The organism is Hoeflea sp. BAL378, assembly GCF_000759435.1.
Classification (GTDB): Bacteria; Pseudomonadota; Alphaproteobacteria; order Rhizobiales; family Rhizobiaceae; genus Hoeflea.
In genome coordinates, this window is record NZ_JRJG01000011.1 from 1 (window position 1) to 41038 (window position 41038).

General features: G+C 66.2%; 44 protein-coding genes and 1 tRNA gene. 23 read left to right on the top strand and 22 right to left on the bottom strand.

Going from position 1 to position 41038, the window contains the following annotated elements; translation table 11 throughout:
* Nucleotides 1–489: TlpA disulfide reductase family protein (locus LL06_RS03615; RefSeq protein ID WP_244447044.1), on the bottom strand; the 489-nt coding region annotated here is incomplete at its 3' end.
* Between the two features lie 198 nt (nt 490–687).
* Between LL06_RS03615 and argH the strand changes: the two genes are divergently transcribed.
* The 4 genes from argH to LL06_RS03635 all read left to right on the top strand — a co-directional run bounded on the left by argH (nt 688) and on the right by LL06_RS03635 (nt 6389).
* Nucleotides 688–2088, top strand: a complete 1401-nt coding sequence (gene argH, locus LL06_RS03620) for an argininosuccinate lyase (RefSeq protein ID WP_035522334.1) — start codon at nt 688–690, stop codon at nt 2086–2088.
* A gap of 113 nt (nt 2089–2201) precedes the next feature.
* Nucleotides 2202–2393 (top strand): lipoprotein, encoded by a 192-nt coding sequence (locus tag LL06_RS03625; RefSeq protein ID WP_035522337.1) that lies wholly within the window; start codon nt 2202–2204, stop codon nt 2391–2393.
* Between the two features lie 9 nt (nt 2394–2402).
* Complete coding sequence (gene lysA, locus LL06_RS03630) at nt 2403–3671, top strand: diaminopimelate decarboxylase (RefSeq protein WP_035522340.1); 1269 nt, start codon at nt 2403–2405, stop codon at nt 3669–3671.
* A gap of 141 nt (nt 3672–3812) precedes the next feature.
* Nucleotides 3813–6389: a TIGR02302 family protein gene (locus LL06_RS03635; protein WP_035522343.1), complete on the top strand. Its 2577-nt coding sequence runs from the start codon at nt 3813–3815 to the stop codon at nt 6387–6389.
* Between the two features lie 55 nt (nt 6390–6444).
* Here LL06_RS03635 and LL06_RS03640 read toward each other — a convergent pair whose 3' ends face one another.
* The 3 genes from LL06_RS03640 to LL06_RS03650 all read right to left on the bottom strand — a co-directional run bounded on the left by LL06_RS03640 (nt 6445) and on the right by LL06_RS03650 (nt 8094).
* Complete coding sequence (locus LL06_RS03640; RefSeq protein WP_035522345.1) at nt 6445–6813, bottom strand: response regulator; 369 nt, start codon at nt 6811–6813, stop codon at nt 6445–6447.
* A gap of 100 nt (nt 6814–6913) precedes the next feature.
* Nucleotides 6914–7456, bottom strand: coding sequence for a hypoxanthine phosphoribosyltransferase (gene hpt, locus LL06_RS03645; RefSeq protein WP_035522347.1), 543 nt, complete (start codon nt 7454–7456; stop codon nt 6914–6916).
* A gap of 137 nt (nt 7457–7593) precedes the next feature.
* Nucleotides 7594–8094, bottom strand: a complete 501-nt coding sequence (locus tag LL06_RS03650) for a hypothetical protein (protein WP_152599480.1) — start codon at nt 8092–8094, stop codon at nt 7594–7596.
* Between the two features lie 366 nt (nt 8095–8460).
* Here LL06_RS03650 and ftsE point away from each other — a divergent pair, with 366 nt between their 5' ends.
* The 4 genes from ftsE (at nt 8461) to LL06_RS03670 (ending at nt 11826) form a co-directional block, all read left to right on the top strand.
* Nucleotides 8461–9120: a cell division ATP-binding protein FtsE gene (gene ftsE, locus LL06_RS03655; RefSeq protein WP_035522352.1), complete on the top strand. Its 660-nt coding sequence runs from the start codon at nt 8461–8463 to the stop codon at nt 9118–9120.
* Nucleotides 9113–10105, top strand: a complete 993-nt coding sequence (locus tag LL06_RS03660) for an ABC transporter permease (protein ID WP_052161180.1) — start codon at nt 9113–9115, stop codon at nt 10103–10105. Before ftsE ends, LL06_RS03660 begins: the two co-directional genes overlap by 8 nt.
* Nucleotides 10106–10168: 63 nt before the next feature.
* The gene (locus LL06_RS03665; protein ID WP_052161181.1) at nt 10169–10900 is read left to right on the top strand and encodes a YdcF family protein; all 732 of its coding nucleotides are present in this window, start codon (nt 10169–10171) and stop codon (nt 10898–10900) included.
* A gap of 122 nt (nt 10901–11022) precedes the next feature.
* The gene (locus tag LL06_RS03670) at nt 11023–11826 is read left to right on the top strand and encodes a lysophospholipid acyltransferase family protein (protein WP_035522358.1); all 804 of its coding nucleotides are present in this window, start codon (nt 11023–11025) and stop codon (nt 11824–11826) included.
* Here LL06_RS03670 and LL06_RS27200 read toward each other — a convergent pair.
* A complete protein-coding gene (locus tag LL06_RS27200) occupies nt 11806–12360 on the bottom strand; it encodes a gamma-glutamylcyclotransferase (protein WP_035522424.1) in 555 nt (184 codons plus the stop codon). The genes LL06_RS03670 and LL06_RS27200 overlap by 21 nt on opposite strands.
* 156 nt (nt 12361–12516) lie before the next feature.
* Here LL06_RS27200 and LL06_RS26750 point away from each other — a divergent pair, with 156 nt between their 5' ends.
* Entirely contained in the window at nt 12517–13521 is a 1005-nt protein-coding gene (locus LL06_RS26750; RefSeq protein WP_035522361.1) for a DUF2125 domain-containing protein, read from the top strand.
* Nucleotides 13522–13527: 6 nt separating this feature from the next.
* Here LL06_RS26750 and LL06_RS03685 read toward each other — a convergent pair whose 3' ends face one another.
* The 4 genes from LL06_RS03685 to LL06_RS03700 all read right to left on the bottom strand — a co-directional run bounded on the left by LL06_RS03685 (nt 13528) and on the right by LL06_RS03700 (nt 17148).
* Nucleotides 13528–14472 (bottom strand): prephenate/arogenate dehydrogenase family protein, encoded by a 945-nt coding sequence (locus tag LL06_RS03685; protein ID WP_035522363.1) that lies wholly within the window; start codon nt 14470–14472, stop codon nt 13528–13530.
* A 5-nt stretch (nt 14473–14477) separates the two neighbouring features.
* Nucleotides 14478–15575, bottom strand: a complete 1098-nt coding sequence (gene hisC, locus LL06_RS03690; RefSeq protein ID WP_035522365.1) for a histidinol-phosphate transaminase — start codon at nt 15573–15575, stop codon at nt 14478–14480.
* A gap of 78 nt (nt 15576–15653) precedes the next feature.
* Nucleotides 15654–16409, bottom strand: a complete 756-nt coding sequence (locus LL06_RS03695; protein WP_052161187.1) for a class I SAM-dependent methyltransferase — start codon at nt 16407–16409, stop codon at nt 15654–15656.
* A 100-nt stretch (nt 16410–16509) separates the two neighbouring features.
* Nucleotides 16510–17148 carry a glutathione S-transferase family protein gene (locus LL06_RS03700; protein WP_035522368.1) on the bottom strand — a complete coding sequence of 213 codons (639 nt, stop codon included), beginning with the start codon at nt 17146–17148 and terminating at the stop codon, nt 16510–16512.
* Between the two features lie 193 nt (nt 17149–17341).
* Here LL06_RS03700 and gloB point away from each other — a divergent pair, with 193 nt between their 5' ends.
* Nucleotides 17342–18112: a hydroxyacylglutathione hydrolase gene (gene gloB, locus LL06_RS03705; protein ID WP_035522431.1), complete on the top strand. Its 771-nt coding sequence runs from the start codon at nt 17342–17344 to the stop codon at nt 18110–18112.
* A gap of 2 nt (nt 18113–18114) precedes the next feature.
* Entirely contained in the window at nt 18115–18585 is a 471-nt protein-coding gene (locus tag LL06_RS03710) for a cupin domain-containing protein (RefSeq protein ID WP_035522371.1), read from the top strand.
* On the opposite strand, the gene LL06_RS03715 is transcribed toward LL06_RS03710, so the two are convergent.
* The 3 genes from LL06_RS03715 to LL06_RS03725 all read right to left on the bottom strand — a co-directional run bounded on the left by LL06_RS03715 (nt 18563) and on the right by LL06_RS03725 (nt 20938).
* The gene (locus LL06_RS03715; RefSeq protein ID WP_035522374.1) at nt 18563–19210 is read right to left on the bottom strand and encodes a lysoplasmalogenase; all 648 of its coding nucleotides are present in this window, start codon (nt 19208–19210) and stop codon (nt 18563–18565) included. The genes LL06_RS03710 and LL06_RS03715 overlap by 23 nt on opposite strands.
* Entirely contained in the window at nt 19207–20082 is an 876-nt protein-coding gene (locus tag LL06_RS03720) for a DMT family transporter (protein ID WP_035522377.1), read from the bottom strand. Before LL06_RS03720 ends, LL06_RS03715 begins: the two co-directional genes overlap by 4 nt.
* Nucleotides 20083–20158: 76 nt before the next feature.
* A complete protein-coding gene (locus tag LL06_RS03725) occupies nt 20159–20938 on the bottom strand; it encodes a DUF3108 domain-containing protein (protein ID WP_052161182.1) in 780 nt (259 codons plus the stop codon).
* A 267-nt stretch (nt 20939–21205) separates the two neighbouring features.
* Between LL06_RS03725 and rpmB the strand changes: the two genes are divergently transcribed.
* Both rpmB and LL06_RS03735 read left to right on the top strand, forming a co-directional pair.
* A complete protein-coding gene (rpmB, locus tag LL06_RS03730) occupies nt 21206–21502 on the top strand; it encodes a 50S ribosomal protein L28 (protein ID WP_035522379.1) in 297 nt (98 codons plus the stop codon).
* Nucleotides 21503–21589: 87 nt separating this feature from the next.
* On the top strand, nt 21590–22228 hold the full coding sequence (locus LL06_RS03735) for a queuosine precursor transporter (protein WP_035522382.1): 639 nt from the start codon (nt 21590–21592) through the stop codon (nt 22226–22228).
* Nucleotides 22229–22258: 30 nt separating this feature from the next.
* Here the strand turns inward: LL06_RS03735 and LL06_RS03740 are convergent, their stop codons facing one another.
* The 4 genes from LL06_RS03740 to LL06_RS03755 form a co-directional block, all read right to left on the bottom strand.
* Complete coding sequence (locus LL06_RS03740; RefSeq protein ID WP_035522385.1) at nt 22259–23269, bottom strand: esterase-like activity of phytase family protein; 1011 nt, start codon at nt 23267–23269, stop codon at nt 22259–22261.
* Nucleotides 23270–23283: 14 nt separating this feature from the next.
* Nucleotides 23284–25182, bottom strand: a complete 1899-nt coding sequence (cobT, locus tag LL06_RS03745; protein ID WP_035522387.1) for a cobaltochelatase subunit CobT — start codon at nt 25180–25182, stop codon at nt 23284–23286.
* A gap of 11 nt (nt 25183–25193) precedes the next feature.
* Nucleotides 25194–26189: a cobaltochelatase subunit CobS gene (gene cobS / locus LL06_RS03750; protein ID WP_035522390.1), complete on the bottom strand. Its 996-nt coding sequence runs from the start codon at nt 26187–26189 to the stop codon at nt 25194–25196.
* Nucleotides 26190–26260: 71 nt separating this feature from the next.
* On the bottom strand, nt 26261–26887 hold the full coding sequence (locus LL06_RS03755; RefSeq protein WP_152599484.1) for a J domain-containing protein: 627 nt from the start codon (nt 26885–26887) through the stop codon (nt 26261–26263).
* Nucleotides 26888–27024: 137 nt separating this feature from the next.
* On the opposite strand from LL06_RS03755, the gene LL06_RS03760 reads away from it, so the two are divergent.
* Nucleotides 27025–27327, top strand: coding sequence for a BolA family protein (locus LL06_RS03760; RefSeq protein WP_035522392.1), 303 nt, complete (start codon nt 27025–27027; stop codon nt 27325–27327).
* A 45-nt stretch (nt 27328–27372) separates the two neighbouring features.
* Here LL06_RS03760 and LL06_RS03765 read toward each other — a convergent pair whose 3' ends face one another.
* Genes LL06_RS03765 through LL06_RS03775 form a run of 3 tightly spaced genes read right to left on the bottom strand, consistent with a single transcriptional unit; the run spans nt 27373 to nt 30409 of the window.
* Nucleotides 27373–28665 (bottom strand): HlyC/CorC family transporter, encoded by a 1293-nt coding sequence (locus LL06_RS03765; protein WP_035522438.1) that lies wholly within the window; start codon nt 28663–28665, stop codon nt 27373–27375.
* Nucleotides 28665–29789, bottom strand: coding sequence for a 3-dehydroquinate synthase (aroB, locus tag LL06_RS03770; RefSeq protein WP_035522393.1), 1125 nt, complete (start codon nt 29787–29789; stop codon nt 28665–28667). The genes LL06_RS03765 and aroB overlap by 1 nt, the downstream gene beginning before the upstream one ends.
* Complete coding sequence (locus LL06_RS03775; RefSeq protein WP_152599482.1) at nt 29786–30409, bottom strand: shikimate kinase; 624 nt, start codon at nt 30407–30409, stop codon at nt 29786–29788. The genes aroB and LL06_RS03775 overlap by 4 nt, the downstream gene beginning before the upstream one ends.
* Nucleotides 30410–30635: 226 nt before the next feature.
* On the opposite strand from LL06_RS03775, the gene LL06_RS03780 reads away from it, so the two are divergent.
* From LL06_RS03780 to LL06_RS03800, 5 genes are all read left to right on the top strand, one after another.
* Complete coding sequence (locus LL06_RS03780) at nt 30636–30779, top strand: hypothetical protein (protein ID WP_035522398.1); 144 nt, start codon at nt 30636–30638, stop codon at nt 30777–30779.
* Nucleotides 30780–30796: 17 nt separating this feature from the next.
* Complete coding sequence (locus LL06_RS03785; RefSeq protein ID WP_035522401.1) at nt 30797–31738, top strand: site-specific tyrosine recombinase XerD; 942 nt, start codon at nt 30797–30799, stop codon at nt 31736–31738.
* A 100-nt stretch (nt 31739–31838) separates the two neighbouring features.
* Nucleotides 31839–32795, top strand: coding sequence for an acetyl-CoA carboxylase carboxyltransferase subunit alpha (locus LL06_RS03790; protein WP_035522404.1), 957 nt, complete (start codon nt 31839–31841; stop codon nt 32793–32795).
* Between the two features lie 195 nt (nt 32796–32990).
* Nucleotides 32991–34292 carry a murein L,D-transpeptidase family protein gene (locus LL06_RS03795; protein ID WP_244447045.1) on the top strand — a complete coding sequence of 434 codons (1302 nt, stop codon included), beginning with the start codon at nt 32991–32993 and terminating at the stop codon, nt 34290–34292.
* The gene (locus tag LL06_RS03800; protein ID WP_173426104.1) at nt 34268–34516 is read left to right on the top strand and encodes a sulfurtransferase TusA family protein; all 249 of its coding nucleotides are present in this window, start codon (nt 34268–34270) and stop codon (nt 34514–34516) included. Before LL06_RS03795 ends, LL06_RS03800 begins: the two co-directional genes overlap by 25 nt.
* A 19-nt stretch (nt 34517–34535) precedes the next feature.
* On the opposite strand, the gene LL06_RS03805 is transcribed toward LL06_RS03800, so the two are convergent.
* A complete protein-coding gene (locus LL06_RS03805; protein WP_052161183.1) occupies nt 34536–35744 on the bottom strand; it encodes a GTP-binding protein in 1209 nt (402 codons plus the stop codon).
* 18 nt (nt 35745–35762) lie between these two features.
* Nucleotides 35763–36935, bottom strand: a complete 1173-nt coding sequence (locus LL06_RS03810) for a D-alanyl-D-alanine carboxypeptidase family protein (RefSeq protein WP_152599483.1) — start codon at nt 36933–36935, stop codon at nt 35763–35765.
* Between the two features lie 220 nt (nt 36936–37155).
* On the opposite strand from LL06_RS03810, the gene LL06_RS03815 reads away from it, so the two are divergent.
* Nucleotides 37156–38322 (top strand): M20 aminoacylase family protein, encoded by a 1167-nt coding sequence (locus LL06_RS03815; RefSeq protein ID WP_035522412.1) that lies wholly within the window; start codon nt 37156–37158, stop codon nt 38320–38322.
* 109 nt (nt 38323–38431) lie between these two features.
* Nucleotides 38432–38507: transfer RNA gene (locus tag LL06_RS03820), tRNA-Arg, on the top strand.
* 67 nt (nt 38508–38574) lie between these two features.
* Here the strand turns inward: LL06_RS03820 and LL06_RS03825 are convergent.
* Nucleotides 38575–39795: an MFS transporter gene (locus LL06_RS03825; protein WP_035522445.1), complete on the bottom strand. Its 1221-nt coding sequence runs from the start codon at nt 39793–39795 to the stop codon at nt 38575–38577.
* 169 nt (nt 39796–39964) lie between these two features.
* Between LL06_RS03825 and LL06_RS03830 the strand changes: the two genes are divergently transcribed.
* Nucleotides 39965–40723 (top strand): SapC family protein, encoded by a 759-nt coding sequence (locus tag LL06_RS03830; RefSeq protein WP_052161185.1) that lies wholly within the window; start codon nt 39965–39967, stop codon nt 40721–40723.
* A 12-nt stretch (nt 40724–40735) separates the two neighbouring features.
* The coding region (locus LL06_RS03835) for an NAD(P)-binding domain-containing protein (RefSeq protein ID WP_035522418.1) at nt 40736–41038 on the top strand (303 nt) is incomplete at its 3' end.

The window sequence follows — 41038 nt, forward strand, 5'->3', positions numbered from 1 at the left end:
CAGCGCCGCGATCAGCGCCTTGGCGTCGTCGCTCGCCCATTCCGCCGGGCCGTTCATGGCGCCCAGCAGGCAGCCATCCTTGCCGATCATCAGCGTCACCGGCAGGCCGAACGCCAGGCCCTCCCTTTTCAGGATGTTGAAGACGTCCATGCTGGCGTCGCGGTAGAGCCCGAGATTGGCGACGCCGATCTCGTCGAGAAAGGCCTGGGGCTTGCTCACGTCGCCGGTGTCGATGTTGATCGCCAGCACCTTGAACGCGTCGTCGCCGAGCTCCCGCTCGAGCTCCGACAAGGCCGGCATTTCCTCCCGGCAGGGCGCGCACCATGTCGCCCACAGATTGACCAGCATCGCCTGGCCGGTGAAGTCGGCAAGGCTCGCAGTTGTCCCGTCAGCCGCAAGGAAGCTCATCTGCGGAAGCGAGATCGGATCCTCCCGCACCGTCATCGCCGCCACCTCGCCCCGCGCCAGGGGTTTGAGCCTAGCTAGCATCTCCGGATCCGCCTGGCAGGCAACCTCTTCCCCCTTCGACGCCAGACTTTCGGGCGCGGGCGCATTGCCAGAGGGGGATTCTTTCCCGTATATCCCGGCAGCCCCGACAGCGGCCCCGAGCGCGATTGCGATTGCGACCAGGGCGCCGGTGGACAGGCTTTTGCGCGATTGGCTCATGACAAACTCCAGGACAGGCTCATGTCGACAGATAAGGACAAGCAGGCGTCAAACCAGATGTGGGGCGGCCGATTTGGCTCGGGACCCGACGCCATCATGGAGGAAATCAACGCCAGCATCGATTTTGACCGCAAGCTCTACGCCCAGGACATCCGCGGTTCCCTCGCACATGCGGCCATGCTTGCCAAGACTGGCATAATTACGGCCGCGGACTGCGACAAGATTACTCACGGGCTGAACACGATCCTGTCAGAGATCGAGGAAGGCAAGTTCGTCTTCTCGCGCCAGCTCGAAGACATCCACATGAACATCGAATCCCGGCTTGCCGAGCTGATCGGCCCAGCCGCCGGCCGGCTGCACACCGCCCGCTCGCGCAACGACCAGGTCGCGCTCGACTTCCGCCTCTGGGTCAAGGAAGAACTCGGCCGAACCGAGGCCGCGCTCACCCGGCTGATTTCGGCCTTTCTCGACAAGGCCGAGGAGCACGCCGACACCGTCATGCCCGGCTTCACCCATCTCCAGTCGGCACAGCCTGTCACCTTTGGCCATCACTGCATGGCCTATGTCGAGATGTTCGGCCGCGACCGCCAGCGCGTGCGCCATGCCATCGAGCACATGGACGAGTGCCCGATCGGCGCCGCGGCGCTGGCCGGCACCGGGTTTCCGATCGACCGGCAGATGACGGCTGAGGCGCTCGGCTTCCGCGAACCCACCCGCAATTCCATCGACACGGTGTCGGACCGCGATTTCGCGCTCGAGTTCCTCTCGCTTTCCGCCATTTGCGCGGTTCATCTGTCGCGGATCGCCGAGGAGATCGTCATCTGGTCGACGCCGCAATTCGGCTTCGTACGGCTCTCGGACGCCTTTTCCACCGGTTCCTCGATCATGCCGCAGAAGAAGAACCCCGATGCGGCCGAACTGGTGCGCGCCAAGACCGGCCGCATCAACGGCTCGCTGGTCGCACTCCTGACCATCATGAAGGGGCTGCCGCTGGCCTATTCCAAGGACATGCAGGAGGACAAGGAACAGGTCTTCGATGCCGCCGAAAGCCTCGAGCTGTCGCTGGCGGCGATGACCGGCATGGTGCGCGACATGACGATCCGCGCCGACCAGATGCGCAAGGCGGCGGGCTCGGGCTACTCCACCGCCACCGACCTCGCCGACTGGCTGGTGCGCGAGGCCGGCCTGCCGTTCCGCGACGCCCACCACGCCACCGGACGCGCCGTCGCCATGGCCGAGGAGAAGGGCTGCGAGCTGGCCGATCTGCCGCTTGAGGATCTCCAGTCGATCAATCCGGCGATCACCGCCGGCATCTATGACGTCCTGTCCGTCGACGCCTCCGTCGCCAGCCGCCAGAGCTACGGCGGCACCGCGCCCGCTGAGGTCCGCAGGCAGATCGCCCGGTGGCGCAGGCAGAACTGAGTCCGCCGACGCATACGGACAAAACGGGTGCACACCGGACTGAAAACTTGTATGAAGGCCACCGCGCCAAGCGAATTGAGACGGCCCTGTCGGGCCATTGTGAGGAACAGCGAATGACGACCGGTCCCTGGATCAAAATCATCTGCGCACTGGCCCTGTCCGGCGCGGTTCTGACCGGTTGCGGTCGCAAGGGCCCGCTCGACCGTCCGTCCGTGACCGTCGCGCCGGCCGGCGACGCCCAGGAACAGGCGGAGCCCGCTCCGGCCACCGAACGGCGTTTCATCCTCGACGGTCTTCTGGAATAGGCGCCGCCAGTGAACCATTTCAATTATCGCGACGGCGTTCTTCATGCCGAAGGTGTCGCCATTCCCGACATCGCGGCCCAGGTCGGAACCCCGTTCTACTGCTATTCCAGCGCCACCCTGACGCGCCACTACAAGGTCTTCGCCGGAGCGTTCTCCGACATTGACTCCATGGTCTGCTACGCCATGAAGGCCAATTCGAACCAGGCGGTGCTGCGGACGCTGGCGCGGCTCGGATCGGGCGTCGACGTGGTCTCCGAAGGCGAGTTGCGCCGCGCCCTGGCCGCAGGCATTCCCGCCTCCAAGATCATGTTTTCCGGCGTCGGCAAGACCGCGCGGGAAATGGATGCGGCGCTTGCCGCCGACATCTATTGCTTCAACATCGAATCCGAGCCCGAACTCGAGCTGCTCAACGCCCGCGCCCGCGCCATGGGCAAGGTCGCGCCGATCTCGTTCCGCATCAATCCCGACGTCGACGCCAAGACCCACGCCAAGATCTCGACCGGCAAGAAGGAAGACAAGTTCGGCATCTCCTGGCAGCGCGCCCAGGCAGTCTACAAGCATGCGGCCAGCCTTCCCGGCGTCCGGGTCAGCGGCATCGACATGCATATCGGCAGCCAGATCACCGACTTGCAGCCCTTCGACGACGCGCTCAAGCTGATGGTGGAACTCGTCGCCACGCTGCGCGCCGATGGCCATGCCATCCATCATTTCGACATCGGCGGCGGACTGGGCGTGCCCTACCGCGACGACAACGAGCCGCCGCCCGATCCCGACGCCTATGCGCGGATGGTCAAGGCGCGGCTGCGCGATCTCGGCTGCAAGGTGATCCTCGAGCCCGGCCGGCTGATCGTCGCCAATGCCGGCGTGCTCGTCTCAGAGGTCATCTACATCAAGGATGGCGGCGACAGGACCTTCGTCATCGTCGACGCGGCGATGAACGACCTGATCCGGCCGACGCTCTATGACGCCTGGCACGAAATCCGGCCGGTCCGCCTGTCGGCGGCGAGCGCGCCGCGCATCCGCGCCGACATCGTCGGCCCAGTGTGCGAAAGCGGCGATTACCTCGCCAAGGACCGGGAAATGAAGGCTCTCAAGGCCGGCGACCTGATCGCGGTCGGCTCGGCCGGCGCCTATGGCGCGGTCCAGGCCGGAACCTACAACACCAGGCTGCTCGTCCCCGAAGTGCTGGTGCATGGCGACCGCTTCCACGTGGTGCGCAAGCGCCCGTCCTATGAAGACCTGATCGGGCTTGATTCGGTTCCTGCCTGGCTTGACTGACGCCATCGCCGGGCTTCCGCCGCTGTCTGCACGGACCCGGGTTTTCCCTGACGGCGGCAATCCTGCCTCACTTTTATGTCACAGGCCTCGCCTTGGCCGCAAAGGCTGCTATCTTCTTGCTTGGCGCTGAAGGAAGATGACATGGCAAGCACACCCGACGGCATGGCAGGAAAGTCAGAAACCGGCAGCGACGCGGCGCGGCGCTCCGTTGCCCTTGGCCGGCTGCGCATGCGCGCCACCCTGTCGCTGGGCCGCCTCATCACGCTTGCCGCGCCGCTGCTCGGCATCGTCGCGCTCTATCTATCCTTGTCCTGGTTCGGCGTCTTCCGCATCGTTCCCGACTGGCTGCGACTGACGCTCCTCGGCCTGTTCGCCCTCGGCCTCCTCGCCTCGATCTGGCCGCTCACCCGCTTCCGCGCGCCCGGGCGCGCGGAAATCGACCAGCGGCTCGAAGCCGAGAACCGGATCGCCAATCAGGCGATCGCCACCCAGGACGACAGGATCGAAGCCGCCGATCCCTTCGCGCGGGCGCTTTGGGAAGAACACCGCCGCCGCATGGCGCAAACCATCGGCACGCTCGAAACCGGGCTGCCGCGCTCGAGCCTGCCGATGCGCGATCCCTGGGGCATCCGGGTCGCCGTCGGACTGCTGCTGTTCGTGGCTTTCGGCTATTCCTTCTCCGGCAATGCCGGCAGGCCCGGCGACGCCTTCGTGAGCCACGCGGCGAGCGACGCGCCCGACGTCCGCATCGACGCCTGGATCACCCCGCCCTCCTATGTCAATCAGGCGCCGGTGTTCCTGACAGGCGTCAGCCGCCCCGAGGGCGAGCCCGTCGGCGCCATCGAGGGCAGCGAGATCACCATCCGCATCGGCGGCGGCGACGCGGATGCCCAGGTGCTGTGGGGAGCCGACGAGGCCTCGCTGGGCCCGGTTGAGCAGGCAGACGCGGCGGATCCGGCCGGGCCCGCGCCCGCCAATGCCATGACCTGGACCTTCAAGCCCGCCGCCGACGGCCGGTTGCGGATCGACGCCGGACGCTCCGGAGCCGCATTCGCCATCCATGTCATCCCCGACGCGCCGCCGGTCGCGGCCTTTGTCGAGACCCCGCGGCGGGCGGTCAACGGCGCGCTGGAGCTTGACTACACGCTCACCGACGATCATGGAATCGCCAGGGCCGAGGCCGAGATCGTGCCGGCGGAGGAGCCGCGCGCCGACGCGCGGCCGCTGTTCGACCCGCCCAAATACCGCCTGTCGCTGCCGCGGCGCTCCGCCCAGGACAACCGCGCCGTCTCGAGCCATGACCTGACCGAGCACCCGCTCGCCGGCCAGAAGGTGAGGATCACCCTGGTCGCGACCGACGGGGCAGGCCAGGAGGGCCGCAGCGAAACCCTCGAGACCGTTCTTCCGGGCCGCCGGTTTTCCGAACCGCTGGCCGCCGCCGTCGTCGAGCAGCGCGGCGTGCTGGCGCTCGACGCCAACAACCTGCAGCGGGTCTATGATCTCCAGGATGCGCTGACCATGGCGCCCGAAGAGACCATCCCCAACCTCACCCACTACCTGCTCTTGCAGTCAGTGCGCGGCCGGCTCAACAATGCGCGCTCAGACGAGGATCTGCGCGCTGCCATCGACTACATGTGGGGCGTGGCGCTGCAGCTTGAGGACGGCAACCTGTCGCTCGCCGAGCGGCGCCTGCGCGACGCCCAGAATGCGCTGGCCGAGGCGCTCGAGAACGGCGCCACCGACGAGGAAATCAGCCAGTTGATGGACGAGCTGCGCCAGGCCATGCAGGACTATATAAGCGAGCTGGCGCGCCAGAACCCCGCCAACCAGAATGGCGAGCAGCAGCAGGCCATGCCCGAGAACATGCTGCGCCAGCGCGATCTCGACAACATGCTCGACCAGATCGAGAATCTGGCCCGCTCCGGCGCCCGCGACCAGGCCCAGCAGATGCTCCAGGAACTGCAGCGCATGATGAACAATCTGCAGGCCGGGCGGCAGCAGCGCCAGCAGCAGCAGGGCGGCCCGATGCGCCAGCAGATGGACAAGCTCGGCGAACTGATGCGCCAGCAGCAGCAGCTCATGGACGAGACCATGCGCGCCGACCGCGACCGCCAGGGCCAGCCCGGCGAAGGCCGCGACCGCCAGCAGCAGGGGCAGCAGCAGCCGGGCGAAGGCCAGGACCAGGGACAGCAGGGACAGGGCGACCAGTCGCTCGAAGACATGCTCGGCGCCCTGGGGCGCAGCCAGCAGGAGCTGCGCGACGCGCTGGGTCAGCTTCAGAGCGAGCTCGAGGCACTCGGCATCAACCCGTCGCCGGGCTTCGGCGAGGCCGGCGAAGCCATGGGCGACGCCACCGGCAACCTGGAACAGGGCGAGACCGGCCAGGCGCTCGGCGACCAGGGCCGCGCCCTGCAGGCGCTGCGCCAGGGCGCGGAAGACATGATGAACCAGATGATGCAGGCGATGGGCGACCAGCAGGGCGAGGCCGAAGGCGAGGGCCCGGACCGCAACGGCAACCGGTCGGCCGACGATCGCGATCCGCTCGGCCGGCCGCGTTCGACCACGGGGCCGGATTTCGGCAGCCGGGTCAAGGTGCCCGACGAGATCGACATCCAGCGCGCCCGGGAAATTCTCGATGCCATCCGCAAGCGCCTGGGCGACCAGCTCTCGCCGGACATCGAGAAACGCTACCTGGAACGCCTGCTCGATCTGCAGTGATTGGGGGCCCGGTCTCCCGCGCTGATTGGCGCTCGGTCTCCGGCGCCGTCGGCGGTCAGGCGGCCTTTGCCATCAGCGCGTCGGCTACGGCTTGACGGATCTGCGGCAGGGTGAAGGGCTTTTCCACCACATCCACGACGATGCGCATCAGCGGTTCGGCTCGCTCGCGCTGTTCCGCATAGCCGGTCATCAGCAGGATCGGCATGTCGGGCGTGAGCCGGGCGGTCGCGGTCGCAAGCGCGATGCCGTCCATCACCGGCATCCGGATATCCGACAGCAGGAGGTCGAACACCTCCGTTTCCAGGTGCTCCAGCGCCTCGGCGCCATCGGCGGCCTCGATGATGTCGTGGCCGTCCATGACAAGCGCCCGCGCGACGAAGCGCCTGAGCGTGTCTTCATCCTCGGCAATCAGGATTCTCGCCATTGTTGAGTCCTCCGGCTGTTGTACGGACGTTAGGGGGCGAACCTTGCCGCAACGTGAACTCGGTCCTGATTCTCCGCACGACACGAAAATCAGGCGGGATTCAGGCGTCGCCCTTGACGATCCCCACAAACGGCAGTTCGCGGAAGGCATAAGCCACGTCCATGCCGTAGCCGACGACGAAATAGTCCGGGCATTCAAACCCGACATATTCCGCGTCCAGGCTGCCTTCCCGGCGCGAGCGCTTGTCGAGAAGGACGGCGATGTCGACATGCCTGGCGCCGCGCTCATACATCAGGTCGCGGGCGAACCTGAGCGTGCGGCCGGATTCGAGAATGTCGTCGATCAGCAGGATGTCGCGGTCGTGCACATCGCTGTCGATGTCCTTGATGATCTTGACACCCTGGCTTTGCGTGCCCTTGCCGTAGCTCGACAGGGTGATGAATTCGACCTCGGGCGCAAGCCCGGCATCGTGCAGCGCCCGGATCAGATCCGCGGCGAAGATGAACGATCCCTTGAGAATCGAGATCACCAGCAGGTCCTTCTTCGGGTTGGCTGCGATCTCCGCGGCCATGGTCCGGTTGCGCTCGGCGATCATCTCCGGCGTGAACAGGGGCTCGATGATTTTTCCGCGCACAACCGGCATTCGCGCTCTCCAGGAGGGTTGGTCAAGAATACTGACCATTCCTAGCGCATAACCCTTCAAACCGAAACCGGTTTGAAGGCGGACTATCCACAGGGCGGGAAGGTCCGGCGCAAGGCGTCCTGAACGGGTGCGGAGGATCAGTCGGTGGCGGGCCGGATCATCAGGATCGATCCCGCCCGTTCGATCCGCGCCGGCCTGGGAAGCGGCGCGGTGAACCCGGCCTTGGCCGGGGCGGCCTTGGCCGGGGCGGCCTTGGCGGCGGGAATGGACGAGGTCGTCACCGGGTCGGCCGCCGGCGCCGGGGCGGACGGCGTCGGCGCGGCCGCAACAGGCGTCTGCGGGATCGCGATCGGCGCGCGCGCCTCGGGCCGCGGCGCCGGGCTGGCGGACAGCCAGGCGATCGCTGCGGCCAAACCGCACAGGCCCGCGACCAGCAGCGACGCGGTCAGGGCCAGGCTCGATCGGCTCGCGGCCGGCCCGGCCGCAAAGACGCCAAGCCGCCCGGTCCGGTCAACCACCTGGTGGAGTTTCGGCGAGGCAGTCGCGAAATCGGGGGGAAAGGCGTCCTGCGCGGGCGGCCGCGCGACCCGGGATCCGGCGACGCCATCCGGGCGGGCGGCGAAGGAATCGGCCGCCAATCGGCCGCCTGGCGGGATCACCGTCTCGAAACAGGCGTCCTCGATATCGCGCCCGCGCGAAGGCCGCGCGACCCCGCGCCTGTCCGGCATCATGAGGTCGCCGTTTGCCGGCTCGATCGCCTGTGTCGCGCGGCTTGAAGGGCCCATCAGCCACCCCTTTTGGGCCTCTGCCACGCAGAGGGCATTGAAACATCTCTTGGCGATGCGTAAACGGAAATGGTTAACGCTTGACGAACGGGCCGTGTGGTAGGGTCGGCTTGACTGGTGTTTTTAACGTGGCATTAACCATGCCCGGCGACTGTGAGGGCCAGCGAACACGTGGCCCTGCGACTGACGCAGACTTGCCACCGCGACAGGATTTGACCGTTGATTCATTTCGAAAATGTCGGGTTGCGCTATGGCATGGGACCGGAGGTCCTGCGCGATCTGACCTTTGACATCCCAAAGCGATCCTTCCAGTTCCTGACCGGTCCGTCAGGTGCCGGCAAGACGACACTGATGCGGCTCCTGTTCATGTCGCTCAAGCCGACGCGCGGGCTGATTCGCATGTTCGACCGGGACATTTCCATGATACCGGGCGAGGAACTGCCGCTGCTCAGGCGCCGGATCGGCATCGTCTTCCAGGATTTCCGCCTGCTCGATCACATGACCACCTACGAGAATGTCGCCCTGCCGCTGAGAGTCCGCGGCAAGGATGAATCGAGCTACCGCTCCGACGTGATCGAACTGCTCAAATGGGTCGGGCTCGGCGAACGCATCAACGTGCTGCCGCCGGTCCTCTCGGGCGGCGAAAAGCAGCGCGTGGCCATCGCCCGCGCGCTCATCGACCAGCCGGAGATCCTGCTCGCCGACGAGCCCACCGGCAATGTCGATCCGCCCATGGCCCAGCGCCTGCTCAATCTGTTCATCGAGCTCAACCGGCTGGGCACGGCCGTGATCATCGCCACCCATGACCTCACCCTGATGGACCGGGTCAACGCCCGGCGGATGATCCTCTCCGAGGGACGGCTCGACATCTATGACTGAACCGGCCGACAGCACACGAGACAGCGGCAGGAAGGAGCGCCTGGTGACCCTCCGTCCCCTGGCGCCGATTGTGCCGCCGGTCAATGTCTCGGGCCGGGCGCTGATGGTGGTGATCGCCATCATGTCGTTCCTCTGCGCGGTGACGCTCGGCGCGGTGACGATGGTGCAGGAAAAGGCGGAGGCCTGGCAGGGCGACGTCTCGCGCGAGATCACCATCCAGGTCAAGCCGGAGGAAGGCCTCGACATGGAAGCCGCGCTGGCGGAGGTCCGGACCCTTGTGCTCGCAGTGCCGGGCACCCTTTCGGCGGACATCGTCGATCGCGCCTCGACCGCGAGGCTGCTCGAACCCTGGCTGGGCGAGGGCTTCGACATGGACGAGCTGCCGGTGCCGCGCCTGGTCATTGTCACCATCGACGAGACCGCCCCGCCGGATTTCACCGCCATTCGCCAGACGCTCGCCGAAGCCGTCCCCGCCGCCACCCTGGACGATCACCGCGCCTGGGCGGACCGGCTGATCTCCATGGCCCGGATCACCGTCTTCATCGGCGTCGGGATCCTCACGCTGATGCTCGCCACCACCATGCTCACCGTCATTTTCGCCACCCGCGGCGCGATGGCGGGCAATCGCCACATCGTCGAAGTGCTGCATTTCGTCGGCGCCGAGACCAGTTTCATCGCCTCGCAGTTCCAGAAGCGGTTCCTGCTGATCGGCCTCAAGGGCGCGGCCTTCGGCGGCGGCGTCGCCGCGGTGGCGTTTATGCTGCTGGGCGCCTGGCAGAGCAACACCATCGCCACGGCGCTCAACGACCAGGCCACCGCCCTGTTCGGCCGCTTCAGCCTGAGCGGCGCCGGTTATTTCGGCATTGTCGGCATCGTCGTCCTGATAGCGGCCATGACCGCCTTGACCACGCGGCTGACCGTGATCCGCACCATCCGCGAGATCGACCGGCAACGCGCCGATCCATCGCTCGCGGAAATCGGTTGACTTGCCCGGTTTTCGCCGCAAATCCGACTGGTCCTTGCCGGAATCTCGGAGTATTCATGGGCCATGAGTGTGGGATCCGCAGAGCCCGAACCGGCAACGCCCGGAGCCGCCAAGCCGGATGCGATCCATCGTCTCCGGCGGGTGGGCCATCATGCCCTGCGCCTGGCAACGATCACGACCATCATCGCCATAGCCCTGATCGCAATGGGTTTTTTCCGCTTTACCGACACCATTGCCGACCTGAAAGCGTCCGCGACGCCCTCCGAGGTCGACGCCATTGTCGCCCTGACCGGCGGATATCAGAGGATCGACCAGGCGCTCGACCTGCTTGAGCAGGGCGTCGGCGAGCGCCTGCTGATTTCCGGCGTCAATCCCTCGACCAGCAGCGCCGCCCTGCGCCGGGCCACGGGAACGGAATCAGCCACCTTCGACTGCTGCGTCGACATCGGCTACGAAGCCCTCGACACCATCGGCAACGCCAATGAAACCGCCGCATGGATCCGCCAGCACGACTACACGCGGATCCTGGTGGTGACCAACAACTACCATGTGCCGCGAAGCCTCATGGAGCTCTCGCAGGCCAGTCCCGACGTCACCTTCGTCGCCTATCCGGTCACCCATGCCGATCTGAAAACCGATACCTGGCTGTCCGATCCGGTGGCGCTGCGCACGCTGTTTGTCGAATACGCCAAATATTCGCTCGCCCGGCTCAGGAACTGGAGCGGCGCCAAGACCGCCAGCGGCCTGCGCGCCGACACCGGCGACGGCACTCCGGTCTCGGCCAGCCTGCGCTGATTTGCGCCTCACGCGCGGGGTTTTCGCCAAAGCGAGGTTTTCCAGTCTGCGCCGATGGTGTAACCCGGGTGCAGGGGTCCTGGCGCGGTGTCAACGGGACTGGTCGCAAACTGGGTTCCGCAATGATCGTTCTAAGATCCATCCTCTTCAATATCGCGTTCTATCTCAACCTGATCGGGCGCATGATCCTGTTCTCGCCCTATTATTTTCTGGCCGAGCGCAAGGCTGCCTGGAGCGTGCCGAAGAACTGGGTGCTGGCCAATCACTGGCTGCAGGAGAAGATCGTCGGCACCACATTCGAGATCGAGGGCCTCGAGAACATCCCGCAGGGCGGCTATATCTTCGCTCCCAAGCATCAGTCGTTCTGGGACGCCTATGCGCTGCTGCCCTGGCTCGACGATCCGTTCTACATTCTCAAGCGCGAGCTGATGTGGATCCCGCTGTTCGGGCAATATGTCTCGAAGATGGAGATGATCCCGGTCGATCGCGGCGCCAAGGGCAAGGTCATGGCGGCCGTGCTGGAGCGCACCAAGAAGGAAATCGCAAAGGGCCGCCAGTTGATCATCTACCCGGAAGGCACCCGCCGCCCCGCCGGCGCGCCGCCCAGCTACAAATACGGGATCGCCCGGCTCTACCGCGATCTCGATGTGCCTGTGGTGCCTGTCGTCATGCATCCCGGCCTGTTCTGGCCGCGCCGCAAGTTCATGCGCTATCCGGGGCACTTCAAGGTCCAGATCCTGCCGCCGATCGAACCCGGCATGGACCCGGACGTCTTCATGGAAAAGCTGGTCGAGGTGATGGAGACGGCCAGCGACAAACTGCTCGTCGAGACGATCAGGGCCAATCCGCAGGTGCCCCTGCGCGCCGAGGCCCGCCGCCGCTTCGCGGAGCTGACCGCCGCCCCCTCAGAGGCCGCTCCGCACTGAGACCTGGGGCCGGTCACCGGCCTGAAGCCGGTGCGCGATCGCCTCGAGATGGGCGTCGCGAAGTCCCAGCGCCTTGAGATGATCGACCGTGTTGAGCACATATTCCTCGTTCGGGCCGGACTGGCCGCGCGCGCCCTGCACACCCAGGAAGGCATCGTCAACCGAAAGATCCCCGGCATACTGGTGATGCGCCCGGTCAACCACATAGGTCATGGCGCGGACATGATCGCCGGTCGAAAGCCGCACCTTGCGCAGGGTCTCGACATAGACCCGTGTCACCAATTCGCGCTCGCGCAGATAGGCAGTGACCACATCCCGGTTCTCGGGCCGGACCCGGAACGCCACCCCCTGGCAGGATCCGCCGCGATCGAGCCCCAGCACCAGCCCCGGCCGCTCCGGCGTGCCGCGATGCACGAACGAGCGCACGCACAGCGCCCTGTGGAAGCCGAACAGCCGCGCCTGCCTTGTTTCTTCATGCTCGAAACCCGGCCGCCACATCAGCGATCCGTAGCCAAACACCCAAAAATCGTCCATATCCGCGCCCATAACATCCGTCTCGGTGGCCGAACCCGGCCAGACCCCTGGCAAGCCGCAAGGCCCAGATCCGGCTGTCCGGTTGGCGACCTGTTGCGAAGGTCACGTTCCGACCACATTGGCTGCCCTTATTGCAGGGCACATCGGGAGAACGCAATGCCAACCACCACGTCCGGACCGTCCTCGTCGCCCTCCTCGCGGAAATTCGGCTGGCTCGCCGCGGCGATCGTCGGCGGTTGCGCGCTGTGGACCCTCGGCTGGTTCCTCCTCGCCGCCCAGGCCGAACGCCGTCTGCCGGAGACGCTTGCCCGGATCACCGGCACCGACGCCGCCGCCTCCTGCGAACGGGCCGAGGTGCGCGGCTATCCCTTCCGCTTCGGCCTGTTCTGCCAGAGCCTGTCCTACAGCAACACGGCCGAGGATGTCAGCGCTGCTGCCGGCGCGTTCCGCTCGGCCGCGCAATTCTACAGGCCCGGCCATGTCGTCGCCGAGATCGATGGTCCTCTCACGGTCGCAGCACCCGGGCTCGCAGCCCGCATCGACTGGCAGATGCTGCAGGCGAGTGTTCTGGCCGCGCCCGCAGGCCTCGACCGCGGGTCGCTCGACGGCCGCACCGTCAATGTCGACATCGACGGGGTCGGGCTGTCGCGCAAGCTTGCCGTGCAGGCCGGCCGGATCACCGGCCATGGCCGCAGGAACGGGCCGGATCTCGACATCGCGGTCTATGCCGAGGAGCTTCAGGACACGCTCATGGCCGGCCTGGCGGCAAAGGCCGTCACGCTCGAGGCCACCCTGCCCGGGCAGGCGCCGCTCCTGGACGTGCCCTACACGCCGATCTCGGGTCCGTTCGAAATCGTGCTTCACCGGCTGGCGGTGGAGCTGGATGAGGCATCGTCGCTGGAAATCTCCGGTCCCGTCCGGATCGGTGCGGATCGGCGCCTGTCCGGCAGTCTGGACGTGACCATCCGCAATCCGCAGCGCTTTGCAGCGCTTGCGGCGACCGCGGATCCCGAGATCGGCCAATTGCTTGAGCGCTTCATGCCTCTGCTGTCGTCGCTCGACACCAGGCAGGACGAGGACGGCGTCACCCTTCCGCTCACGCTCACGGACAACCGGATCTCGCTCGGCATGTTTCCGCTCGGGGAACTGCCGGGGTTCTGACGGAGATTACTCCGCCGGCGCCTTGCCGTCGGGCTTGCGCGCGTTGCGGCCGAAGTTCGGCGCGTCCATGTCCTGTCCGGCTTCGACGATCGACCGCCTGATGCCGCGGGTGCGGGTGAACAGTTCGAACAGCTTGTCGCCGTCGCCCCAGCGCACGGCGCGCTGCAGCGAGGACAGGTCCTCGGAGAACCGCGCCAGCATTTCCAGGATCGCGTCCTTGTTGTGCAGGCACACGTCGCGCCACATCACCGGGTCGGACGCCGCTAGGCGGGTGAAATCGCGGAAACCCGAAGCCGAGTACTTGATCACCTCGGACTTGGTCACCGCTTCCAGATCGTCGGCGGTGCCGACAATGTTGTAGGCGATGATGTGCGGCAGGTGCGAGACGATCGCCAGCACCAGATCATGATGCTCCGGATCCATCTGCTCGACCTTCGAGCCGCAGGCCTCCCAGAACCCGGTGAGCCGGGCAATGGCTCCGGCGTCCGTGCCCTCGGTCGGCGTCAGGATGCACCAGCGTCCCTCGAACAGCTCCGCGAAGCCCGCTTCCGGGCCGCTCTGCTCGGTGCCGGCGATCGGGTGGCCGGCGATGAAATGGACATGGTCCGGCATGTGCGGCTGCATCTGGCGGACCACCGACGCCTTGGTCGATCCGACATCGGTGACGATCGCGCCCGGCTTGAGATGTGGGCCGATCTGCCGCGCCACCTGCTCGGAGGCGCCGACCGGCACGGAGACGATCACCAGATCGGCGGCGGCGACGGCCTCCGCATTGGACAGCGTGTAGTCGTCCCCGAGACCGAGCGCGCGCGCCGCCTCGAGCGTCTCGGCGCTGCGGGTGGCGATGGTGACATGGCGGGCCAGTCCCTTGGCGGCAATCACGCGCGCAAGCGACGAGCCGATAAGCCCGATCCCGATCAGGGCGACATTTTCAAACAGAGGCTCGCTCATGATGGTCAGGCCATGAAGTCCTTGAGCGCGTCAATGACGCCGAGATTGGCTTCCTCGCTGCCGATGGTCATCCGCAGAGCGTCGGGCAGGCCGTAGCCCGCCACCCGGCGCAGGATATAGCCGCGCGCCGTCAGGAACTCGTCGGCTTCGGCCGCGGTCCTGCCCGCCGTCTTCGGAAAATGGATCAGCACGAAATTGCCGACCGACGGCGTCACCGTGAGGCCCAGCGCCTCAAGCGCGTCGCAGACGCGGCCGAGCCAGGCTTCATTGTGCTCGACGGCGCGCTCGACATGGGCCCGGTCGCCGATCGCCGCCGCGCCGGCGATGATGGCGAGCGCATTGACGTTGAACGGGCCGCGCACCCGGTTGCAGGCATCGATGATCGCTTCATGGGCGTACATCCAGCCGATCCTGAGACCGGCAAGCCCGTGGATCTTCGAGAAGGTGCGTGTCATCACCACGTTGGAATTGGCCGAGACCAGCTCGATGCCCGCCTCATAATCGTTGCGCCGGACATATTCCGCATAGGCCGCGTCCAGAACCAGGATCACGTCCTTGGGCAGCCCCGCATGCAGCCGCCGCACCTCGGACACCGGAAGATAGGTCCCGGTCGGATTGTTCGGATTGGCGAGGAACACCATCCGGGTCTTCCGCGTGACTGCATCGAGGATCGCATCGACATTGGCGGTGAGGTCCGTGTCCGGCACGGAGACCGGCGTCGCCCCCGCCGCCAGGATCTGGATCTTGTAGACCAGGAAACCATGCTGCGTGAACAGCCCCTCGTCGCCGGGAGCGAGATAGGTCTGGCACAACAGTCCGAGCAGCTCGTCCGAGCCGTTGCCGCACAGGATGTTGCCGGGGTTGAGCCCGTGAGCGCGCGAGATCGCCTGGCGCAGTTCGTGCGCCGAGCCGTCCGGATAGGTCGCCAGATCGACATTCCTGGCGGCGAAGGCCTCGGTCACCGCCGGGCTCGGCCCGAGCGGCGATTCGTTCGACGACAGCTTGTAGACCTTGGCCACGCCGTGAGCCGTCTCACGCCCGGGCACATAGGCGGCGATATCCATAACGCCCGGCTTCGGGCGGGGCAGGTCGGTGCGGCTCATGGGGAAGGTTCCTTGAAAACGAAAAACCAAGCATTGAGAGGCGGAAATAGACCCTCGCGGCCATCTTGTCGAGAGTGGTCAGCCGGCGCCGGTGTCGCGCCGGTGCGCCGCGCGCGAGGGCTGCGGCGACAGCACCGGCACGAAAACCCGCCGCGAAGCCCGCGCCGCCACCGGCAGTCCCTGATAGAGCCGCTTCTGCGCCTCGACGATGATGACGCCCGAGAAAACCGGCCACATCTTGCGGCCGACCCGCTCCAGGATCGAGCGCATGCGCAGGATGATGGCCCTTTCGGACGGAGGAAACAGCAGGGCTTCGGCGAAGGCGCCGGGGGTGAAATTGCTTTCCCTGAGGATCGTGATCAACTGGCCGCGCGAATAGGGGCGGCCCGCGCCGAACGGCGTGTGCTCGAAGCGCGCCCAGACGCCGCGGCGATTGGGCGCGACGATCACCAGCCGCCCGCCCGGCGCCAGCACCCGCCACAATTCCTTGAGCGTTTCGCGCGGATTCTCGGCGAATTCCAGCGAATGCACCATCAGGACGCGGTCAAGCGCCGCATCCGGCAGGGGCAGTTCCTCGTCGAACACCAGCGCCGTGGCCGACGGCCCGCCCATCGGCCAGTTCACCGCGCCCTGCCCCGCCGGCATGAAGGCAAAGGCCCGTTCCGCGTCCGGGCCAAACCGGTCGAGATAGGGCGCCGCATAGCCAAGCCCCATCAGCCGCTCGCCCGGCAGGTTGGCCCAGATCGAGGACAGCGCCATGGCCACCGACTGCTCGGCGAACCTGCCCAGCCGGGAATGGTAGAACTGTCTCAGATCGACGATGTCGGCATGCATGGCGATGAACCTGGATGGATCGGGCACCGGCAACCTAGCACCCGCCGGTCCTGCAGCACACCTGAAAAACCAGGCCTTGCTGACCGACAGCAGCCTGCCGTCAGCCCGGCACGGGCGGCAGGGGAGGCGCCTCCAGGCCCTCGAAAGGCTTACGCCAGGCGCTCAGGCCTTCGAGCCTTGCATACCAGCGGCTCACGGCCGCGAAGCCGGCAAGCGGCAGTCCCGCCACATCATTGTAGGGCAGGAACGTCGCCATGCGAAAATCCGCGTAGGACGGAGTGTCGCCGCAGAGCCAGTCGCGGGAGGTCAGGTGCGCCTCGAGGATAAGCGAGGCTTCGTGGAACAGCTCAAGCCCTTCCTCGACCTTGGCGGCATCCGCCGGCCCGATACCGTAGCGCTGCTTGGTGCCGCGCTCGAAATGGACCATGTCGCAGGCTTGGACGAAATTCCCCTTGCCCCAGCTAATCCAGCGGATCATGTCGGGCTCATCGTCGTCGACGCGCCAGAAGGTCGAGCCGGCCAGGCGCGACAGCCGGCACGCGATCGCGTCCGCCTCCCACAAACTGCCGCCCTCCTCCTCCAGGATCGGGATCCTCTGGGTCGGATTGAGGAGGAGGAACCGTTCGGCCTGGCCGTCGGCGAACGGCGCGGCGAACTCGAACTCGACCGGCGAGCCCAGATGCCGCGCCACCGCGACGGCCAGTCGGGGATTGGGATTCCGGCTGAAATACAGCTTCATCGGGAGCTCCGTCGGAAAGCGGCCAAACCTGCAGGCCCGTGAACGGGCCTGACAATCGGCCATGTCGTACCGGCGGTCAATGCGCGATGGAACGCCTTGGCGCGGGAAGGTCCCGGCGGACCTGAGGTGACGGACCGCGCCGCCTGTGGCTATACTCGTCGGGAGTGATTCAATGGCCGCGGAAGAGAACCTGATGACAAGTCTGATGATCGAGCAATTCACCTGCAGGCAGGACAATTTCGGGGTGATCCTGCACGATCCCCTGACCGGCGAGACCGCCAGCGTCGACGCGCCGGACGGCGCCGTGATCGCCAGGCGGCTCGAACAGGATGGCTGGCGGCTCAGCCATCTTCTCGTCACCCATCATCACCCCGATCATGTCGAAGGCATTCCGGCGCTGGTGGAATCCTACAAGCCGCAGGTCATCGGCCCTGCCGCGGAAGCCGGGAAAATACGCGGTCTCACCCGGTCGCTCCGCGATGGCGAAACGTTCCAGTTCGCCGGACGGACCGTCAACGTCATCTCCACGCCCGGCCACACCGCCGGCCACATCTGCTTTCACATTCCCACGGAGGACCTGCTGTTTGCCGGCGATACACTGTTCGCGCTCGGCTGCGGCCGCCTGTTCGAAGGCTCGCCCGAGGACATGTTCCGCTCGCTCTCGCGGCTGGCGGAGCTTCCCGACCAGACCCGGGTCTATTGCGGCCATGAATACACCCAGTCGAACGCCCGCTTCGCCGTCAGCGTCGATCCGGACAATCATGCGCTGGCCGAACGCATGGCCGAGATCAACGACATGCGCGCCAAGGGATTGCCGACCCTGCCCACGACCATCGGCTTCGAGAAGCGGACCAATCCGTTCCTGCGCACCGGTGATCCGGCGATCCGCAGGCATCTGGGCATGGAGAGCGCCAGCGATGCCGAGGTGTTCGCCGAACTGCGCCGGCGCAAGGACAGTTTCTGACCATGACCGAGACCCTGTCGGCCCGCGAGATCATCGCCCTTCTCGAGCTGAAGGAGCACCCCGAAGGCGGCTGGTACCGCGAGACCTTCCGCGACGAGGACGGCGGCGACCGCGGCCATTCGACGGCGATCTACTACCTGCTCGAGGGTGGAGACTGCTCGCACTGGCACCGGGTCACCGACGCCGCGGAGATCTGGCACTGGCATGGCGGCGGGCCGCTGGCGCTGACCCTGTCGGCCGACGGATGCAATGCGCAGTCCCATCGGCTCGGCATGAACCTGAGCCATGGCGAACGGCCGCAGATCGTCGTGCCCGCCAATTGCTGGCAATCCGCCGCCTCGCTCGGCGCCTGGACGCTGGTCGGCTGCACGGTGGCGCCCGGGTTCCGGTTCTCAAGCTTCGAGATGGCGCCGCCGGACTGGCGGCCCTCGCCTTTCCCGTACGCCCCGCTCAGGCCAGAAGGCCAAGCGTGATCAGCGCCTGCCCGGCATAATAGAGCACCCAGACCGCCGGGCTGGTCAGGCGCCTGTGTCGGCTCCCCTCGGCCATCAGGAACTTTTCCGATCCCAGGATCGCGTCCGACGCCATGAACAGCGCAACCCCGGCCAGCACCAACCCGCCCAGCGTCACGCCGCCCATCCCCATGACGGCGATCGCCAGCACATAGGCCGCCACCGGCGCCGCCAGCGGCCCCGCCTTGCGCACCATCAGAGTGCCCATCCCCAGCGCGAAGACCGCAACCGCCACGCATCCCGGAACCGCTGCTTGGGTAAATCCCGGCCCCGACGAGATGAACAGGACCGCAAAGGCGATATGGCCGGCCAGGAAACTGCCCAGGCCACCGAGAAAGGCGATGTCGCCCTCATGCGCCAGGAACGCGTCGCCCAGCGCCGACAGGGCCAGCGCCAGCGCCAGCAGCTTCGGCCCACCGGCCATCAGCGCCAGCACGCAGAGCAGCCCGACGGCGAGCGTCTTGGCGACCGTCCGCTTCAGCGAGACGGGCTGGCCCAGCAGGAACAAATAGATGGCGAAGGCCAGCACCGAGGCCGCCAGGACCAAGGTCTCGGCCGCGTCGAATTCCGCGAACAATCCGGTCATGAGCGCGGCCTCGCCCTGAGAAGATCCTTGGCCGCCAGGAACGCCCCGCCGGTGATCAGCAGGCAGGCGACGACGATGCCGACGCTCGCCTTGCCATGGCCGAACAGGATCAGGATCAGGGTCGACAGCAGCGGCGCTGCGTAGCTCGCCACGCCCAGCACCTGGATGTCGCCCTTCTTGACCCCGAAGTCCCAGGCGTAAAAGGCGAGCCCCACCGGTCCCAGGCCGAGCCCGAGCACCGCCAGCCACTGGCCGGAAGTCTCCGGCCAGACCGTGGTCTCCAGCAGCAGGTGGCAGACCGCCGACAGCACCGCCGAAATCAGGCAGAAGCCGGCCACGACATCGGTCGGCGTGGCGCCGAAGCGCCGCGACAGCAGAGAGTAGGAGGACCAGGTCACCGCGCACAGCGCCGCCGCCCCGTATCCCAACAGGCTGCCGCCGCCGAAACCGCCTTCCGCGCCGCGCATCAGGATCAACGCGGTGCCCGCAAGCCCCATCAGCGCCCCGGCGACATGGTGCCAGCCGAGCCGTTCTCCCGGCAACAGCGCCGAGCCCACGACGATCAGCAGCGGCCAGAGATAGGCGATCAGTCCCGCCTCCACCGCCGGCGCGTTCCTGAGCGCCGTGAAATAGAGGAAATGATAGCCGAACAGCCCGAACAGGCCGAGCGCCCAGACCTTCGCCGGCTGCCGGAAGGCCCGGAACCGGGACGGGTCGCGCAGCATGGCGGACAGCCCGATCATGGAGCCGACCAGGAAGCAGATCGCCGAGAGCTGGAATGGCGGCATGGTGCCCGACGCCGCGGTCAGCACCGCCAGCGCCGACCACATCACCACGGCCGAAAACCCGATCAATGTTGGTATGTTTCCCACGTTCCGTCCCCTGCTTGCCCCGGCGCAAGGCCGGCCCCAAAAGCGCTCACCCAGTCTGGTCAGACAGACATCGGCTTTAGCCGCCAAACCGCGTCGCGGCAACGACAACCTGACCGATCTTGGTCGGCACCTTGGCATAGACGGGGGCGTAAAGATCCGCAGCCTCGTGCTTGCCGAACCAGACCTCCATGCCCTTCAGGCCGCGCAGATAGCGGATGCTGGACGAAGTCTTCCGGTAGCCGGAATTGGGCTCGAACCGGACGGCGCAGACGATCGCCTCGCCCGTGAAGCCCTTTGTCCGGAAGGGGCGCGAGCTTTTTTGCGTCAGGTGCAGCGTGATGCGCGACTGGCCGTCATAGATCGGCAGGCTGCGCGGGCACACCGCCGCCCCGGCGGGAAAGACAAGCGCCGAAAGCGGGTCGAGAACCGCCCGCAAGTCGCCTTTCCGCAGCGGAACCCAGTCTGCCCCCTGCGTCCTGGCTTCGGGCTCGTTCACGGTCGAGCGGACGTTGCCGTCCTTGAACGTAATGGCGATCCGCTGCTTCTTCGGGCCGCTGGTATAGGTGACGAGCAGATCCGACGCCTCCAGTTTGCTCCGGGTCACTTTCCCCGAAACGCTGGCGTTGCCCCGGATCCTCGAGAAAATGTCCGAGAGCGCCGACGAGCGCAGATCGCCGGAGATCGTGTAGGACTTGCCGTCCACTTCAGTGACAAAACGGGCGGAAGCCACCGGAAGTCCGATCAGCGTGACCGAATAGTCGGTGCGGATCTGGACCGGCTCGGCGCCCGCCGGCTGCGCTGCACCCGCAACCAGCATCACCGCCACAGCCGTCAGCAGCATTTTCAAACGCATCATATGAATCCCTCACGTCACGTGGTTTGGCTGCATCGTCGGTCCTGGCGCCTGAACACGTGCTGAACGGCACACTAGGGTGACGTCCGGGCCAAAAACAGCTAAATCTGCGCCGGGATCCCGGAATTGCCGGTTTCCCTGTCCTTCCCGCTTGACGGAGCGTGCTGGTCTGACTATAGACACGCGACTTCCGATAAAGGCCTGCGGTCCTTTGGGTGAGCCTCAAGTCTGGCTCGGCCCGTCCGCTGGCGAAAAGATAATAGGTGCAAAATGTCCCGCAGCTGTGAATTGACCGGTAAGGCTGTCCAGTCTGGCAACAATGTCAGCCACGCCAACAACCGGACCCGTCGCCGGTTTCTGCCCAACCTGTGCAACGTGACGCTGATCTCCGATGCACTCGGCCAGCGCTACCGTCTGCGCATTTCGGCCAACGCCCTGCGCACGGTCGAACATCGTGGCGGCCTCGACGCGTTCCTGGTCAAGGCCAAGGATGCCGAACTGTCGATGCGCGCGCGCCTGCTCAAGCGCCAGATCGCCAAGAAGCTCGTCGAGAAGACCGCAGCCTGATTCAGGGTCGCGATTGATTTCATTGTGACGGCGGGCTTCTGGCCCGCCTTCGTTTTTCCGCTGGTGGCATCAACCCAGGATAAAAAAATGCGACTGACCTCCTCCCTGTTGCCGTTCATGGCCGTCATGGCCGCCGTCGTCGTGGCGTCGAATTACCTGGTCCAGTTCCCGGTCGATGTCACGATAGGCGCGCTCAACCTGGCCGACCTCCTGACCTGGGGCGCCTTCACCTATCCGGTGGCGTTTCTCGTGACCGACCTCGCCAATCGCCGCTTTGGCGCGCCGACCGCCCGCCTGGTGGTGCTGTGCGGCTTCGTCGTCGCCGTGGCGCTGTCGGTGTGGCTCGCCACGCCGCGCATCGCGGTCGCCTCCGGCTCCGCCTTCCTGATGGCGCAGCTCCTCGACGTGTCGATCTTCGACCGGCTGCGGAACCGGGTCTGGTGGCTGCCGCCGCTGACCTCCACCATCATCGGCTCCTGCCTCGACACGCTGATCTTCTTCGGCCTCGCCTTCTCGCAGGCCGGCAACGTCATCGGCCCCGGCGACGCCTTCGGCAGCGAGGCAGCGCCGCTTTTAGGCCTGTTCGCGCTCGAAGCGCCGCGCTGGGTGTCCTGGGCGCTGGGCGACCTGGCGGTGAAGATGATCGTCGGTCTCGCCATGCTGGCGCCCTATGGCGTGCTGATGCCGGTTCTGGGAGCGTCGCGCGCGCAGCCGACGCACAGGTAGCAATGGGGCGAGCCGGCCTTGCGCTGGCTGCTATCCGTCGTCGCCGAGATAGCGGAATTCCAGGATCAGGTTGCGCTGCAGGATCGAGTGATTGTCGTCCGACACCAGCGTGACGATGCTCCGGCCCTGAGCGTCGGTGGTGACGTCGAGCCCTTCCATATTGTCGATCTGGTTGCCGAAATCGGCTTCCAGGATCACCGGCCCGTCCACCAGGTTGCCCTTGCCCAGCCGGCTGCCGTCGATCCGGCGGATACGCATGCCGATGCCCTCGGCGATGGAGAAGCGGCGTTCGAGCAGCAGCAGGTCGCCATTGGGCAGGAAGTCGCCATCGGTGATGTCGTAGGGCGGATGCCGCTTGACGAAGAAAACGCCCTTGGAGGGTCCGGTGAGGATGGCCGCGTAGATGTCGCCCTCGGCATTGAGGCTCTTCTCGGTCACGATCACCACCGCGCCGGCAAGCGCCGAATCCTCAGGCGCCACGGTGATGGTTTCCGGGCCGCGGTTGCTGCGGAACTCTTCCAGCGGGATCAGCAAGGGCAGCGAGCCTGTGGGCTTGGAGCCTCCGGGCGCCCTCGCGGGATAGATGTCCACCCGGCTGTTCCGCTCGAAGCTGACCAGCACCTCGTCGCCGCGCAGCACCATGCCCTCGGCGTCGAACCGCCATTTCTCGGAGGAGGACGATCCTTCGGCGTCAAGGATCGGCGACACCGAAAACCCGGTGACTCCGGTCAGGGCGCCGAGCTCATCGCGCTCGAAGCGGCCCGCATACCACAGCCCGGTGTCCATCACCCCGAGGAAGCTCGACCTGTCGTCGGAGAGCCGGATCGCCGACATCGCCCCGAGCGTCGAGCTGGGGGAACTCAGCTCCAGTCCGCCCAGGAATTCGAACTCGCCGAAGCGGGTCTCGTCGGATCCGACCTTGAAATGGCTGATCACCCGCGACCGGATGTCGATCGACTCGTCCTGGGCGCTGAGCGGCAGCACCGTGGAAGCGGTCAGCAGGGCGAGAGCGCCTGCGAGGATCGAAAGCCGCTGTCCCATGACACCGCGCCGGGTCACGCCCGCCTGCGTCCGCGGCGGGACGACCCTCCGGCCGCCTCGTCGGCGAACAGCGCCGCCAGTTGCTCGGTCATCGCGCCGGCGAGCTCTTCCGCGTCGACGATGGTGACGGCGCGGCGGTAGTAGCGGGTGACGTCATGGCCGATGCCGATGGCGAGCAGCTCGACCGGCGAGCGGGTTTCGATCTCCTCGATCACCGCGCGCAGGTGACGCTCGAGATAATTGCCGGGATTGACCGACAGGGTGGAATCGTCGACCGGCGCGCCGTCCGAGATCATCATCAGGATCTTGCGCTGTTCGGGCCGGTTGCGAAGCCGGCGATGCGCCCAGATCAGCGCTTCGCCGTCGATGTTCTCCTTGAGCAGGCCCTCGCGCATCATCAGCCCGAGGTTGCGCCGCGACCGGCGCCAGGGCGCGTCGGCCGACTTGTAGACGATGTGCCTGAGATCGTTGAGCCGGCCGGGCAAGGGAGGCTTGCCGCTCGTCAGCCACTTCTCGCGGGCCTGGCCGCCCTTCCACGCCTTGGTGGTGAAGCCCAGGAGCTCGACCTTGACGCCGCAGCGCTCGAGCGTGCGCGCCAGGATGTCGGCGCAGGTGGCCGCGACCGTGATCGGCCGGCCGCGCATCGAGCCCGAATTGTCGATCAGCAGCGTCACCACCGTGTCGCGGAAATTGGTGTCGCGCTCCATCTTGAACGACAGCGGCTGCATCGGATCGATGATCATCCGGGTCAGCCGGGCGCTGTCGAGATAGCCTTCCTCGAGATCGAAATCCCAGGCCCGGTTCTGCTGCGCCATCAGCCGCCGCTGCAGCCGGTTGGCGAGCCGCCCGACCACGCCCTGCAGATGCGCCAGTTGCTTGTCGAGAAACGCCCTCAGGCGGTCGAGCTCGGCTTCCTCGCACAGTTCCTCTGCGGAAATTTCCTCATCGAACTCGGTGGTGAAGATCCTGTAGTCGATCTTCTCGTTGAGCTCGGTGAAGGGATCGGTCTGCTTGCGGGTCTCGCCCGGCGTCTCGGCATCCTCGTCGCTGTCGTCGATGGTGTCGTCGTCGCCGGCTTCGGCGCCGTCCATCTCGCCCGAATCCATCTGCTCGTCGGAGGTTTCGCTCTCCTCGGCGGGGGCCGCGTCGGACCCGGCCTCCTCCTGCGAGGACTGATCGTTGTCTTCCTCGCTGCGCGGCTGGTCTTCGTCCGAGACCTCGTCCTGTTCGTCCTGCTCGCTGTCGTCGCCGTAATCCTCGGCCATTTCCATGGCCGAGAGCATTTCGCGCACCACGCGGGCGAAGGCCTGCTGGTCCTCGACTGAGCCTTCGAGCGAATCGAGCACGTTTCCGGCCTTGCCCTCGATGAAATCGCGCCAGAGCTCGACCACCTGCCCGGAAGACTGCGGCGGCTTGCGGCCGGTGAGCTTCTCGCGCACCATCAGCGCCACCGCCTCTTCGAGCGGCGCATCGGCGCGGTTGACGATGCCCTGGTAGTTGGCGCGCTGGTACTTGTCCTCGAGCATGGAGGCGAGATTGTCGCCGACCCCGGTCATCCGTCGCGCGCCGATGGCCTCGACCCGGGCCTGCTCGACGGCGTCATAGACCGCGCGCGCATCCGGGCCCTGCGGCGCCATGCGGGCGTGCACCGCGTCGTCGTGGCAGGCCTTGCGCAGCGCGATCGAATCGCCCACCCCGCGGGTGACCGCGAAATCATTCTGGGTGGGGCGCTTGGGCAGGTCGGGAAGCCGGGCGCGCTCGCCGGAAATGCCGGGCTTGTCGGCGCCGAACGAGACTTCCAGCTCATGGTCGCCGGCAATCGCCCGCACGCAGCCGGCGAGCGCCCGCCGGAACGGTTCGGCGTCCACGGTGCCTGAGGGCTTCGGTCTGGTGTTGTCGCCGCGTCCGGCCATGGCGATATCCGTCAGGCGGTTGCGCTGAGAACGATGTTGGCGGCGCTTTCCTTCAACTCGACGCCGAAGGCGCGCTGATAGTGCTCGGCCACCAGCGCCCGTTCCAGCTCGTCGCATTTGTTGAGGAAGGTCAGGCGGAAGGCCATCGCCACGTCGCCGAAGATCAGGGCATTCTCGGCCCACATGATCACGGTGCGCGGGCTCATCACGGTCGACAGGTCGCCGTTGATGAACGAGGAGCGGGTCATGTCGGCCACCCGGACCATGCGCGAGATGGTCTCGCGGCCGTCGCCCTTGGCGAATTCCTTGACCTTCGAAGCGATGATGCCGACTTCCTGGTCATGCGGCAGATAGTTGAGCGTGGTGACGATCGACCAGCGGTCCATCTGCGCCTGGTTGATCTGCTGGGTGCCGTGGTAGAGCCCGGTGGTGTCGCCGAGGCCGACCGTGTTGGCGGTGGCGAACAGCCGGAACGCCGGGTGCGGCCGGATGACGCGGCTCTGGTCGAGTAGCGTCAGGCGACCCGAGGACTCGAGCACCCGCTGGATCACGAACATCACATCGGGACGGCCGGCGTCGTATTCGTCGAACACCAGCGCCACATTGTGCTGATAGGCCCAGGGAAGGATCCCGTCCTTGAACTCGGTGACCTGCAGGCCCTCGCGGACAACGATCGCGTCCTTGCCCACCAGATCGATGCGGCTGACATGGCTGTCGAGGTTGACGCGCACGCAAGGCCAGTTGAGCCGGGCGGCGACCTGCTCGATATGGGTCGATTTGCCGGTGCCGTGATAGCCCGACACCATGACGCGACGATTGTGCGCGAACCCGGCCAGGATGGCGAGCGTGGTGTCGCGGTCAAACAGGTAATCCGGATCAAGATCCGGCACATAGGCGTCCCGCTCCTTGTAGGCGGGGACACTGATGTCCGAATCGATGCCGAACACCTCACGCACTTTGACGGTGGTGTCGGGCAGGTTTGTGATATCGAGGTCGATCTTGCTCATCTTGTCTCCAAGGCCTGGCTTGTAAAGCCCACGGGCCGTCTGTCCTGTCAGCTCCTGCTTAGACTGTTCGCTTAGCAGAAACCAGACTGCTTTAACAATTGGTAGGCCTGAATGACGGCGCGAAAACGGTCTTCCGAACCGCGATCTCCGCCATTGGCATCGGGGTGGTGCTGCTTGACCAGATCCTTGTAGCGCGTCTTGATTTCCGCCGAGGTGGCGTTGGCGGCGAGACCCAGCGTGTCGAAGGCTTTCGATTCGAGCGACTTGACCTTGCGCGCCCGGACCGACCGGTTGGGCCGGGGGCCGTTGAAGAAGCCGTGCGGGTCGCGCATCCGCGCATGCGCGGACGCCGATCCGGATTTCGCGGTGGACTGGGTCGGCCCGCTCTCGGCGGACCGGTTCACGCCCATCTTCCAGGTCGGGCGGTGACCGGTCAGCGCCTCTTTCTGGTAGCGCGCGATCTCGCCATCCGACAGGCCCGAGAAATAGTTGTAGCCCTTGTTGTAGTCCCGCGCATGCTCGAAACAGAACAGGAAATACTGCCCTTCCGCATCGCGGCCGACCGGGGCGCGATGAACACCGGGCTTGGCACACCCGTCCCACTGGCATTCGGGCGTGGAGGGCTCGGCCGGGCGCTCGCCCTTGCGGCGGACCCGAATGCGGTCGAAATATTTGGAATCCAGTTTCATGTCGACGATTATGGTGCTCTGCACGTTAAGGAACAAGGATTGACAGGGATGATTCAAGCTGCGTACCCCGTCTCGGCGTCGAATGCCACCACGCAAATCGTGACAGTCGATATTTATGGCCGCATCGAACATTCAGGAGCAGTCTCATGTCCCGCCAAAGCCGCATTGAAACAGCGTTGACCGAGCGCTTTGAGCCCGAACGGCTTGTGGTGATCAACGAAAGCCATCTGCACGCCGGTCATCACCATTCCGGCAGCGATCACCATGAGGCCTTCGACGGCTCCGGCGAAACCCATTTCCGCATCCGCATCGTCGCCGCGGCGTTTTCGGGCATGAGCCGCGTCGACCGGCACCGCGCCGTCAACGCCCTGCTCAAGGATGAACTCGACGCCGGCCTTCACGCCATGGCGGTGGAAGCGGCGGCCCCCGGCGAAGCAACCCGCTGGTAGCCTCTCCGTCCTGCCTGACTGGGGTCGGCTCCCCCTGCAGCCGCTTCACACCTTGTCCGCGGGCCTGATTCTGAGCCGCGTGATCCTGTTGCGGTCCCGCTTCATCACGATGAAGCGCTTGCCGTGGAAGGTGAAGGCCTGCTTCTCCTCGGGAATGGTCTGGGACTCATGGATCACCAGGCCCGCCACGGTAGTGGCCTCGTCGTCGGGCAGCGACCAGTCGAGCGCCCGGTTGAGATCCCGGATCGGCACGGAGCCATCGACCACGATCGACCCGTCCGCCTCCTGGCGCACGCCCTGGACCTCGGTGTCGTGCTCGTCGGCAATGTCGCCCACGATCTCCTCGAGGATGTCCTCGAGCGTCACCAGCCCTTCCACCTCGCCATATTCATCCACCACGATGGCGATATGCGCCTTGCGCCGCAGGAAGGCGTTGAGCTGGTCGGGCACGCTGGTCGTGTCGGGCACGAACCAGGGCTTCTGGGCGATCTTGACCACATCCATCCGGTGCGGCTCGTTGGAGACTTCGGCCAGCACCCTGAGCACGTCCTTGGCATGGACGATGCCGATGATGTTGTCGGTCGTGCCGCGCCAGACCGGCATTCTCGTGTAGGGGCTCTCGAGCACCATGCGGACATTGGTCTCCGGCGTGTCGTCTGCATTGAGCATGCGCATCGACGTGCGGTGGACCATCAGGTCCGACACTTCCAGTTCGCCCAGATCCAGCACGCCGCCAAGCCGGTCCCGGTCTGCCTTGACCACGGACCCTTCGCGGTGAAGCAGGTCGACCGCGCCACGGATCTCCTCGTGCGCCGACAGCATCGAGACTTCGGACCCGAAGGTGATGCCGAAGATCGACATGATCTTGCGCACGATCCAGTTGATGAAGCTCGACAGCGGGCCGACGACAAAGACGAAGGCCTTGACCAGCGGCGCCACGAAGAGGGCGAACCGGTCGGGCGCCGAAATCGCCCAGCTTTTCGGCAGCACTTCGGCAAAGATCACCAGCAGCAGGGTCATGGTCAGCGTCGCCACGGCGACACCGGAATCGCCGAAGATCGACAACAGCACGCTGGTGGCCAGCGCCGAGGCCAGGATGTTGACCAGGTTGTTGCCGATCAGCAGCGCACCGATCAGCCGGTCCTTGCGTTCAATGAGCACGTTGACCGTTCCGGCCCTGAGGTCGCCGCCCACTTCCAGCGAGTGCATCCGCGCCCGCGACGCCGCAGTCAGAGCCGTTTCAGACCCCGAGAAGAACGCCGACATGCCGATCAGGGCCAGAATCGCCAGGATCGTCAGCCCGTGTTCGCTCAGGAGTCCGCCAATGGTTTCAAGCATCATGTCGCCCGCTTGTCTTCGAGAAATCGAAACACTTCATCCCCCGGCACATTGTCGGCCACGAAGCACTGGCCGATCCCGCGCGTGAGAATAAAGGTCAGCGCACCGCGCCGGACCTTCTTGTCCTGCGCGATGTGCGTCATCAGTATATCGGTCGCCGGCAGCCCGCCTTCAATATCCTTGATCCGCGTCGGCAGGCCAACCTCGCGCAGATGACGCTCGACCCGGATCGCATCGTCGGGGCTCGCCAGGTTCATCCGCGCGGAAAACTCGTGCGCCAGCACCATGCCGATGGCGACGCCCTCGCCGTGCACCAGCCGCGCCCCATCATAGCCTGTCGCGGCTTCCAGCGCATGGCCGAATGTGTGGCCCAGATTGAGCAGCGCCCGGGCGCCGCTTTCGCGTTCGTCGGCGGCCACCACGTCGGCCTTTGCCTGGCATCCCGTGGCGATGGCGTGAATGCGCGCCTCGCCGCCGGCGAACACCTCGCGCCAGTTGGCCTCGAGCCAGGCAAAGAAGTCCGGGCGGTCGATCAGCCCGTATTTCGCCACTTCGGCGTAGCCGGCGCGAAACTCGCGGATCGGCAATGTGTCGAGCACATCGGTGTCGGCCAGCACCAGCTCGGGCTGGTGAAACACGCCGATCAGGTTCTTGCCGTGCGAGGCATTGATTCCGGTCTTGCCACCGACCGAGGAATCCACCTGCGCCAGCAGGCTGGTCGGGATCTGGATGAAGCCCATGCCGCGGCGCACGATGCCGGCGGCGAAGCCCGAAAGATCGCCGATCACGCCGCCGCCCAGCGCCACCACCGCGTCGCCGCGCTCGAGCCTTGCGCCGAGCACATGATCGCAGACCCGGATCAGCTCGTCGAAGCGCTTGGTCTTCTCGCCCGGCTCCAGCACCAGCGGCGCGGCCTCCACCCCGCCGGCGGCAAGGCTTGCAAGCAGCGCGTCGAGATGCGCGGCCGCGACATTGCGGTCGGTGATGACGGCGCAGCGGATGCCCGGCAGGCGCCCGGCGATCTCGGCGCCGGTCCGGGCGATCAGCCCGGGACCGATGACGATGTCATAGCTGCGCTCGCCGAGATCGACGCGAACGGTTCTGCGGGTGGGGGCATGGCTCATGAGGTCGGCGCCTTTTCCTGATCGCGGTCCAGCCGGGCTATGGTGGCGATGGCTTCCGCGGCGATGGTTTCCTTGGGGTCATCGCGCGATTGCACCGTCAGATCCGCCGCGGCATAGACCGGATAGCGCTGCTCGAGCAGATTGGCCAGGGTCTGCCGGGGATTGGCGGTCTTGAGCAGCGGCCGCGAGTCGCGTTTGGACACCCGCGCCCACAGCACCTCGAGATCGGCCTTGAGCCAGACCGACAGCCCGTGCGACAGCACCGCCGCGCGGGTGGCGTCGCTCATGAAGGCGCCGCCGCCGGTCGACAGCACCCTGGGACCGGTCTTGAGCAGCCGCTTGATCACCCGCGCCTCCAGCGCCCTGAACTCCGGTTCGCCATAGGCTTCGAACAGCTCGGGGATGGACATGCGCGACACCCGCTCGATCTCGTGGTCCGAATCGACAAACGGAATATCCAGCATCTGCGCGACAATCCGGCCGATGGCGGACTTGCCGGCGCCCATCAGGCCGACGAACACCAGATTGCGGCGGCCGAGCACGCGGCGCGCCCTGGCGATATCTTGCTCCAGCACACTCGGCTGCGGTTGCGTCAACACTCTCCCCCATCCCTGACGCATATCTTTCAAACCGGATTCGATCTGAAAGGAGCACTCTGCGCGGTTACCGGATGTTATTGCGTCCCCTGCGCGGCGATCCTGGCGCGCCTGGCTGTAATCCATTGGTTCGGGCCTTCTATTGGCCATGTCCGGCGGCGCGTCAAGCGCGCCTCATGGTTCGCCTCCGCCTTGAAACGGCGCGCACCCTGCCGCATAACAGCATCTTGGTCAGTTCGCCGGAGTCCTTATGCCCTCACTGTTCCGATTTCTGTTTGTGTGCGCCGTGCTGGTCGGCATCGTCTACGGCGCAATGTTCGCGCTGGTGATCTATGTGGAGCCCGTCGACCGTGAAATCACAGTGCGTGTCCCGACCGAGAAGCTAAACCGCTGACAAGGCGAAATCCAGCCATGCGCGATCTGAGCGCCGCCAACGCCGAAGCCTTTCTCGAGATGATGAGCGCCGAGCGCGGCGCCGCCGCCAACACGCTCGAGGCCTACCGCCGCGATCTCGATGACGCCTCCGCCGTGCTCAGATCGCTTGGATCGACCCTCGCCAGCGCCGGCGCGAACGACATAAGGGCCCTGATCGGCGATCTGGCCGCGCGCGGCTTTTCGCCCGCATCGCAGGCGCGGCGGCTCTCCGCGCTCAGGCAGTTCTACAAGTTTCTGCACGCCGAAGGCCTGCGCACGGACGACCCGACCGGCGTGATCGACTCGCCGCGCAAGAGCCGGTCGCTGCCCAAGATCTTGAGCATCGATGATGTCTCCCGCCTGCTGGCTCAGGCGGAGGCGGATGTGGCGATGGCCAGGACCCCGTCCGAGGCGCTGCAGCGCATCCGCTTCCGCGCGCTTCTGGAACTGCTCTACGCCACCGGCATGCGGGTCAGCGAACTGGTCAGCCTGCCCTACCGGGTGCTCGCCGACGAGGGCCGGTTCCTGGTGGTCCGCGGCAAGGGCGCCAAGGAGCGCATGGTGCCGATGTCGCGCCCGGCGCGCGCGGCACTCGACGTCTGGCTCGCGACCATCGGCGAAGCGGCCCAGGAGGCGGGCTTCCTGTTCCCGGCCAATTCGGCCGAGGGCCACCTGTCGCGCCAGGTCTTCGCCCGCGAGCTCAAGGACCTCGCCGGCCGCGCCGGGATCCCGGTGGCGCTGGTGTCGCCGCACGTGCTGCGCCATGCTTTCGCCAGCCATTTGCTGGCCGGCGGCGCGGATCTGAGGGCAGTGCAGGAATTGCTGGGCCACGCCGATATTTCGACCACCCAAATCTACACGCACGTGCTCGACGAGCGGTTGCGACAACTTGTCAATGATCATCACCCCCTTGCAAAAGCCACAAAAAGTCGCGATTAAGCCCGCTTGCATGCGGCAAACTAACGCGTGACAGAAGCTTCTGACTGCGATTGAGTGTGCCCGGCGACGACAAATGCGGAGACCCGCGCGGAAAAGTTTGATGCACCATTACCTTGATTTCGAAAAACCGATCTCCGACCTGGAGGGCAAGATCCACGAGTTGCGGAAGATCGCCTCCGAGGACGAGAGCATCGACACCGGCGACGAGATCGCGCGGCTCGAAACCAGGGCGCGCGACGCCATGGCCGACATCTATGGCAAGCTCAATCCCTGGCAGAAGACGCAGGTCGCCAGGCATCCCGACCGGCCGCATTTCGGCGACTACGCCAAGGGCCTGTTCGACGAGTTCACCCCGCTCGCCGGCGACCGGAAATTCGCCGAGGATGCGGCGATCCAGGCCGGCTTCGCGCGGTTTCGCGGCCAGCCGGTCGTGGTCATCGGCCAGGAAAAGGGCCACGACACCAAGACCCGCATCCGCCACAATTTCGGCTCGGCGCGCCCGGAAGGCTACCGCAAGGCGATCCGCATCATGGAACTGGCCGACCGGTTCGCAATCCCGGTGATCACCCTCGTTGACACGGCCGGCGCCTATCCCGGCGTCGGCGCCGAGGAGCGCGGCCAGGCCGAGGCCATTGCCCGCTCGACCGAGACCTGTCTCAATCTGCGCGCGCCCCTGATCTCGGTGATCATCGGCGAAGGCGGCTCCGGCGGCGCCATCGCGATCGCCACCGGCAACCGGGTCTACATGCTCGAACATTCGATCTACTCTGTGATCTCGCCCGAAGGCGCCGCGTCGATTCTGTGGCGCGACGCGACGCGGGCGCGCGACGCCGCCACATCGATGAAGATCACCGCCGAGGACCTGCGCGAGCTCGGCATCATCGACGGCATCATTCCCGAGCCGGTCGGCGGCGCCCATCGCGATCACGAAGGCGTGATTGCCCGCGCCGGCGACACGATCGCGGCGGCGCTTGAAGAGCTGTCGGGCCGTTCGGGCGACGAACTCAGGGCGGACCGGCGCAAGAAATTCCTCAAGATCGGGCGGCAGATCGGTTAGCGACCGCCGTAATCGAGCCACAATTGCATCGGCAATTGGGCCGCCCGAGACAGGCTATGTGCGGCCAATCGCGATGCGGTAAGGCTTCATGAACCATGTTTGCGTTAGTGTTGCAGTGAAATGCCCGGCCATGTGCAGCGTTGACAGCACCCTGTGAACACCGGGAACCCGCAATTGCGAAGTTCAAGAGACACCATGACCCCAATGCGCACGCTGCGATTCCTCCCCATCCTGCTTCTCGGCCTGACCGGATGCCAGGACGCGCTCGAATCCGTCTCCAACAAGGTCGAACACCCGCTGCCCGCCAAGCTCGTCAACAAGATGAAGGCGAACGACATGAGCACGCGGTCGCCCATCATGATGCGGATCTTCAAGGAAGAGGGCGTGCTCGAGGTCTGGAAGCAGAAGGGCAATGGCCGCTTCGACATCATCGCCTCCTACGAGATCTGCAAATGGTCGGGCGAGCTCGGACCCAAGTTCAAGGAGGGCGACCGGCAGGCGCCCGAGGGCTACTATCGGATCTACCCGGCGCAGATGAACCCGAAGTCGAGCTACTATCTGTCCTTCAACATGGGCTACCCGAACAGCTACGACCGTTCCTATGGCCGCACCGGCTCGAACCTGATGGTGCATGGCGCCTGTTCGTCGGCGGGCTGCTATTCCATGACCGACGAGCAGGTGCTGGAAATCTACGGCTTCGCCCGCGACGCCTTCAAGGGCGGACAGGAATATTTCCTGGTCGAGGCGCTGCCGTTCCGCATGACGCCCGAGAACATGGCGCGGCACCGCGACAGCGAGCATTTCGAATTCTGGAAGATGCTGAAGGTCGGCTACGATCATTTCGAACTGACCAAGCGCCCGCCGAAGGTGGACGTCTGCGAACGCCAGTATGTCTTCAACCAGATTCCGCAGGTCGAAAACGCCAGCTTCCAGGCCACCGCGGCCTGTCCGCCGGCAAGCTTGCCGACCACGCTGGCCTCGGCCTACTTCGCCTATGAGAAGAGCTGGAACGAGAGTTTCAGCAAGGCCGTCGCCAAGCTGGATCACGAACAGGCCAGGCAGATCGCGGCCAACGAGGCGAAGGCCCAGGCCGAGGCCAAGCGCGCCGAGCGCGAGGCCGAACAGGCGGCCCGGATCGCCGCCAATGGCGGGCAATCCCCTGCCGTCCCCGTGCTCAGCCTGTTTTCGACCGGCAATCCGCTCAAGGCGCTCGCGGCCGGATCTCCGCCCGCCACGCCGCTGATGCCCGGGCAGCCCAATGCCGGCGCCGCCACCGCCGAAGCCGCCACCGCCGAAGCGGCAGCGACCGAAGCCGCGCCGACCGCCGGGCAGACGGCCCCCGCCGCGGCCGAACTGGCAGCGCCTGCGCCCGATCTCGGCGGCGTCCCGGTTCCGGTCCCCAATCCCGCCGCCGCCGGACAGGTGGTCGCCGCCGAGCCGCTGCCTCAGCCGGCGCAGGCCAAGAAGCCGATGTGGAAGATCTGGAGCAGGAATTGAGCGTCTGCGAGACGCTGGACCTGCGCGGGCTCAAATGCCCGCTTCCGGTTCTGCGCACCCGCAGGCACCTGCGCGATCTGACGAGCGGCGCCCGGATCCGGGTCGAGACCACGGATCCGCTGGCGGTGATCGACATTCCGCATTTCTGCCGGGAAGACGGCCATCAACTGCTGAGTAGCCAGCCGACCGACGGCGGCCACGCCTTCCTGATCGAGAAGGCGTGAGCGGCTGAAAGCCTGACCGCTATCGCGCCGGGCGCAAGCCCGGAATGGCCAGCGGATTGTCGGTGAGCGCGGCCCGGTCGGGGCGTCCGATCCCGGGCTCGTCGGCAAAGGCCGAAAACAGCTCGGCGACGAAACCCTCCGGCATGTCCCGCGTGATCACCACCAGCCGCGTTTCCTGAGAGGCGCCCGCGGGCCAGGCCGGCAGCCGCACCGGCTCGGACATCAGGCTTTGCACCGCATGCAGCACCAGCGGGCGGGAGGGGTCGTCCGCCAGCCTGACGATTCCCTTCATCCGCAGCAGGTTCGGCCCGTGCGCCGACCGCAGCAGATCGAGAAACATCATCAGCGCGTCCGGCGAGATCGGCTTGCCGAAGACCAGCGAATCCGCCCGGATTCCCGCATCATGCCGGTTCACGTCATGGGAATGGGCATGGTGATGATCATGGCCGTGGTGATGGTCATGGTCATGGTCATGATCGTGATCTTGGCCGTGGCCGTGGCCGTGGCCGTGATGATGAGGATCCTGACCGCTCTCCTTCGACCCCAGCCACCGCGCCACATCGAGGCCGCGGGTGGCGGGATCATAGGCACCGGCGTCGAACAGAGCCTTCGCCGTGACCTCGGCGCTGTCGGCGTCGAGCAGCCGCGCCAGCGGATTGAGGCCCTCGAGGCGCGCGAGCAGCGCGTCGCGCGACGCCGCCAGCCCGGTTTTCGACAGCACCAGCGTGTCGGCCACCGCCACCTGGCGGCGCGCCTCCTCGTGCTCCGACAGCGTCGACAGGCCGTTGACGGCGTCGACGACGGTGACCACGCCTTCGAGCCGGTAGGATTGGCCGAGCGCCGGATGGCCGATCACCGACTGCATCACCGGCACCGGATCGGCGAGCCCCGTGGTCTCGATGACGACCCGCGAAAACGGCCGGACGCGGCCCGATTGCATCCGGTCCATCAGGTCGGCGAGAGTGTCCACCAGCTCGCCGCGCACGGTGCAACACAGGCATCCGTCCGACAGTTCGATCACGCCGTCGCCCGAGCTTTCGACCAGCAGGTGATCGATGCCGACATCGCCGAATTCATTGATGATCAGCGCCGCGTCGGTGAGCCACGGATCGCGGATCAGCCGGTTGAGCAAGGTGGTCTTGCCCGCGCCCAGGAACCCGGTCAGGATCGAGACGGGGACGCCCCGCGGCGCCGTCCAGGTGCTGCCGGATGAGGTCTCAGCGGTCATCGCACGGCTCTTTCAGGGTCAGGTTTCGGGACGCGGGATCGGGATCGGCACGCTCGAGCGCAGCGGCATGGCCTCGGCTGCGGGCGCGGCGGGTGCGGTGAATGCCGATGCGGCGATCGGCTTGACCTCTCCGCCAGGCCCGTCGGAGGGCCGCGCCATCGGGATCGGAACGCGCGACAGGGCGATCTCCACGCCCGTGGTGGCGGGACTGGCTGGCGCCTGCACCAATCGCCGCTCACGCTGCAGTTCGACCAGATAGGGTGAGTTGAGCACGAGCTTGCCGTCCTCGTCGCGGTCGTCGTTGCGCTCCGCCTGCGCGGTCTTGGTGCAGATATTGGCGGAAATATCGGCGACCACATCCCGACCCTCGCCATAGGGCGCAAGGTTCATGAGCGTGACGCCACCGGCGCCGGAACTGGTCAGGGTCTCCTGCAGCATCCGTGCGGACTCCTCGGCTCTGGCCTGTTGCGACAGGGCGCCGAGCACGACGCTGATCACGGTCTTCCCGTTGCGCGTCGCCGAGGACACCTGATTGAACCCGGAAGCGCAGATGAATCCGGTCTTCATCCCGTCGGCGCCTTGGAACCTGCCTATCAGCAGATTGTGGTTCTCCTCGGTCGAGGATCCCATGGCGAAGCCCTCGTAGCCGAAATAGGGCGCGAACTCGGGAAAGTCGCGGCGAAGGGCAACCGCCAGCACAGCCATGTCCCGCGCGGTGGTGTATTGTCCGCTGGCCGGCAGTCCATGCGGATTGACGAACCGGGTCGACAGCATGCCGAGCCTGACGGCGGTGGCGTTCATCTCCGCGACGAAGGCCTCCTTGCTGCCGGCAACCGCTTCGGCGATCGCCACGGCGACGTCGTTTGCGGACTTGATCATGAGGTATTTGATCGCCGAATCGAGCGGAAAGCGCTCGCCGGGCTTGAAATACATTTTGCTGGGCGGTTCGCTGGCGGCGGGCACCGACATGGCGATCGGCGTCTCCAGCGTCATCTGTCCCGACCTGATCGCCGAGAACACGATATACACAGTCATGAGCTTGGTCAGCGACGCCGGATACCAGCGTTGAAAGGCCTGTTCATGCTCGATGACCCGGCCGGTGGCGAGGTCCACGGCTATCCTGGGATTGGCCGCCGCCACGCTGGCCCCCAACAGCATCAGCGCCGCCATTGCCACGCCGATTCTGCGCATCTGTCGCATTCCCATCATCCCTGATACCCGCTTTTCAACATTTCACGGAGCTTCTCGGCCGCCCGGAGGACAAACCGCACCGGGCGCGAAGCAATCGATCCGCTGATTTCTGCTCGTCATACCCGCCTACTTAGCCTATATGGCAGACAGATGGCAAAAGGCGATATCAACTTGCGCGCCCTTGCCCGATCTTAAAATCAAGAAGCCATAGGGGTGAAAGATGCAACTGGTCGCCGATGTTGTCTCCATGAAGGACGAGGTCGCCGAATGGCGCCGCACGCTTCACGCCGATCCCGAATTGCTGTTCGACGTGCACAACACCGCGGCCTTCGTCGCCGACAAGCTCCGCGCCTTCGGCTGCGACGAGGTCGTCACCGGCATCGGCCAGACCGGCGTCGTCGGCATCATCCATGGCCGCCCCGGCGGCAACGGCCCGGCCATCGGCCTGCGCGCCGACATGGACGCCCTGCCGATCACCGAGATCACCGGCCTGCCTTGGGCCTCGCGCACGCCGGGCAAGATGCATGCCTGCGGCCATGACGGCCACACCGCGATGCTGCTGGGGGCGGCCCGCCACCTGGCCGCGACCCGCAATTTCACCGGATCCGTGGCGGTCATCTTCCAGCCCGCCGAAGAGGGCGGCGGCGGCGGCCGCGAAATGGTCAATGACGGCATGATGGAGCGGTTCGGCATCGCCAAGGTGTTCGGCATGCACAATCTGCCGGGTCTGCCGGTCGGCCAGTTCGCCATCCGCAAGGGGCCGATCATGGCCGCGACCGACATTTTCGACATCACCGTCAAGGGCCGCGGCGGCCATGCGGCGATGCCCTACCAGACCATCGATCCGATCGTAGCCTCCGCGGCCATCGTCTCCTCGCTGCAGACCATCGCCTCGCGCAACGCCAACCCGCTCGAATCGCTGGTGGTCTCGGTGACGAAGTTCCTCGGCGGCTCGGCCTACAACATCATTCCCGAAACCGTCGAGCTGGCCGGCACCGTGCGCACCCTGTCGCCGGCGATGCGCGATCTCGCGGAAGCGCGGATCACCGAGATCGCCCGGGGCGTCGCCGCCGCCCACGGCGCGGAAGCCACGGTCAGGTATCTGAGGAACTACCCGGTCACCTTCAACCATGCCGACGAGACCGATTTCGCCGCCGATGTGGCCGAAAGCCTGGCGGGCGAGGGCATGGTCGAGCGAAACCAGCCGCCGACCATGGGCGGCGAGGACTTCTCCTTCATGCTCGAGGCCCGGCCCGGCGCCTTCATCTTCATGGGCAATGGCGACACCGCCGGCCTGCATCACCCGGCCTATGATTTCAACGACGACGCCATCCCCGTCGGCGTCTCCTATTGGGTCAGGCTCGCCGAAAAGGCGCTGGCGGCATAGCCGCCATCCGCCCCTGCCCTGTCCACGGCACATCGGTGCGAATAGCGCCGCATCGGGGCGGTTCTCCTTATTGAAGAACCGCCCCGGTTTCTGTATGCAGGGAACGCGTGGTCCCGTAGCTCAGGGGATAGAGCACAGGATTCCTAATCCTGGGGTCGAAGGTTCGAATCCTTCCGGGATCACCACCCTCCCACGCGCCGCTTCCGAAAACATGGTCGGCATTTTCCAGGCCACGTGCCGCCCGGAGCCTGATCAGGCCGCGACAGGCTCTCCGCGCCGCGCCCGCGACTTGAACAGCAAGAGCCCGATGATCGCGATGTTGAGCAGGTTCCAGGCGATGCCGTTGAGGAAGGCCGCCTGGTAGGAGCCGGTCAGGTCGTAGATCCAGCCCGACATCCAGCCGCCCAGCGCCATGCCGAGAATCGTCGCCATGATGACGAAGCCGACCCTCGCGCCGGCTTCCCTGGCCGGCATGTATTCGCGCACGATCAGCGCGTAGCTCGGCACGATCCCGCCCTGCGACAGGCCGAAGATGAGGCTCACGATATAGAGCGGCACCAGCGCGTCGAACGGCAGGTAGAGAAACAGCGCGCTGCATTGCAGCGTCGAGCCGATCAGCAGCGTCTTGACCCCGCCCAGCCTGTCGGCGATCAGACCCGAGACCAGCCGCGACACCACCCCGCCCATCAGCATCAGCGACAGCATCTCCGCCCCGACCGCGGGGCCGTAGCCCAAGTCCGTGCAGTAGGAGACCAGGTGCACCTGCGGCATCGCCATCGCCACGCAGCAGCCGACGCCGGCCACGCCCAGCATCCATTGCAGCGCGGTGGGCGAGAAGCTGACCGAGCGCGCATTGGCCGCCGACATCCGGTTGGCATGCGCCGTGGCGCTCTCGGGCACCCGGCGCCTGAGCAGCAGCGACAAGGGCAGGATCATCAGCACCGGCAGGACCGCCAGCACCGTGTAGACGGCGCGCCAGCCGTGATCGTTGAGGATGCCCGCGAGCAGCATCGGCCAGATCGCCCCCGACAGGTAGTTCCCGCTCGCGGCGATGGCGACAGCGATGCCGCGCCTTTTGTAGAACCAGTGGGAGATGTCGGCGATCAGGGGACCGAAACTCGCCGCCGTGCCGAAGCCGATGATGAAATGCGTGACCGTGAGCATTGGCACCGAGCCGCTCAGCGCCGCGAGGCCAAAGCCCGCCGCAATGGCGAGCGCCGATCCGGCCAGCGCCGTGGTGATCCCCCATTTGTCGACGGCGCGGCCGATGACGAGATTGCCGAGCCCGAAGCCGACCATGGTCATGGTGTAGGGAAGCGAGGCGTCGGCCCGGGCGATGGCGAATTCGGCCTGCACCGCGGGCATGATGACGATGATTGCCCACATGCCGACATTGCCGATAACGGCGATTGCGAGCGTTGCGCCGAGCCGCATCCACGAATACCGGCTGTCAAGGATGTCGGACTCTGTCATGCCGGCCAATTTATGGAGAGGCGGCAGCTTTGTATAGCCGGCCCGCTTCCAGCACACGGGAAAACGCGATTTCTCGCGGGCGCGGGCGGCCACTGCCGATTGTTCTTGAATTGCGGGGGGAGACGCGCGAAAAATCCTTGCGGGGAACACAACCATGGGGGGATCAGTAATGGCCGGCAAGACAGAGACCCAGACGAACCCGCTTCCGCTGTTCTACCGGTCGCCCGAGGCCGTCAGCCCGGAGCGCCATGGCGACAAGGGAGTGGCGCTGGGCGGCAATCTCGGCTTCGCGGCCGGCGCCCACGTCATCCCGCTGATGGCGGCCGAAATGCCCGCGGCCATGCGGTCCTATCCGATCGTCTTTTCCACACCCGATTTCATGCCGATGGTCATCACCGGCATCAGGGAGGGCGAGAACCTGTTCATCGATGCCGCGGGCAGATGGGCGGAACCGCATTATGTGCCGGCCTATGTGCGGCGCTATCCCTTCATCCTCTCGGGCGGCGAGACCGACGAACGGCTGGCGCTGTGCATCGAGAATGATCCCGAACGGCTGGTCAGCCTGGACGGCGCCGGCGAGGACGTCAAGCCGCTGTTCGAGGACCGGGGCCAGGGCGAAGTCATCAGGCACGCCCTGTCGTTCTGCGAGCAGTATCAGGGCATGTATGTGAAGACCCGGCAGATCATGAAGGTCATCGCCGACAGCGGGCTGCTGGCCGAACGCACCGGCAAGATCACGCTTGGCGACGGCCAGACGTTCAACATCGCCGGCTTCCACCTCGTCGACGAGGCGAAGCTTCTCGCCATGAGCGACGAGGATTTCTTGAAGCTCCGCCATGCCGACGCCCTGGCGACCGTCTATTGTCATCTCGCCTCCATGAACAGCTGGACCTCGGTCCTGCACCAGGCGGGCCTGCGCAACGCCTGAAGGAATTTCAACATGACCCTATCGATTGCAGTGCTCGGCACCGGGCTGATGGGCCTTCCGATGGCCCGAAGGCTGATCGGCGCCGGGTTCGATGTCACCGTCTGGAACAGGGACGCGGCAAAATCCGCACCGCTCTTGGCCGAGGGGGCACGGGTCGCGGCCAGCGCCGCCGACGCCGTCCGCAATGCGACCCATGTCATCACCATGCTGACCGACGGGGCGGCCGTGGAGAATGTCCTGTTCGCGCAAGGCGTTGCCGAAGCTCTCGCCGCCGGCGCCACCGTCATCGACATGAGCTCGATCCGGCCGTCCCAG

What these genes read in the sequence shown, in the direction of transcription:
- LL06_RS03735 (WP_035522382.1), top strand. Translation starts at nt 21,590, where the DNA reads ATGCGACTGACCTCCTCCCTGTTGCCGTTCATGGCCGTCATGGCCGCC.
- LL06_RS03825 (WP_035522445.1), bottom strand. Translation starts at nt 39,795, where the DNA reads ATGACAGAGTCCGACATCCTTGACAGCCGGTATTCGTGGATGCGGCTC.
- LL06_RS03780 (WP_035522398.1), top strand. Translation starts at nt 30,636, where the DNA reads ATGCCCTCACTGTTCCGATTTCTGTTTGTGTGCGCCGTGCTGGTCGGC.
- argH (WP_035522334.1), top strand. Translation starts at nt 688, where the DNA reads ATGTCGACAGATAAGGACAAGCAGGCGTCAAACCAGATGTGGGGCGGC.
- LL06_RS03695 (WP_052161187.1), bottom strand. Translation starts at nt 16,409, where the DNA reads ATGCATGCCGACATCGTCGATCTGAGACAGTTCTACCATTCCCGGCTG.
- LL06_RS03665 (WP_052161181.1), top strand. Translation starts at nt 10,169, where the DNA reads ATGAGTGTGGGATCCGCAGAGCCCGAACCGGCAACGCCCGGAGCCGCC.
- LL06_RS03815 (WP_035522412.1), top strand. Translation starts at nt 37,156, where the DNA reads ATGCAACTGGTCGCCGATGTTGTCTCCATGAAGGACGAGGTCGCCGAA.
- cobT (WP_035522387.1), bottom strand. Translation starts at nt 25,182, where the DNA reads ATGGCCGGACGCGGCGACAACACCAGACCGAAGCCCTCAGGCACCGTG.
- hpt (WP_035522347.1), bottom strand. Translation starts at nt 7,456, where the DNA reads ATGCCGGTTGTGCGCGGAAAAATCATCGAGCCCCTGTTCACGCCGGAG.
- LL06_RS03710 (WP_035522371.1), top strand. Translation starts at nt 18,115, where the DNA reads ATGACCGAGACCCTGTCGGCCCGCGAGATCATCGCCCTTCTCGAGCTG.
- aroB (WP_035522393.1), bottom strand. Translation starts at nt 29,789, where the DNA reads ATGAGCCATGCCCCCACCCGCAGAACCGTTCGCGTCGATCTCGGCGAG.
- LL06_RS03715 (WP_035522374.1), bottom strand. Translation starts at nt 19,210, where the DNA reads ATGACCGGATTGTTCGCGGAATTCGACGCGGCCGAGACCTTGGTCCTG.
- LL06_RS03760 (WP_035522392.1), top strand. Translation starts at nt 27,025, where the DNA reads ATGTCCCGCCAAAGCCGCATTGAAACAGCGTTGACCGAGCGCTTTGAG.
- LL06_RS03700 (WP_035522368.1), bottom strand. Translation starts at nt 17,148, where the DNA reads ATGAAGCTGTATTTCAGCCGGAATCCCAATCCCCGACTGGCCGTCGCG.
- rpmB (WP_035522379.1), top strand. Translation starts at nt 21,206, where the DNA reads ATGTCCCGCAGCTGTGAATTGACCGGTAAGGCTGTCCAGTCTGGCAAC.
- LL06_RS03670 (WP_035522358.1), top strand. Translation starts at nt 11,023, where the DNA reads ATGATCGTTCTAAGATCCATCCTCTTCAATATCGCGTTCTATCTCAAC.
- LL06_RS03635 (WP_035522343.1), top strand. Translation starts at nt 3,813, where the DNA reads ATGGCAAGCACACCCGACGGCATGGCAGGAAAGTCAGAAACCGGCAGC.
- LL06_RS03810 (WP_152599483.1), bottom strand. Translation starts at nt 36,935, where the DNA reads ATGCGCAGAATCGGCGTGGCAATGGCGGCGCTGATGCTGTTGGGGGCC.
- LL06_RS03785 (WP_035522401.1), top strand. Translation starts at nt 30,797, where the DNA reads ATGCGCGATCTGAGCGCCGCCAACGCCGAAGCCTTTCTCGAGATGATG.
- LL06_RS03660 (WP_052161180.1), top strand. Translation starts at nt 9,113, where the DNA reads ATGACTGAACCGGCCGACAGCACACGAGACAGCGGCAGGAAGGAGCGC.
- LL06_RS26750 (WP_035522361.1), top strand. Translation starts at nt 12,517, where the DNA reads ATGCCAACCACCACGTCCGGACCGTCCTCGTCGCCCTCCTCGCGGAAA.
- cobS (WP_035522390.1), bottom strand. Translation starts at nt 26,189, where the DNA reads ATGAGCAAGATCGACCTCGATATCACAAACCTGCCCGACACCACCGTC.
- LL06_RS03830 (WP_052161185.1), top strand. Translation starts at nt 39,965, where the DNA reads ATGGCCGGCAAGACAGAGACCCAGACGAACCCGCTTCCGCTGTTCTAC.
- LL06_RS03685 (WP_035522363.1), bottom strand. Translation starts at nt 14,472, where the DNA reads ATGAGCGAGCCTCTGTTTGAAAATGTCGCCCTGATCGGGATCGGGCTT.
- LL06_RS03795 (WP_244447045.1), top strand. Translation starts at nt 32,991, where the DNA reads ATGACCCCAATGCGCACGCTGCGATTCCTCCCCATCCTGCTTCTCGGC.
- hisC (WP_035522365.1), bottom strand. Translation starts at nt 15,575, where the DNA reads ATGAGCCGCACCGACCTGCCCCGCCCGAAGCCGGGCGTTATGGATATC.
- LL06_RS03790 (WP_035522404.1), top strand. Translation starts at nt 31,839, where the DNA reads ATGCACCATTACCTTGATTTCGAAAAACCGATCTCCGACCTGGAGGGC.
- LL06_RS03725 (WP_052161182.1), bottom strand. Translation starts at nt 20,938, where the DNA reads ATGATGCGTTTGAAAATGCTGCTGACGGCTGTGGCGGTGATGCTGGTT.
- LL06_RS03775 (WP_152599482.1), bottom strand. Translation starts at nt 30,409, where the DNA reads ATGCGTCAGGGATGGGGGAGAGTGTTGACGCAACCGCAGCCGAGTGTG.
- LL06_RS03805 (WP_052161183.1), bottom strand. Translation starts at nt 35,744, where the DNA reads ATGACCGCTGAGACCTCATCCGGCAGCACCTGGACGGCGCCGCGGGGC.
- LL06_RS03740 (WP_035522385.1), bottom strand. Translation starts at nt 23,269, where the DNA reads ATGGGACAGCGGCTTTCGATCCTCGCAGGCGCTCTCGCCCTGCTGACC.
- LL06_RS03765 (WP_035522438.1), bottom strand. Translation starts at nt 28,665, where the DNA reads ATGCTTGAAACCATTGGCGGACTCCTGAGCGAACACGGGCTGACGATC.
- gloB (WP_035522431.1), top strand. Translation starts at nt 17,342, where the DNA reads ATGACAAGTCTGATGATCGAGCAATTCACCTGCAGGCAGGACAATTTC.
- LL06_RS03625 (WP_035522337.1), top strand. Translation starts at nt 2,202, where the DNA reads ATGACGACCGGTCCCTGGATCAAAATCATCTGCGCACTGGCCCTGTCC.
- LL06_RS03640 (WP_035522345.1), bottom strand. Translation starts at nt 6,813, where the DNA reads ATGGCGAGAATCCTGATTGCCGAGGATGAAGACACGCTCAGGCGCTTC.
- LL06_RS27200 (WP_035522424.1), bottom strand. Translation starts at nt 12,360, where the DNA reads ATGGACGATTTTTGGGTGTTTGGCTACGGATCGCTGATGTGGCGGCCG.